At 55.7% G+C, this 57,671-nt stretch carries 47 protein-coding genes, 3 pseudogenes and 1 riboswitch (1 of these 51 running past the window's edge); of the genes and pseudogenes, 23 read left to right on the top strand and 27 right to left on the bottom strand.

What is annotated here, in order from left to right; translation table 11 throughout:
* The 3 genes from BXP70_RS24740 to BXP70_RS24730 form a co-directional block, all read left to right on the top strand.
* Positions 1-1,078: the 3' portion of a helix-hairpin-helix domain-containing protein gene (locus BXP70_RS24740; RefSeq protein WP_218779864.1), read on the top strand. Its footprint begins 476 nt before the window's first position; only the last 1,078 of its 1,554 coding nucleotides appear in the window; its start codon lies off the left edge, out of view; its stop codon occupies positions 1,076-1,078.
* Positions 1,079-1,160: 82 nt separating this feature from the next.
* The gene (locus tag BXP70_RS24735) at positions 1,161-2,195 is read left to right on the top strand and encodes a hypothetical protein (protein WP_086596808.1); all 1,035 of its coding nucleotides are present in this window, start codon (positions 1,161-1,163) and stop codon (positions 2,193-2,195) included.
* 11 nt (positions 2,196-2,206) lie between these two features.
* Positions 2,207-2,953 carry a hypothetical protein gene (locus tag BXP70_RS24730; RefSeq protein WP_086596807.1) on the top strand — a complete coding sequence of 249 codons (747 nt, stop codon included), beginning with the start codon at positions 2,207-2,209 and terminating at the stop codon, positions 2,951-2,953.
* Between the two features lie 896 nt (positions 2,954-3,849).
* Here the strand turns inward: BXP70_RS24730 and BXP70_RS24725 are convergent.
* From BXP70_RS24725 to BXP70_RS24705, 5 genes are all read right to left on the bottom strand, one after another.
* A complete protein-coding gene (locus BXP70_RS24725) occupies positions 3,850-4,497 on the bottom strand; it encodes a response regulator (RefSeq protein ID WP_086596806.1) in 648 nt (215 codons plus the stop codon).
* A gap of 251 nt (positions 4,498-4,748) precedes the next feature.
* On the bottom strand, positions 4,749-9,299 hold the full coding sequence (locus BXP70_RS24720; protein ID WP_086596805.1) for a CheR family methyltransferase: 4,551 nt from the start codon (positions 9,297-9,299) through the stop codon (positions 4,749-4,751).
* 301 nt (positions 9,300-9,600) lie between these two features.
* A complete protein-coding gene (locus tag BXP70_RS24715; RefSeq protein WP_245849744.1) occupies positions 9,601-10,743 on the bottom strand; it encodes a chemotaxis protein CheB in 1,143 nt (380 codons plus the stop codon).
* A gap of 356 nt (positions 10,744-11,099) precedes the next feature.
* Positions 11,100-11,582 carry a sensor histidine kinase gene (locus BXP70_RS24710; protein ID WP_179197827.1) on the bottom strand — a complete coding sequence of 161 codons (483 nt, stop codon included), beginning with the start codon at positions 11,580-11,582 and terminating at the stop codon, positions 11,100-11,102.
* A gap of 12 nt (positions 11,583-11,594) precedes the next feature.
* The gene (locus BXP70_RS24705) at positions 11,595-12,065 is read right to left on the bottom strand and encodes a PAS domain S-box protein (RefSeq protein ID WP_086596803.1); all 471 of its coding nucleotides are present in this window, start codon (positions 12,063-12,065) and stop codon (positions 11,595-11,597) included.
* A gap of 534 nt (positions 12,066-12,599) precedes the next feature.
* On the opposite strand from BXP70_RS24705, the gene BXP70_RS24700 reads away from it, so the two are divergent.
* Complete coding sequence (locus tag BXP70_RS24700; protein WP_086596802.1) at positions 12,600-12,962, top strand: hypothetical protein; 363 nt, start codon at positions 12,600-12,602, stop codon at positions 12,960-12,962.
* Between the two features lie 159 nt (positions 12,963-13,121).
* Here BXP70_RS24700 and BXP70_RS24695 read toward each other — a convergent pair whose 3' ends face one another.
* From BXP70_RS24695 to BXP70_RS24680, 4 genes are all read right to left on the bottom strand, one after another.
* Complete coding sequence (locus BXP70_RS24695) at positions 13,122-14,495, bottom strand: DUF418 domain-containing protein (RefSeq protein ID WP_086596801.1); 1,374 nt, start codon at positions 14,493-14,495, stop codon at positions 13,122-13,124.
* Positions 14,496-14,502: 7 nt separating this feature from the next.
* A complete protein-coding gene (locus BXP70_RS24690) occupies positions 14,503-15,897 on the bottom strand; it encodes a tetratricopeptide repeat protein (protein WP_086596800.1) in 1,395 nt (464 codons plus the stop codon).
* A 3-nt stretch (positions 15,898-15,900) separates the two neighbouring features.
* A complete protein-coding gene (locus BXP70_RS24685; RefSeq protein ID WP_086596799.1) occupies positions 15,901-16,113 on the bottom strand; it encodes a hypothetical protein in 213 nt (70 codons plus the stop codon).
* 518 nt (positions 16,114-16,631) lie between these two features.
* On the bottom strand, positions 16,632-16,991 hold the full coding sequence (locus BXP70_RS24680) for a hypothetical protein (protein ID WP_143436668.1): 360 nt from the start codon (positions 16,989-16,991) through the stop codon (positions 16,632-16,634).
* Positions 16,992-17,445: 454 nt separating this feature from the next.
* Here BXP70_RS24680 and BXP70_RS24675 point away from each other — a divergent pair, with 454 nt between their 5' ends.
* From BXP70_RS24675 to BXP70_RS24660, 5 genes and pseudogenes are all read left to right on the top strand, one after another.
* Positions 17,446-20,430 carry a hybrid sensor histidine kinase/response regulator transcription factor gene (locus BXP70_RS24675; protein ID WP_179197826.1) on the top strand — a complete coding sequence of 995 codons (2,985 nt, stop codon included), beginning with the start codon at positions 17,446-17,448 and terminating at the stop codon, positions 20,428-20,430.
* A gap of 187 nt (positions 20,431-20,617) precedes the next feature.
* Positions 20,618-20,764: pseudogene (locus tag BXP70_RS30665) on the top strand (IS110-like element ISCaa14 family transposase); the annotation flags it as partial.
* Between the two features lie 347 nt (positions 20,765-21,111).
* Positions 21,112-21,756 (top strand): porin family protein, encoded by a 645-nt coding sequence (locus tag BXP70_RS24670; RefSeq protein WP_086596796.1) that lies wholly within the window; start codon positions 21,112-21,114, stop codon positions 21,754-21,756.
* A gap of 170 nt (positions 21,757-21,926) precedes the next feature.
* On the top strand, positions 21,927-22,157 hold the full coding sequence (locus tag BXP70_RS31120; RefSeq protein WP_086596795.1) for a DUF4262 domain-containing protein: 231 nt from the start codon (positions 21,927-21,929) through the stop codon (positions 22,155-22,157).
* A 20-nt stretch (positions 22,158-22,177) separates the two neighbouring features.
* A complete protein-coding gene (locus BXP70_RS24660; protein WP_086596794.1) occupies positions 22,178-22,582 on the top strand; it encodes an Imm7 family immunity protein in 405 nt (134 codons plus the stop codon).
* A gap of 38 nt (positions 22,583-22,620) precedes the next feature.
* Here BXP70_RS24660 and BXP70_RS24655 read toward each other — a convergent pair whose 3' ends face one another.
* The 5 genes from BXP70_RS24655 to BXP70_RS24635 form a co-directional block, all read right to left on the bottom strand.
* Positions 22,621-23,817: a serine hydrolase domain-containing protein gene (locus BXP70_RS24655; RefSeq protein ID WP_086596793.1), complete on the bottom strand. Its 1,197-nt coding sequence runs from the start codon at positions 23,815-23,817 to the stop codon at positions 22,621-22,623.
* Positions 23,818-24,202: 385 nt separating this feature from the next.
* Positions 24,203-25,204, bottom strand: a complete 1,002-nt coding sequence (locus BXP70_RS24650) for a S41 family peptidase (protein WP_086596792.1) — start codon at positions 25,202-25,204, stop codon at positions 24,203-24,205.
* 875 nt (positions 25,205-26,079) lie between these two features.
* The gene (locus tag BXP70_RS24645) at positions 26,080-27,738 is read right to left on the bottom strand and encodes a RagB/SusD family nutrient uptake outer membrane protein (protein ID WP_086596791.1); all 1,659 of its coding nucleotides are present in this window, start codon (positions 27,736-27,738) and stop codon (positions 26,080-26,082) included.
* Positions 27,739-27,750: 12 nt separating this feature from the next.
* Entirely contained in the window at positions 27,751-30,903 is a 3,153-nt protein-coding gene (locus BXP70_RS24640) for a SusC/RagA family TonB-linked outer membrane protein (RefSeq protein ID WP_218779863.1), read from the bottom strand.
* 658 nt (positions 30,904-31,561) lie between these two features.
* A riboswitch (SAM riboswitch) is annotated at positions 31,562-31,653 on the bottom strand.
* 426 nt (positions 31,654-32,079) lie between these two features.
* Positions 32,080-33,093: a hypothetical protein gene (locus BXP70_RS24635; RefSeq protein ID WP_086596789.1), complete on the bottom strand. Its 1,014-nt coding sequence runs from the start codon at positions 33,091-33,093 to the stop codon at positions 32,080-32,082.
* A gap of 500 nt (positions 33,094-33,593) precedes the next feature.
* Between BXP70_RS24635 and BXP70_RS31115 the strand changes: the two are divergent.
* A pseudogene (locus tag BXP70_RS31115) lies at positions 33,594-33,779 on the top strand (DUF6896 domain-containing protein); the annotation flags it as partial.
* A gap of 266 nt (positions 33,780-34,045) precedes the next feature.
* Here BXP70_RS31115 and BXP70_RS24630 read toward each other — a convergent pair.
* Positions 34,046-34,480, bottom strand: a complete 435-nt coding sequence (locus tag BXP70_RS24630) for a hypothetical protein (protein ID WP_086596788.1) — start codon at positions 34,478-34,480, stop codon at positions 34,046-34,048.
* 888 nt (positions 34,481-35,368) lie between these two features.
* On the opposite strand from BXP70_RS24630, the gene BXP70_RS30030 reads away from it, so the two are divergent.
* On the top strand, positions 35,369-35,530 hold the full coding sequence (locus BXP70_RS30030; RefSeq protein WP_179197824.1) for a hypothetical protein: 162 nt from the start codon (positions 35,369-35,371) through the stop codon (positions 35,528-35,530).
* Between the two features lie 56 nt (positions 35,531-35,586).
* Here the strand turns inward: BXP70_RS30030 and BXP70_RS24625 are convergent, their stop codons facing one another.
* Together BXP70_RS24625 and BXP70_RS24620 are read right to left on the bottom strand one after the other, a co-directional pair.
* Positions 35,587-36,381, bottom strand: a complete 795-nt coding sequence (locus BXP70_RS24625; protein WP_086596787.1) for an SDR family NAD(P)-dependent oxidoreductase — start codon at positions 36,379-36,381, stop codon at positions 35,587-35,589.
* A gap of 48 nt (positions 36,382-36,429) precedes the next feature.
* Positions 36,430-36,840, bottom strand: coding sequence for a hypothetical protein (locus tag BXP70_RS24620; RefSeq protein WP_086596786.1), 411 nt, complete (start codon positions 36,838-36,840; stop codon positions 36,430-36,432).
* Positions 36,841-37,175: 335 nt separating this feature from the next.
* On the opposite strand from BXP70_RS24620, the gene BXP70_RS30865 reads away from it, so the two are divergent.
* Positions 37,176-37,310 carry a hypothetical protein gene (locus tag BXP70_RS30865; protein ID WP_262490769.1) on the top strand — a complete coding sequence of 45 codons (135 nt, stop codon included), beginning with the start codon at positions 37,176-37,178 and terminating at the stop codon, positions 37,308-37,310.
* A 166-nt stretch (positions 37,311-37,476) separates the two neighbouring features.
* Here BXP70_RS30865 and BXP70_RS24610 read toward each other — a convergent pair whose 3' ends face one another.
* The gene (locus tag BXP70_RS24610; RefSeq protein WP_086596785.1) at positions 37,477-38,718 is read right to left on the bottom strand and encodes a putative sensor domain DACNV-containing protein; all 1,242 of its coding nucleotides are present in this window, start codon (positions 38,716-38,718) and stop codon (positions 37,477-37,479) included.
* Positions 38,719-39,802: 1,084 nt separating this feature from the next.
* On the opposite strand from BXP70_RS24610, the gene gntA reads away from it, so the two are divergent.
* Together gntA and BXP70_RS24600 are read left to right on the top strand one after the other, a co-directional pair.
* Positions 39,803-40,612 (top strand): guanitoxin biosynthesis heme-dependent pre-guanitoxin N-hydroxylase GntA, encoded by an 810-nt coding sequence (gene gntA / locus BXP70_RS24605; RefSeq protein WP_086596784.1) that lies wholly within the window; start codon positions 39,803-39,805, stop codon positions 40,610-40,612.
* On the top strand, positions 40,581-41,171 hold the full coding sequence (locus tag BXP70_RS24600) for a DUF1989 domain-containing protein (protein ID WP_086596783.1): 591 nt from the start codon (positions 40,581-40,583) through the stop codon (positions 41,169-41,171). The genes gntA and BXP70_RS24600 overlap by 32 nt, the downstream gene beginning before the upstream one ends.
* 560 nt (positions 41,172-41,731) lie before the next feature.
* Here the strand turns inward: BXP70_RS24600 and BXP70_RS30025 are convergent.
* From BXP70_RS30025 to BXP70_RS24565, 6 genes are all read right to left on the bottom strand, one after another.
* On the bottom strand, positions 41,732-41,884 hold the full coding sequence (locus tag BXP70_RS30025; RefSeq protein WP_179197822.1) for a hypothetical protein: 153 nt from the start codon (positions 41,882-41,884) through the stop codon (positions 41,732-41,734).
* Positions 41,885-42,233: 349 nt separating this feature from the next.
* Positions 42,234-43,070, bottom strand: coding sequence for an alpha/beta hydrolase (locus BXP70_RS24590; protein ID WP_086596781.1), 837 nt, complete (start codon positions 43,068-43,070; stop codon positions 42,234-42,236).
* A gap of 351 nt (positions 43,071-43,421) precedes the next feature.
* On the bottom strand, positions 43,422-43,649 hold the full coding sequence (locus BXP70_RS24585; protein WP_086596780.1) for a hypothetical protein: 228 nt from the start codon (positions 43,647-43,649) through the stop codon (positions 43,422-43,424).
* 589 nt (positions 43,650-44,238) lie between these two features.
* Entirely contained in the window at positions 44,239-44,991 is a 753-nt protein-coding gene (locus BXP70_RS24580; protein ID WP_143436667.1) for a hypothetical protein, read from the bottom strand.
* Positions 44,992-45,287: 296 nt separating this feature from the next.
* A complete protein-coding gene (locus tag BXP70_RS24575) occupies positions 45,288-45,833 on the bottom strand; it encodes a serine hydrolase (protein WP_262490771.1) in 546 nt (181 codons plus the stop codon).
* 291 nt (positions 45,834-46,124) lie between these two features.
* Complete coding sequence (locus BXP70_RS24565) at positions 46,125-46,904, bottom strand: serine hydrolase domain-containing protein (protein ID WP_086596776.1); 780 nt, start codon at positions 46,902-46,904, stop codon at positions 46,125-46,127.
* A 276-nt stretch (positions 46,905-47,180) separates the two neighbouring features.
* Here BXP70_RS24565 and BXP70_RS31110 point away from each other — a divergent pair.
* The 4 genes and pseudogenes from BXP70_RS31110 to BXP70_RS24550 all read left to right on the top strand — a co-directional run bounded on the left by BXP70_RS31110 (position 47,181) and on the right by BXP70_RS24550 (position 49,821).
* Positions 47,181-47,509: pseudogene (locus BXP70_RS31110) on the top strand (DNA/RNA non-specific endonuclease).
* Between the two features lie 12 nt (positions 47,510-47,521).
* Positions 47,522-47,644 (top strand): hypothetical protein, encoded by a 123-nt coding sequence (locus tag BXP70_RS30860; RefSeq protein ID WP_262490768.1) that lies wholly within the window; start codon positions 47,522-47,524, stop codon positions 47,642-47,644.
* 229 nt (positions 47,645-47,873) lie between these two features.
* Positions 47,874-48,980, top strand: a complete 1,107-nt coding sequence (locus BXP70_RS24555) for a glycoside hydrolase family 18 protein (protein ID WP_086596774.1) — start codon at positions 47,874-47,876, stop codon at positions 48,978-48,980.
* 583 nt (positions 48,981-49,563) lie between these two features.
* Positions 49,564-49,821 (top strand): hypothetical protein, encoded by a 258-nt coding sequence (locus tag BXP70_RS24550; RefSeq protein WP_086596773.1) that lies wholly within the window; start codon positions 49,564-49,566, stop codon positions 49,819-49,821.
* A gap of 37 nt (positions 49,822-49,858) precedes the next feature.
* Here BXP70_RS24550 and BXP70_RS24545 read toward each other — a convergent pair whose 3' ends face one another.
* Both BXP70_RS24545 and BXP70_RS24540 read right to left on the bottom strand, forming a co-directional pair.
* A complete protein-coding gene (locus BXP70_RS24545; RefSeq protein WP_086596772.1) occupies positions 49,859-50,140 on the bottom strand; it encodes a hypothetical protein in 282 nt (93 codons plus the stop codon).
* Between the two features lie 131 nt (positions 50,141-50,271).
* Entirely contained in the window at positions 50,272-50,628 is a 357-nt protein-coding gene (locus tag BXP70_RS24540) for a hypothetical protein (protein WP_086596771.1), read from the bottom strand.
* 329 nt (positions 50,629-50,957) lie between these two features.
* Here BXP70_RS24540 and BXP70_RS24535 point away from each other — a divergent pair, with 329 nt between their 5' ends.
* The 5 genes from BXP70_RS24535 (at position 50,958) to BXP70_RS24515 (ending at position 55,581) form a co-directional block, all read left to right on the top strand.
* Positions 50,958-51,776 carry a Cof-type HAD-IIB family hydrolase gene (locus BXP70_RS24535; protein ID WP_086596770.1) on the top strand — a complete coding sequence of 273 codons (819 nt, stop codon included), beginning with the start codon at positions 50,958-50,960 and terminating at the stop codon, positions 51,774-51,776.
* Between the two features lie 648 nt (positions 51,777-52,424).
* A complete protein-coding gene (gene lgt / locus BXP70_RS24530) occupies positions 52,425-53,438 on the top strand; it encodes a prolipoprotein diacylglyceryl transferase (protein WP_245849741.1) in 1,014 nt (337 codons plus the stop codon).
* A gap of 82 nt (positions 53,439-53,520) precedes the next feature.
* Positions 53,521-54,096: an RNA polymerase sigma factor gene (locus BXP70_RS24525; RefSeq protein ID WP_086596817.1), complete on the top strand. Its 576-nt coding sequence runs from the start codon at positions 53,521-53,523 to the stop codon at positions 54,094-54,096.
* A gap of 6 nt (positions 54,097-54,102) precedes the next feature.
* Positions 54,103-54,348: a hypothetical protein gene (locus tag BXP70_RS24520; RefSeq protein WP_086596769.1), complete on the top strand. Its 246-nt coding sequence runs from the start codon at positions 54,103-54,105 to the stop codon at positions 54,346-54,348.
* A gap of 354 nt (positions 54,349-54,702) precedes the next feature.
* On the top strand, positions 54,703-55,581 hold the full coding sequence (locus tag BXP70_RS24515) for a carboxypeptidase-like regulatory domain-containing protein (protein ID WP_179197819.1): 879 nt from the start codon (positions 54,703-54,705) through the stop codon (positions 55,579-55,581).
* A gap of 168 nt (positions 55,582-55,749) precedes the next feature.
* Here BXP70_RS24515 and BXP70_RS24510 read toward each other — a convergent pair.
* The coding region (locus BXP70_RS24510) for a PAS domain-containing sensor histidine kinase (protein WP_179197818.1) at positions 55,750-57,671 on the bottom strand (1,922 nt) is incomplete at its 5' end.

Below are 57,671 nucleotides of genomic sequence, written 5' to 3'. Positions count from 1 at the left end.
CGAGTTAGGCAACTGGCTCAGCTATTTCCAGATCTGCGTGAAAATTGCCCGGGGGGTGAAACGTTTGCACGCGGCCGGGCTGGCTCATTCCGACTTATCCTATAAAAACGTCTTAATTGATCCGGTTAGTAAATCAGCCACCATCATTGACATTGATGGGCTGGTCGTACCCGGTTTGTACCCCCCCGATGTCATCGGCACCGCCGATTTTATTGCCCCGGAGGTTTTGGCTACCAAACACCTGGAGTTGCGCGACCCTACTCGCAAGCACGCCAACCGCACCACCGACCTGCACGCCCTGCCGGTCATGATTTACCTGTACCTGCTCTACCGGCACCCGCTGAAAGGAGGCAAGGTCAACTCCCTGGATACGGAACAAGACGATTTGCTGTCAATGGGGGAGAAGGCCTTGTTCATTGAGCACCCGACTGACCACTCCAACCGGCCTAAAATGGATCAGGTGTCGAAGTGGACGCTGCCGTGGGCGGATGTAACGAAGTTACCCTACACCATTACCGGCCCCTACCTGAAGGCGTTATTCGATCAGGCCTTTGTAACCGGCCTGCACGACCCCAACCAGCGACCTAACGCCGACCAGTGGGAGCAGGCCCTGCTCAAAACCACGGATCTGATGCAGCCCTGCAGCAACCCGAAATGCCAGCAGAAGTGGTTTGTGTTTGATAATACCACCTCGCCCAAGTGTCCGTTTTGCGGCACGCCGGTGAAAGGAACGCTGCCCGTGCTGGACCTGTACTTTGAGTTCAAGCCCACCGTCTGGCGCCCCGAGAACCACCGCCTTATGGTCTACCACAACCAGTACCTGTTCCAGTGGCACGTGAACCGCCACGTGGTAAGAAATGAAAAGCTGACGGACGAGCAAAAGACCCCGGTGGGGTATTTCACCTTCCACCATAATAAGTGGGTATTGGTCAACCAGAAACTCACTTCGTTGAAAGACCTTACCGAAGACAAAGAGATACCCGTGAATACCATGGTTGACCTCACCGACGGCAAAAAACTCTTGCTGTCCAAGGAAGAAGGCGGCCGGGTAGTGGTGATTACGATGGCCAATAAGTAGCGCCGCTACGGTCGCCAGCAACAAGAAAGAACCGAGAAGTTGAGAGGGAAAATAACCTTACAACGCACTAACAATTACCAAGATGAAAATCAAGCCACTAGGGATTATTGTCGTTCTGTTGATCATTGGGGTGCTGGGCTATTTCGCCCTCAAGCCTCGTTTGACCGGGGGCAATGCCGACACCGCTACGTCCTCTACCACCTCGCCTAGCATACCCGGTAGCAACCAGACGTCGGATAATGCTACGGAGGTACCGGCTGCTACAACCCCCTCCACTACTACCCCTGCGACCGGCACTACCGAGGAAAACCGGGAGTTCAGCTACACGCCCGAAAAGCCACAGAATGGCACGCTACGGGGGGTAGTGGAAGTAGGAGCCACGGGCTTCAACTCTTTCGTCATCAACATGGACCGCCAGAAACGCTGGGAGATTGTCTCCAAAGATTTCGGCGAATCATTGGCCTACGAAGGCCTAGCTACTACCGAAGATATCAGAGCCGGTCTCAAAAAATACCTGGCGGCCATGTTCGACAAAGGCGTGGCGAACAGAAATATGCACTTCGTGATTTCCTCGGGCGCTCAGAAAGCCCCTAAAACCGCCATCATCAGCAACGAACTGAAAAAGATGGGGTACGTGGTGAACAATGTAACCGCCGAGCAGGAAGGCAAATTCGGCTTCAGTGCCACCGTTCCCCCCGCCTTCGCCGATAATTCTTTCCTAGTAGACATCGGATCCGGTAATACCAAGATCTCCTGGCAGGAGAATGGCCGCCTGCAGTCTATTGAGTTGCCCGGCGCCAAGTACTACGAAAAAGGAACCGCCGATGAGCAGGTCTACAACCAGGTGAAAACGTTGGCCGCTAAAGTGCCGCAGAACAAGCGGAATGTAGGCTTCATCCTGGGTGGGGTGCCCTTCACCCTAGCCAAGCAACACCGTCAAGGAGAAGAACGATATACCGTGTTAAAGGCGCCCGGGGCGTACCAGGCCGCAGACAAGAAAATGGCCTCGGGCTTGACTATCTACAAAGGCTTGGCCGAGGCGACTAGCACGGACACCTTTGTTTTTGACTGGGATGCCAACTTTACCATCGGGTTCCTGCTGAGCCTCAACCAATAAGCCCTCTTGCCATGAGTTTCTTAAAGCAGTTGTTGACTCCGTTTGTGGAGTTTGAAGACGATTCCAAGCAAGGACTGGCCAAACCGAATCCACCGGTTACAACGCCGGCTGCGGCGCCGGCTACGCCTTCTTTCCTACCCCCGCCACTACCTGCTGCCCCAGAGAATGCCCAGCATCCGTTGATCAATGGTCCCGCCGCGCCCGTCACTATTCCCGACCATGTTCCCACCTATTCGGCCGGCGGCACCATCACGGAACCTTTGCCCGAACACCAGCAGTACTTTGAGCGGTTGATTGATGACGCGAATGCCCGCAACCCCTTGTTTCAGGGAACTGATTTCAAAGAGTTCGTGGACAGCAAAATCGACATAGACGACATTCAGGACGAAGCCCTCAAGTACCAGACCGCTTACAACGCGTTAAAAAGCACCGGCCTTACCAAAGAAAAGCTTGTCTCCACCGGCCAGGAATATTTAAACCTGATTGGGCGGGATTTAAATGCCTTTCAAAGCGCCCACGCGCAGCAGTATCAGAAGGAGGTGCGGCCCAAGGAGGAACTACTCCAGACGAAAGCGCAGGAACTGCAAACCCTTACCCAGCGCTTAACCACCCTAAAAGCTGAAATCAACCAGATATCCCAGGAAATCACCCTCACTAAAGATAAAATGAACACCACTAAAAACTCCTTTCTATTGGCGGGCGAAAACAAGCAAAAGGAAATTCAAACGGAACTACAGAAAATAACGCAGCATTTTTAAATGTATAGTTACTAACTAAATAATAAAGACAAACTAGCAAAACTGTACACTAACAAAGGCTAGGATGAAGGACGAGTTAAACCTAAATTTTTCAGCCCTGGCCCGGCGCGAACATATTTTAGGTTTCTGAGCACCGATTGGACTTAGGTTATTTTCTTACAATAAACCAGCTATAATTAAAGCTGTGATAGGTTGAAGGTAAAATTCAAGCCCCTTTGCTTAAGAGTATACGAATGTAAGTATTGACAGAACGTTTAGGGTTTTTTAAAAGAATATAATTAGCAATATTATTTAACCTGTTTAGTGCAATCCAAGAATTATAATTCTTTTCTATCATCAATCTTATGCTAGTTTGTCTAGTCAATCACCAAGACGCAAAACCTGTATTGAAGTGATGCCTATTGCTAAATCAACTGCTATAGACACATGCCGGTAAGCGCGCAGCCATTTACGCGCTAGAAACGATCATTTGCAGCACGTAAACTGGCTGTAACATTACTTAAACGTTCATGGCTATTGCAGAACTCTATCTGTACTCCAGAGAAACGGTACTTGATCCCTCGTTTACGAAGAATGAGGTTGTTGAATGAACTTTTTAGCCTGTTTCAGACTCTGGTTCTACCAAGCAAATTCACTATTAGAAGTTTTGCAACAGCTACGAGGCTAAGACAAAACCCGCGGACGTAACGCGTACAAGCGAAAGGGCATAAGTGGTCGCTACATAAGAGCGTGTGCGCTTGCATAGACGCGCGGCGCAATAGCCCGCGGGTTGTACGTAGTCCCGCTTCTATATTCCTATAAATCCATCGCTGGCTAACTCTGTAATTTATACTATACACTATTATGGTTAATCCATCTTATTACCTCACCCTAGCACTTACTCTACCCGCCTACGGCTAAAGCCAGCCCTGCTCCATCGCATATCTGATCAAGGCCGGAGTATTTTTGGCCTCAGTTTTTTCTAGCAAGTTCTGTCGGTGGGTCTCAACCGTGCGCTTGCTAGTAAAAAGCTTATCCGCAATTTCCTGATTAGTCAGCCCACTGGCTACTAGTTTGAGAATCTCCCGCTCGCGGGACGACAGGCGGAAGGGGTCCTTTGCCGAGTTGACCGCACCTTCCTCCTCGGTCGCCAATATTTTTTCAAGTAGCGTCAGACCGATATCCGAACATAAAAAGCGCTTGCCTGCTGCTACCGCTTGAATAGCCGTCGTAATTTCGGCTTTATCCGCATTTTTGAGTACATACCCGTGCGCTCCGGCTGCGAACAGTTCACCAACAGTGCGCTCGTGCGTCATCATCGACAGGATCAAGATGCGTAGGTTTGGGTGGTGTTCGTGCAGCTCGTGCGTGGTTGCCAGTCCATCCAACACAGGCATATTCAAATCCATCAGCACGACATCCGTGGGCACGTTTGGCAACTGCACCAGCAACTCCTGGCCATTAGCGGCTTCCCCTACTATTTTCAGTAGAGGCTGCGCCGATAGTACTGCCCGCAGGCCGTCGCGCACAATGGCATGATCATCAACAAGAAAAATGCGAATCATGGAAATAAAGCTACAAAAACGGTATTCATAGACAGCAATGAATACCGTGCTTAGAAGAAAAATCTACTGTAATAATGCCATTCAGGGATGGCTGTATGAGGCGACAATGGGCTAAGAAGCGTAGCAGTACACCCCGTTCGACCTGACTGGTTGTTAAGGGCTTGTCTTGCCTCGTCTGACTAGAGCTATATCGATCGTCTAGGCCTAAAGTAAATGGATTATCGTTTGCCAGCCAATGCAAAAGCGACACGCTATTTCATACTGGTAATAGGAATGTGGATGGTGACCTGGGTTCCCATCCCAGTATCAGGAGTATGCAGGGAAAAGGTGCCGTTCAGCAGCTTTACCCGGTCCTGAATCGTACGCAGCCCAATGCCCGTCATCTTACTGGGTTCTAGGCTTATTCCTTTGCCATTGTCGCGTACTTTCAACGTTATCTCACTATCCTCCTGCTCCAACAGAATATCGGCGCTCGTCGCCTCCGCATGCTTGGTCACGTTCGTCAGTAATTCTTGACAGATGCGGTAAACGGCAACCTCTACATACGACTCTAATCGGTTCTGCAACCCGATAACTTCGCAATTTACTCGAATGCGCGTGTGACTGTATTTCTGGCATAAATCCCGAATAGATTGGGCTAAGCCAAAGTTGTTCAGCATACTAGGCACCAATTCGTGCGATACCCGCCGGGTTTCCTGAATCGCTTCGTCTAGCAACTGGTTGGCACCTCTGAATACTTCTTCTGGAACCAGCGGCGCTACTTGGTCGAAGTTGAGCTTGGTGGCAAACAAGAGTTGCCCGACCCCGTTGTGTAACGCCTCGGCGATGCGCTGACGCTCTTGCTCCTGAGCATCCAGAATACCGAGCAACAAAGCTTTCTGCTGATTCAACCGCATTTGCAAGTTTTCTTCTTCCAGACGCTTCACCTCGGAAACATCTAAATCCAAGCCCAGTATCTTCCGAGGTTCTCCTTGTTCGTTGCGCAGCACGACCGACTTAATCCGGAAGGTATGTTCCTGCTTGTCTACCCGCAGGCGTAGCGTTTCATCAAGAGGTTCATACACTTCACGGACTTTGTTTACTAATTTCTGCGCAAGGGCCTTATCTTTTTCTATAGCGTAATTCAGGTAGATTTCCGGGCTTACCGGGCTGCTCACTGGCAAACCGAATAGGCGGTACATGCCGGTGGTCCAGGTCAGTTCACCACTCGCGATGTCGTACTCCCAGCTGCCTATCTGCGCTACTTCTTCCGCCTGCTGCAGTTTGGCCAAGTTTTGTTGCAAGGTTTCTGTACTCTGGTTTAGTTGGGCCGTTCTTTCTTGCACTTGGTTTTCCAAGCCGATGGAGAAGGCTTGCAGAGCCTGGAGCGCCCGGTGCCGCTCCACAAAGTCGGCGGCCGTCCACGCTAGTAAATCCAACAGCTTCAACTGGTGCTCAGTGGGACGGTGCGGCTGGCGGAATTGGTTGCTTAACACCCCTATCACGCCACTACTGCGGGTGAGTAAGGGGGTAGATTGGATGGCTCGAATCCCTTCCGACAAGGCAACTTCTTGATCCGGGGTGCCCCGTAAGGATGGGTAGGTTTCGACATCTTCAATCAGGAGCCGAGTACGACCGCCCCACACCGCATCATCGACTTGTTGGGAATCTTCGTGCTGGAAGCGCTGTAGAAAGGGGCTACTTTCCGCGTAGCCTTGGGAGGCGTACAGCTCCAGCCGTTTCCCATCCTCACTGACCAGTTGCACGCAACCTTGGTCCGTCTGGGTAAAGTCGCAGGCCAGGGCCACCAGTTCTTGCAAGGCTACTTGCAGGTTGGTTTCGGTGGCGAGTTTCGCGTGCAATTCGTGCAGCCGTTGCATGCCCGCCAGATCGGTCGCCACTGTTTCTTCGGCTTGTTTGCGGGCACTTACGTCAATAGCATACTCGGCGATGGTGCCATCGCCCAGATCGGCGGCCACAAACATCAGCCAGAGCCGGGAGCCGTCTTTGCGGAAGTATTCTTTCTCGTACGGGCCGCCTCGGCCCGTTTGCCGCAACTGAGCCATGACTTGCAAGCTAGCTTCTAGGTGTTCTGGTGGGGTGAAGTCGCGCCAGGTGAATGGGCGGGCTTCGAACTCCAGACGCGTATAGCCAACCATCACCAGAAAGGCGTCGTTGACTTGGAGCATCCTATCCGTGTAGTCGAAGGTGAGCACCCCCACACTGGGCACGTTAACCATGCGTTGCAAGCGTTGTTCGCTGGCTCGTAACGTTTCTTCGGCTTGCTTGCGTTCGGTGATGTCAAACAGGGTAATCACCACCCCATTAATCCGATCCTCGGCCGTGCGGTAAGGCAACACCCGCATCATAAACGCCCGGTGATCTGTGGTGTTTACCTCCCGTTCAAGCAGCGTGAGTTTTTCCAGCACCGTTTCGGCATCGGTTAATAACTGGTCATAGTCCAGCCGGTGGGTAATATCCGAAATAGGGCGGCCATAGTCGGACGGAATTAGATTGAAGAGTTGCCGGGCCGCCGGGGTATATAACCGGATGCAAAAAGTGCGGTCGAGGAAAATGGTCGCTACCCCGGTAGAATTGATCAGGTTTTGGAAGTTACTGCTGGTAACGCTTACTTCCTCAATTTTTACCTTTAGCTCTTGGTTGACCGTGCGCAACTCTTCGTTCATCGATTGCAGTTCCTCCTTACTGGTCTCCAGTTCTTCGGCAGCCGAACGCAATTCTTCGTTCATGGCCTGCAACTCCTCATTGGAGGCTTTTAGCTCTTCCGCCTGGTATTCGTACTGCTCCGCCGAGTACCGTAACTGGGCTTTCATCTGGAGAAGCTCCTCTTCCAATTGATGGGCAATGGGCTCAGCAGACCTTAACACAACCGTTTCCTCCTGCGGCTCTTGCGCTGACTCATTCAACTCAAAAATGACTAGGATGAATCCCTTCGCCGTGTCGCCTTCTTTGGTGACCGGTTTCACTTGGATGTTCAAGGACCGAGATTCTCCATTCCTAGTCCAGGGTATATTCCGGGCTTCGATGGCGGTTTGCCGCTGCACGGCTTGGTGAAGCGCGGATCGTAACTCCAGTCTTAGCTCGGAGCGGATGAGTTTCAGCAGGTTCTTGGTGGGTTCACCACCGGAAAATTCAAGAAAGCTTCCCGCTTTTTCGGACATGTGCAGGATATCATAGTTCTCATTCACCACCAAGGAAGGCGGCGCATAGTGTTCCAACAGGTTCCAATGCAGTTCCCCGAAGGAAAGGCGGTTGGGTGGCCGGCTTTCTGCCGTGTGAAACGTAAGCGGAGCCGGTTGCTTGCGTTGTAGGGTAGGGACTAATTTAGGCACCGAGTACTGGTGACTCGCGGCTTGGCGGGCCCGGTAGATACGATTTTCCCGGCTGATGGTGGCATATAGATCGCTGGCGCCATCCACCGATTCCGCCGAACCCAGAAACAAGTAGCCACCCGGCTTCAACGCAAAGTGAAACGTTTCCATGACCCGTTCCTGCGCCGTGGAATTGAGGTAGATCAACACGTTGCGACAGCTCACCAGGTCCAGGCGCGAAAAAGGCGGGTCTTTTAAAAAGTTGTGCGGAGCAAACAGGATCATCTCTCGGAGCTCGCGTTGGACGCGGTAGCTGTCTCCTTCTTTGGTAAAGAAACGCAGCAGCCGTTCCGGCGAAACATCGGCAGCATCGTTGAGGGTGTACAACCCTTCCCGGGCGGCGGTAAGAGCGGTTTCGTCGAGGTCGGTGGCAAAGATTTGTACTTTGGGAGCGTCCAGTACCCCAAGGGTTCTTTCGGCCATTAGCATGGCCAAGGAATACGCTTCTTCCCCAGTGGCGCACCCGGCGACCCATATTCTCACTTCGCTATCCGCTTTCTTCGTCTGCAGGATAGCTGGTAAAATATCGTGTTCCAGTACTTGAAACGGCTTTTTATCCCGGAAGAAATTAGTAACCGAGATCAACAGATCTTTCAGCAACGCTTGACTCTCCTCTAAATGTTGCTGCAAAAAGGCGGCGTAGCTCGGCAGGTCGGGCAGGCTGCGTACGTTTATGCGGCGTTCGATCCGGCGCAGCAGGGTCGCCCGCTTATAATTGGAGAAGTCGTGCCCGGTGCGCAGGCGCAAGTGGGCAAATATTTCACGTAGGGCCTGCTGTTGCTGCTCGGGCTGGTTTTTCGCCTCCACGGCAATTTCTACGGAGCCCAGACTATCGCGGTAGGCGAGTATTCGCCCGGGGATCTCCGCTACAGGTAGTACTTCATCGACTAAGTCCGTGGCTATCGCGTTGCGGGGCATTTCATTGAATTCCGCTTCGCGTGGGGTTTGCACATACGCATTCCCGCCCCGTTCCTTGACCCGTTTTAATCCCATAGAACCATTTGCACCCGTTCCGGATAAGACCACACAAACAGCTCGCGGACCATGCAAATCGGCTAGGTTGCGGAAAAAGATATCCACGGGCGCCCGCCTTTCCTCCAGGTACCGATTAAGGGAAGGCACAATGAAGTTCTCTTCCATCAGCAGATGCTGATTAGGGGGCACGACGTAGATATGATCCGGCTCAATTTTAACTCTTTCTGTCACCTGCGTAACCGGAATGGGGGTAATAGCCTGCAGTACCTGTGCCAGTTGGCTATCGTGGTCCGGGGAAAGATGCAGAATGACGATATAAGCCAGATGAGAATCCTGGGGCACATGCTGAAAGAATTCTTTCAGCGCTTGAATACCACCTGCCGAGGCTCCTAGACCCACAATGAGAAAGCCATGCGGCTTTTCGGTGAGAAAAGCAGAAAACTTATTTAATGACATTATACTTTCTTAGGCGGTGGGCTAGTGCAGCAGGCAACTTTATCGTGGTCTATAGTAAGGAATTAATTCCTTACGTAGGTGGTCGTTATACCAATCAAGAAACACGTAAAAATGTGAGGCATAGTGAGCCGGCATAGCCTACCACTGTAGCTTGTGCAGTTCGCTGTGCACAAGTAGAGAAGCTTCCAGTGGCAATGGATAGCACAACAGGCCACTTCGACGGCCGCTAACGTTCAAACGACGATCGCGCTCATGTATTTAGCTAAGTAGTACCCGCACCTGCGGACCGGAATGCTAAGTGTCACGCGCCACCCTCTTCTTCAGCTTGTTTTCGGATGCTGGTCGTGGTCAAGTGCTCATGATTAAAAACAGCTTGACGTACCATTTCTGCTCGGCCTTCTGCTTCTTTCGCCTTTTGGAAAAACATAGCGGCCAGCTTGGGTTGGTTTTTTTCGGCGTAGTGGTCGCCCAGGTTGTTGAGCAACATCATACTTTCTTCCACTCCTCGGATGGCACTCCATAACGTGTCTTCCACGTTGGCGGTAATGGTAGTGAGCAGGGTGTCCGCCGAGTATGCATGCCCGGTATGGCACCGGTAGCGGATGATCTCGCCATCGGTAATGGCCGACAAGACGCCATGACATTCCGGACAAGCATAGGGCGTTAGCTCGCCCAAAGCGAATACCCCCTGCTCGAGAGCTGGGTCCTGCGCCGCAATGCGCATTTCAGTGGCTGTCTTTTTCTGCTCTTCCATCGCAACGTCTCGCGCTGAGGTAACGGTGGTAACCGTTTCGGCCGTCAATCTAACCAGTAGGGGTGCCATTTCGGCAATGGGCACCCGGTAATCTACCGCCACTGCAGCGAGGGCGCTTTCAGGCATCGAGGGTACTTCGGCGTCGGCCGGCTCCTGCACGATGGCTATGCCTCCTCGGCTTTTGATGGTCCACAAGCCGGCTGTGCCATCATCTAAGGCGCCGGATAAGACAATGCCAATGACCCGGGGACCATAGCTATAGGCAGCGGAACGAAACAAAGGATCAACAGCGGGCCGAAAACGATTTTCTTTCGGTCCTCGGGTAACGCGTATGCTGCCGTTATCCACCAGCAAGTGCTTGTCAGGTGGAGCTACGTAAATATGGTTATTAATAATCGGTTCGTTATCAAGCGCATTAGTGGCCCATATTCTTTTTTGTCGGTTGATCACCTGCGGTAAGATACCCATTACGTCCGGCGACATGTGCCAGACGATAAAAATAGCAGCGTTAAGATCGGCCGGTAGGGCAGCAACCAGTTGTTTAATAGCCTCAAAACCTCCTGCTGAAGCGCCAATAACAATGATATTTCTTGTTTCCACTATCAGGATGTTATAACAGGTCGATAAATTACATTTAGTAACGGAGTTCTGCCCATTTGCTAGACCGCGTGAAAGCCGGAAATCAGGCATGCCGAGATGTACGTTTCGCGGCTGCCATCACCTGACTAGGGGCAAGCTGTTATACGCTTGTCCCCTAGGTTCGATTTTTCCTGCGTCTCCACCAGCAATGGAAATCGAGTTTAGTTGATTGAACGCAGGCATGAGTATTCGCGAGAAGAGCCTGGTTTCAAGTGAATGAGAGTGGACTCTGTACCGGATATCCGCTTGGCTCTTCCTGAGAAAGAACCTGCTTAAAGCAGCTGAGTGTGTTACTAGCAGGTTGCATCCATCACTGGCTATGGACAAACAGACCTATATGTTCTGCACCTACCCTGAAGGGTAGGCACGACCCGGCAAGCGAGGTTCTCGCCGAGTTGGAGCACTGCTCAGGGTAGTTCCAGGAAGAAGGTAGTACCATGCTGCTCGCGACTTTCCAGCCAGATCTGTCCTCCATGCAGCTCCACAATCTGCTTGGCAATGAACAGCCCGAGGCCCGTAGTGGGTTCGCCCTGTAGGCCCGTGCGGCGGCTGGGGTTGAACTTGTCGAAGAGCTGCGCGTGCAACTGGCTGGGAATGCCGATGCCCGTGTCCTGCACCCGGATACGCGCCCGACCGTCGTGCCACTGCAAGCCGAGGGTAATCGTGCCGCCGGCGGGGGTAAACTTGAGCGCGTTGCTGAGCAGATTGTCCAGCACTCGGGCAAACTTCTCGGGCTGCAAGGCCGCGTACACGCTTTCCGCCGGCAGGTCGAGGGCCAAGGTGATGCCCTCGTCCTGCGCCACGAGGCGGTGCACGGGCAGGCGCTCGGTGAGATACGTGTTCAGCTCGGTGGGCACTTTGCGCAACCCGTGCTCGTCCAAATCTCCCACGAATAGGATGTCCTATAGCAGCCCGTTGGCATGGGCACACGCGCGCTGGATCAGCGTCAGATAATGCAGCATTTCCGCTGGGGGCGAGCCTTCTCCGTGCCGGCCGGCAACTTCGCGCTGAAGCAGGTCGCCCAGCAGCTGAATCTGGGCAATCGGCGCCTTCACATCGTGCGTGGCCAGGTGCAGGATCGTTTCTTGCGCGTCGTAGAGGCGTTGCAGCTTCGTCTCAAGCGCTTTCCGAACGGAGATATCTTCTAACACGGTATAGCCGAGCTCTCTGTTTTCGTCGGGAAACAGCACGGAGGTGACCTGACACCAGAAGGAAGAACCATCAGCGCGCACCAGGCACGTTTTCAACGTGAAATGGGGCATCTTGTGCTTCCACAACTGCTGTTGCAACTCGTGCCAATCGGCGCGAAAGTGCGGGTGGGCAAACTCCAGGATGCGGTGCCCGAGTAGCTCGTTGCCAGTGTCGGCCTGCATCGGTTGTTAGGGCTACATTAAAGCCCGACTGGCTCAAGGCTAGGATAGTATCACCGGCAAGGGGTATCAAGTCATAAATAGCAGGATCCATCGCTGCTAGCTGGTGCACTCGTTTGGTTTTTGTGCTCGAATCAGCTGATGAGGTAACCGCTTGTTCTTCCTTGTTGCGTATTTGATTACAGGCACTTAGTACGACAACTATTGTCAGGAGAAGCGTCCACCAACTGAACATAAACGGGAGTAAGGAAGAGCAAATAGGAAGACTGAGGGTGCGCAGTTATAATAGCTTGCGTTATATTACTTTGCCTTAGAAAGGTACTAATATGAGCGCTACTACAACAAAGCTTATATGTACAACTATTCCAAGGCTTGTCCGGGAAGGACTATTATATTTAGGGATTATTCCGTGACAACATAATGATTGATAGACGACACATATTGTGATAAAGTCCTATTATACTAGTTAAAAGTGTGGCACTACTATTTCTGTGAGTATATCATACGTTACTGAGTTGTGGCCACTAATAATTGGCAATGAACACTATACAATTTATCGGAGCTTACGGGTATAACCGCCCTCAAACGCTAACGCAGTGTGTGCAGCAGGTAGTCGCCTTTCTAGTGGAGTTAAATCAGCATAATGCGCAACTCTATGGCAACTGGTTTGAAAAGGCACACAGCAAGAAAGCCGCTTTGTTGAAGCCCGTGTCGCTAGACTATGCCTCTATCCTCAAGGCATTCACCCAAAGTACAAGTGAAACGAGCTTTCCAGAAACGCGGCTCTGGCAGCACTTGCGCCCGCTCAGTCTGCCAAAACAGGTGCGGCCCCTGCGTGTGAAATTGGAACACAAAGCCATCCAAGGCATTGGGCGTCAGCGCGTGCTCCATGGGGTATGACTCGTCAGGAAATGTTTCCACCAGCCAGTACCGGTCCACATAAGGGCGCAAAGCGGGCGATGGCACGAATTCCTGAAAAGTCATAGTCGGGGGCCCATACGCCTCAAAGTGATCGAGGTGACGGCGTGACTGTTCTTGTCCTTCCCCGCAAAATTCTTTTCATGGCTTTAAGTAGGTATAGCCCTTGGTTGTTGATAAACTTTCCAACCGCCGTAGCGGCTGCCGCTGCCAATACGTGAGGCTGCGCCACACCCATTCTAGCGGCCCGATCTGGTAGTAGCGCAGCCACAGGGAGCTTCCCAGCAGTTGCACCGCCCAGATGGCGCCCACCACGTAAAAAAGTTGGTGGTAGGCTAGGCGGCCGAAGTAACCTAGCCCGTACCCGAAGAAGATTAGTGTGCACAGCACCGTTTGCAGAATGTAGTTGGTGAGGGCCAGGCGCCCCACTGCAGCCAGCAAGCGCTGCACGCCGACTAGCACACCTGACCGCACGAGCAAAATCAATCCGCTGGCGTGACCCAGCAACAGCAGTAGCCGCTGCACGGGATAAGAATACAGGCTCACATTAACCGGGTGCGCTTCCATAAACGCCACCGAGAAGGGAAAGCCGTGGTGCCAGGTATAAAGTGCCGCCGGTAGCCCCAGACCGTAGCCCACCACCAAAAGCCCCCAATAGAAGTGGACTGACCACTCGCCCGTGAGGAAGCCCCACTTTAGCAGAGCCATCCCCAACAGCATCAAACTCAAGGCATCCCAGATGAACACCAGTACCAGCTGGGTTTGCCCCTGCACCATGTGCGGACGCAGCCAGGCGGCCACTGTCATGTAGCTCCCGCGCATGGTGCGCACATAGGCGGCCGTTTGTTGCGGACCGGGGGCCGACTCGCTTTCGGTTTCGAGCCAGGCCTGGCGGGCGGTGTGCTGGGCAGGCGTCAGGGGCCGGTGCTGCTGCTCAGCTTTGACAACGGCTAAGTACTCTAGCCGCTGGGTTCGTAAGTGCTCATAATACAGTGAAAAAGCGGTCATGTTCAGCCCGCTGCACAGCAGAGCGGCTACCAGCAGGTAGGCAGGCTTGAGCTTGCGAAACCAGAACAGCACTAGCCCGCAGATGCCATACAGGTACAGAATGTCGCCTTCCCAGAGCAGCACGTGGGCGTGTAGCAGGCCCAAGACAATCAGCCAGCCCATGCGCCGGTAGTAGAGACCTATGACTGGCCGGCCGGTGCGCGCTTTTTGCGTGACAAACAGCACCACGCCCGCCCCGAAAAGTAGCGAGAACAAGGCCCGCATTTTGCCCTCAAACAGCACGGCCACCACGTGCAGCACCTTATAATCAAGGCTGTCGGAGCTAGGTAGGGTGTGTAGGGGAGCCGAGATGTTGTCGGGTAGGGCGAACAGCGGAATGTTCATGAGCAGAATGCCTAGCAGTGCCACGCCACGCAGCACATCGAGCGTGGTGATGCGCTCGGGAGCCTGCACCGGGGCCGGCGCGGTAAGCGGTAGTTGGTCGGGAGCGTAGGTAGAAGTAGTCATGGAGAGCCTAGAAAGAAGTTAGACTAGAATGAAAATCACCGGCGCTTTTCAAGGGGCAGCCCGTGGATATCCGTTTATTTGTTAGCCGTTGCAACACGACTTTCGCGTTGGCATTATGCGGGTTCAGTTCGAGCGACTTCGCGTAGTATCGCCGGGCTAGCGCTGGCTGATTATCTTTCAAGTAAGCTTCCTCCCAGCTGTCATAAGCATTGGCCGATAAGGGGTACGAATCGACATTAAGGCCAAAAACAAGGATGGCATCCCGTATTCGATTAGCATCCAACAAGTCGTAGCCTATCTCATTCAAATCAGTTTCCGAGAACTTGTAGCGCGGGTCACCCTTCTTTTTAAGATCCGTAAATTTCCGGGCAGCTGTGGCTATCCCTTCCCGGTTGATAGTCTGGCGGAACCAGGTAGCGGCTGACAGCTTGCTGGCGATTAGATTGGCCGTTTTCAGCAACGCAGTCAAAGAGTCCTGTGGCAAAAACGTTCTGTCACCATTGCCAGCTGCGGCGTTGATGCCGGTTAGCCAACGGGTGCGCAGTACCTGCGGCGAAACTTGAGTAAGGGTGGCTAGCTTCTGCTGCTCAGCTGGATATGCTCCTATCACGTTCAGCAAAGTGGCAATGCCGTAACGAGCCACCAGAAACTTATTGAAGGAGCAGGAACACGTGTAGAAGGTAGGGGCGCAAAGAGCACGCTGGTTGCCTGATGGGGCTAGCTCTGGGAGTTCACTCAGCGAACCGATGTAGGACAGGATGTAGGCTGCTTTGTCGGAGCGCAACAGGCGCAAGCAGGCTTTATCGACCTGCTCGATCGTACCTGCCCGGAACAAATCAAACTTGGAGAGCTGGTTAGCCGCCGCTACCTGAAGCGCAATAAATTCGGCCGCGCCTTCACTCAGCCACAACGGGGACTCATCCTCACTGAGTAGCGGCTTGGGCTTCTGTTGTCTAACTGGCGCCAGCAGCTCGTGATTAGCTTCGTGCAGCCAAGGTGCCATGCCGCGCCGGATTCGCCAGTACGGAACAAACGTTACGGCTTCCCCGCTAGCGTGTGACACAAATAGTTCGGGAACGAAATAGAAGGTCACTGGCTGCCGCTGCTGCAATTTTTGCCACGGCAGGGGGGCCTTGATGTAGTCTTTGACCGCCTGTATTCCCAGCGCCAGCGTATCGGTAAGGCCCTGCATACGCACACTGCTGAGCGAGTCTTTCGGAAACCAGGCCGTCACTCCGCCGGCCGTACGCTGCACCCCGTGCCGGTGTAGGTAGCCCATCCGGGCCGTATCAGCATCCGAGGGGGCAATAGTGGGGTTGGATTGCAGCGCCCCTTGGACTTGCGCAACGGCTTTTACCCCGAACAGCAAGGCCAATACGAAAAGCAAGTAGCTGTTTTTCATGGTTTAGAGCTGAATACAGGTAACTTGAATAGCTTTTAGAAGAAGTGCGTGGCCAGGTTGCTCAGTCCGTTCCATGCGACGCGTAGGCAGGTGACCTAGGGCTAGGCTAATAGCTAGATGTGTGGTGGTTTGCACCGCGTTCAGGTTGAGCTGACCCGTTAGGCCCAGCGCGCGAAAGGCTACGACAAAGCCCTGCACTTGCAGCAGCACGCCCACGGTGGTCTGGTACTTATGCTCCCGGCTAGGTGTAAAAGAAGCTTCCCGCTTGGTAGGTGTGCACCCGCATTAGTCCCAGGCCCGCCGAAATCGTGACCACCGTGGCCTAGCCTGCGAAAACCTTTCCGCCTAAGACGTAATATGAACTCGCGCTGGCTTTCTCGCCGCTGCTGAAATCCAGCAAGCCACTGTTGCTGTCGTAGCTGTAGCCGGCTGACGCTAACCACTGCCGCCGGAGCTCCACATGTCTAGTTAGGGTACTACCCATTACATTGCCTAGGCTACTGGGACCTGCGCCTCCATCCAACCAAGAATAACGGTACTTCGCCGGCTTGCTAGATGTTTGCCCTCAGCACGCGCCACACACGCCGATGAGTAATGAGGTGCCACTGGCGCAAGCCCAGAATGGTAAGCAGGTTGTTCGCATCATCCCAAGAGTTCAATAGGAAGCGGGTGACCGAGTGTAGAACCTTGCGCAAACCAAGGCGGAGCCGCACCTGCGCCCGCAGTTAGCTTCGTTAGAGCGCTTTCTGTCGGGCAGGTTCCGCTGAAGCTGCAGCACTCTCGAGGGTAGCAAGCCGCCGGCTGAGCAGCTCCACTTGGGTTTGCAGAAGACCGAGGCTGAATTCTAAAGCTAGGTTTTCTTGGCTCAGCTGCTCTAGTTGCTGTTGCGGCGAGAGCGGAGCCGCCGCCGCTATTACTTCGCTCGTCTGGACGGAGGGACTATTGAGGCGCCGGTAGTCAAAAGCGGGTGCCATCGGGGTAGCCAGATCAAAGTCGAAGCAGCCAGTGGCACTAGTTGGAACTTGCGCGTGCATTGGCGAGACCGTAGCCAGCAGCAGCGCACCAGTCAGCAAAAGGGTTGATGAGTATTTCATAGTGTTTGTAAGTGGTTGATTGAATTGTTGCAAAGGAAGCTTACCCCGGGCCTGAAGGCATTCGAGGACGTTGCAAAGGCGTGTTAGCCTTTTGCAGAAGTCTCTGCTGGTGTTGCAAAGTCCTCTGCGTATGTTGCAATAGGAACTTTTACTGGTGGCAGCAGTCTATTTTCATTCCGTCGGACTCGTAACGCTGCTGGCTTTGCAGCGGGCGCAATCTTAAAATGTCGGCGCCCGCAGTGTTCCGTCTTCGTTACAGTGTTCCACCTTCTGCCAGTTTTTAATCCTATCTGTTCGGCGGGGGTAAACAGCACAAGTAATAGAAGGTTAAACTCATTATATTAGCTCATTAACAAGGTGTTATCATTGCTATTCAACGCACGGTAGGTGCCCGCTGACGAAAAGGAAGCCGGCTATCGAAGCCCGTAGGTGACGTATTCTTCCCGCTATGCTCATGAAAATACGACGCATTACTTGCTTGCTAGGCGGGCTGCTAAGCTGGGCGCTGACGAGCAGGAGTCAGGACTTGAACGTCGTCCCTCTCCAGGTGACGCAAGTCGAATCCGACACAATGCAGCGCCTAGGCCGAGGAAACAGCTGGCGCTACCAACCCGGCCAGCCACCGGGTTGGGCCAGTCTCACCACCGACGACCATACGTGGCCGCTGGAGAGTGCAGCTTTTTCCTTTGGGGAAGGCCCGCCGGGGTGGCGCGGTACGGGCTGCTTTCGCATCCGCTTCACACTGGATTCGGCGCTGGTGAACCGCCCATTAGGCTTGCGCATCCTACAAGATGGAGGTTCGGAGGTGTACTTGGATGGGCACTGGTTGGGCGGCTACGGAAAGGTGGGGGCGTCGGCGGCTACCACGCAGCATGAGCGGGTCCGCTTCCAGCCCCTCGTGTTTATGTGCACGACGGCGGGCCCTCATTTGCTGGCCATCCGTTACGCTAAATTCGATCCGTGGCCACCGCCCTACGGAGGCTTTTCACTACGAGTTGCAACCGCCGAGCGGCTCATTGCCGCAAGCGTAGCGCAGGTGCGGCTTGGCGATATCAATTTCATTGCTGTTACGGGTACGGCGGTGCTAGCGCTGCTACACTTTTTTCTTTATCTATTTTATCCACCGCGACGGGCTAATCTGTATTTCAGCCTTTACATGGCCTCGGCTTCGGCTACGGGCCTGCTGGTATACCTGCGGTGGGTGGCGACCGGTATGCAGGCGCATTGGCGGGCTGAACTCGGCTTTACAATCGGCTCGTTGTTGGGTGGCATGCTGCTGCTGACCTTTGTGTATTCGGTCTGTCGAATTACGCTCTCAAGACCCTGGCTGACCGGAGTAGGACTAGCTCAGGCCTGCTTACTAGCCGCATGGTTAATGCGGCCAGAGTGGAACCTGACGCCGGTAGCACTTGGCCTGAGCTTGGTGCTATGGCTGGATATGTTCCGGGTGATAGCCCAGGCGATGCGGCAGCACCAACCCGGTATCTGGCTGGTAGCACTCGGCACATTTGGCGCATTACTAGTGCCCTTTATTGCCAATGGCGTGTGGAGGAGTGGCCCGTTTGATGTGGCCCAACAGCTTATGCTACAATCGTGCTTGCTGTTGCTGCCCATTTGCATGTCGGTGTATCTGGCACGTGAGTTTGCCGCTACTCGCCGCGACCTGGAAGCGCAGTTGCGGCAGGTGGCCCAGCTCTCGGCCCAGACCCTAGCTCAACAAGCAGAGAAGCATCAACTCATCAGCGCCCAGAATGAACGCCTAGAAGCTACTGTGCAGGAGCGCACGGAAGAAATCAGCCAGCAAAACCACATCTTAGCGGCCCAGCGCGATGAGATATCAGTCCAAGCAGACCGCCTGCGGGTGCTCGACCAAGAGAAGACCCGCTTTTTCACCAACATCACCCACGAGTTTCGCACGCCGCTCACGCTCTTGCTAGGGCCAGCTGCCCAGATTGCCGCCGACACCCAGGAGCCTGCCACTCGCCAGCAGGCCACGCTGATGCAGGGCAACGCCCGGCGCCTATTGCATCTGGTCAACCAGCTGCTCGACTTGAGCCGCCTCGAAGCAGGCCAGCAGGCCTTGCATGCCACTCCTGGCGACTTGGTCGGCTTTGTGCGGGGCTTGGTGGGCTCGTTCGAGCCCCTAGCCCAGCAGCGCGGTATTGCCTATTTGTTTACGGCCGAGCCGGCCGAGTTGTGGGGGTGTTTCGACGCCGACAAGCTAGAAAAAGTGGTGGTGAACCTGCTCTCGAATGCCTTTAAGTTCACGCCTAGCGTCGGCGAAATTATGGTCCGGCTGCACGCGGCGCCTTCGGTTCCGGGTACGCCGACGTGGGTGGAACTGACCGTGCACGACACGGGCCGCGGCATTGCGGCAGCCCACCTGCCGCACGTTTTCGACCGGTTCTACCAGGCAGACGCTTCCACTACCCGCGAGCACGAAGGAACTGGCATTGGCTTAGCCCTGACCAAGGAACTAGTGGAACTACATAGCGGCACTATTACCCTTACCAGTGAGCTCGGCTGCGGCACCACCGCTGTTGTACGCTTCCCATTGCTACTCGCAGCAGAAACCGCAGCGGCTATACCCAACGAACCCGCCGGCGTTTATGCTGCGGCGGCCATTTCGCAGTTAAATGCCAGCGCGGCTTCCAGCGCGGCTTCGGCCGCGCTGGAAGCTCCCTTGGTTTTGTTGATTGAGGATAATAGTGATGTGCGAGCCTACGTCGGCACGATACTCGGCAAGGAATACCAACTACTCGCAGCCAAAGACGGCGAGGAAGGGGTGGCCCTCGCCCGTGAGCACCTGCCCGAGCTTGTGCTCACCGATGCCATGATGCCCCGTCTCGATGGCTACGGCGTGTGCCAGCAACTGAAGCACGACGAGCGCACCAGCCATATTCCTATCGTATTACTCACGGCTAAGGCTGACCTGCCTAGCAAGCTGCAGGGCTTGGCTACCGGCGCTGATGCCTACCTTACAAAACCTTTTGACCGTGACGAACTCCTCGCTCAAATACGCAATCTCCTTTACGGCCGTCGGTTGTTACAGGAGACGTACCGCCAGAGCCTAGCTAGTCCGCCTCAACCTGGCTCACCCACGATGGAGCAGGTGTTTTTGGCCCGGGTACGGCAAGCGGTAGAAAGCGCCCTAGACGACGAAAACTTAGACGTAGAGACCCTAGCCCGCGAGCTGGCCCTGAGCCGCACTCAGCTGCACCGCAAACTAAAAGCGCTCATTGGTCAGGCGCCCGGCGACTTCATCCGGTTGGTACGGCTCCAACGCGCTCATGAGCTGCTGGTAAGTGGAGCCGTCACCGTCGCCGAAGCAGCCTACCAAGTGGGCTACGGGAACCCGAATAATTTCTCCACCAGCTTCGCGCGTCATTTTGGCTACGCGCCGAGTGAGGCCCGGCAGCGTCACGTGGCAGTCAAGTGAGGTTGTGGCCGTTATTAGTTCTAACTATTACTATTGTAGCAGTCTAACCTGGCGCCTTCGCTTGCTACGTACCCTATGACTAATATTGGAATATGCAGGCACCGGAAAACTGCCACGGCACAGCTTCCAGCGGCAGGGAACCGCAGAAGATGAGCTTCGTGAACAACGCCGACGAAAGACAACTTAATATGACCGGCTCGTGGCCAAAGGCAAAAATGGCAAAGTCGCCCTAATTGCCGTCTGCAACAAACTACTCAAGCAAGCCTTTGCCATTGTCAAGTCAGGCCAGCCCTATCAAGCAAATTTTGTCTCAAAACTTGCCTTCAACCCTTGACTTTCAACACCGTTCATAAAATGTCCAAGGGTAGTACCTAATTAACTGGCCTTATGTTGAGTGCAACCTTCCAAATGATGTGAATCTTTGGAACCATCGCTTTGCGTTCGCTTACGATACGGCTCTACTGTCAATCACAGTAAGATGCACCTACCAAGCCTATCTCGCTAAAAGGAGGGCAGGCGTATAGACTTCTAATAGTCTGCTTCGTCCTTTTTGTATACAACTTGATTACCTTGGCATCACAACGATGACGTATGTTCTGCGCTCATCGTAATCCTATTAAGCATACCCGGTTTATAGAGAACTAGAGTGTAGTGTAGTATCACTTTTTATTTACTTCTCTTATGAAGCAGCTTTTTCTGTTCTCTGGCTTAGCGCTACTGCCTGTCTTGAGCCAGGCCCAAACGCATCTGCCTCTTCGCTTGGGTGCTACAGTTGGCGCAGCCTGGACCACACAGGTGAGCACTTATGCCGGCCAACCCGCGACAAAAGGGCGTACCGGCGTCGTGGCTGGTCTAGTAGCGCAAGCGCCCCTCTCTCCTTCGGGCAACATCTTCTTACAGCCCGAGCTACTCTTAGACCAAGCTGGCTTTCGACTCTCTCATGCGCGCACCAACTATAAGGCCTCGCTGCGCTGGAACTATGTCTCACTGCCACTACTGGTCGGCTTTACTACCCACGGCTTCTTCGCCACAGCCGGCCCGCAGCTCAGCTACCTGGTAGGCGTGCATGAACATTACGAATATGGGGGCTATACGAATGGCAATGGAACGTACATGCCAGCGGGCGAATCAACCGCTACCCGGCCCCTGGGGCGCAAGCGCTGGGATGCCTCCCTGGCTGGTGCGGTGGGCTACCGTCTTTCTAACGGAATCGGGGTAGAAGCGCGTTATACCGAGGCCCTGACGAGCCTAGAAGGGGCCTATCAAGGCAGAACAGGCCCGCGAAATGTGAGTGCTCAGCTTCGCCTCAGCTATCTATTCCTGTGAACTTGTTGGAGCATCTGACAGTGTACTGTAAGGCACTCGATCTATCGGCTGCCAGCGTGAGAAGGATGCCCCCACAGCTAGTCGGTTATGCTCTGTTCTTTGAGATGAACCTAGGCAGTTGGTGCGACGAACTGTGGAGATACTACCTCCGCTAGAATTGCTACTTACATATCTACGAGGGCGTATTTGAGGACTCTGCTTGCCTCTTTAAATCAGTTTCTTTGGCGTGCTACGACGCTTACTTCGGTCGAACGCTCGTGTTCTATCAAGGAGCCCATTTTCCAGTGTTACAATGTGTGTGGCCTGACGCCCAACAGCGCTTCCCTGGCCAAGCAGGTTACGCTTACTCCTCTACCAACCAGGAATTGCTCTACCCACACGAAAACAACCTCCTCAGCTGATGATCGAAGTGCATGGCTAGATCAGTCTTCGCTACAGAGACTACGACTCGGAAGAGCCGGTACAGCGTGACTTTCTCTCTGCGTTTCAGCAGCATTTACGGGGCAACTACGAATGGCTGCTGACCGAAGGGCAGGGGACGCTGCGCTCCTACAATGGCTTGGAGAGCTTTACACTGGCCGTGCAGCATAACCATAAAGGAGAGCCCTTCTATCCTTTGGATTTATTCACCTGGGTAGCCCAACACTCCACCGGTAGTTATGGCCTCTTGTATGTTTACGATGATAAAGATGAACACGAGCACAATGTGTTTCAAATATATGTGCCCAAGCGTGGCCAACTGCTGAAGCAGGCAGATCCTTTTCTGTCGCCTTACCCGGAAGAGGTAGAGCGGGACTATGATCCTGAGAATCCACCAATTGATTGATAGTGGTCTTTTTCTATGTCCGAGAAGTCCAATTATATTCAATAGCCAACTAACCGGTTGGTAAGCTGCGGGGAGGCATTTGCCCCAACCCTTGCGGTAGTTTTCTGCGCTCCCCTATTTTTTTTGCGGGTCCGCTGCTTCGTATTCTCTGCCAAGAGCAGATCGGCAATGCCTAGGGCAATGGTTTTCGGGTAGGCATTATCGGCATTAGACAACACGATAATAGCCGTGTTTGCGTCCACAAAGCGCAAGTAGCTGCTGGTAAAGCCCGGGATCGTGCCGTCGTGGTGCACCAGGCGCTGCCCGTGGTAGGTCGTCACATCCCAGCCGTAGCCATAGTATTCCAGCGGCTCTTGCCTCGTGGTAGACGTGCGCACCGTATCCGTCCACAGGCGCTCCCAGTTCGCCCCACTCAGCAGTTGTTGGTGTTGGATAAGTAGCTCCCACTGCAGTAGATCGTCCACGCTGGAGAGGAAGGCGCCACTGGGGCGCAACGCCAGATAATCTTGCGCATTGGCGAGCCCCTTGCCTTCCGTATACACGTACCCCGCTGCCCGCTGGGGCACCAGCGCCGTGTGACTCGTGGTGCGCGTCTGCCGGAGGCCATACGGGGTAAAGAGGTGCGCCTGCATGAAGTCGGCAAAGGACTCGTGGGTGCGCTGGCGAATGATGTCGGCCAGCAGGAAGTAGCCCAGGTTGCAGTAGCGCCACTGCGTGCCGGGGACAAAGCGCAGCGAACTCGTATAGGCAGCCTGGATCAGCACCGAGTCGGGCTGCTCTTTCATGTTGTCCAGCGCCGGCGAGTCGCGTGGCAAGCCCGAGGTATGGTTGAGCAAGTGACGCACCGTGATCTTATTCCAGCTCGCGGGTGCTCCCGGAAAAAACTGCGGCAGGGAGTCGGTGAGCTGCAGTTGGCCTTGTTGCACCAGTAGCAGAATGGCGGTGGCGACCATTTGTTTACTGACCGAGCCGATCTTGTAGACGGAGGCGGGAGAGGCGGGCACCGCCTGTTCGGCATTGGCCAGCCCATAGCCTTGGCGCAGCACCACCTGGCCGTGGGAGATGATGCCCACCGACAGCCCGGTGATGTGTTGCTGCTGCATCTGCTCGGTGATGACCCGTTCCAGGGTTTTGCGCGTGCGCGCTGCCAGCGCGGGCGTGGCGGTCGGGTGCGTGTAGGTGCAGGACGCCACGCCCATCAGGGTCAGGAAGAACAACCAGCGAACGGCTTTCATAGAGCAGCAGAAAAGCAGGAGGGGGGCCAGCGCGTTACGGGCAAAGGCCTATGCCACGGGTAGAAAATAGAAGTAGTGCAACGGCTTGGAAGTCGCCCCAGTACCGAGTAGATGCCACACGCGCCTGCATTCTACACGCGTTTGCCTCTTTTTTGCACCGTATGCGTGCCCGGGTGCACCAGCAAGAGCGCTCAGTAGAGTTACTCCCCAAACTAATTAGGTGAATCTGGCAATGCCTGAGAAGTAAATAATATGTTCACTAAGAAGCCATTATCTGTGCACTAGCGTTACGAAAGCCGTAGGCTGTTTGCCGGAGCGCTGTGTCCATGCATCGTCTAGCCCATTAGCATAGCAGTCTGTAAACCGCTTTTTGCGGGAGGGTGTCTTACCTGGCCTCCCGCAACCATTTTTTGGCAGCTTCGATCGTCTTATCCGGGGTATCCTGGGGCGAGTACTCCACCACCACATCCGGGGTGATGCCGTTCAGGTAGGGCTTCTGCGTGCGATCCATCCGATAGCCTACTGCTAGTAACAGGTACGCCCCATCCGAGAGATTGAAGGGCTGGTTGCTGGTGGTATAGCCGGCCGAAGGCTGGCCAAAGACCTTGGCGTTGGCACGTCCCTGCAAGGCGATGGCCACCAGCTCGCCGCTACTGGCCGTCAGCGAGTCGATCAGAATGGCTACCTTCTTCGGCGGTGGAGCCGCTTCCCCGGCGCTGGGTTGCTGTTGCTTCTCGCTCCAATGGTAGCGAGGTACTTTCTTCATCAACGTATGCCGGGGGTAGATATCGTACGCGTAGATGCCCTCGCCCAGCAGGGACTGGAGCCCCTGGAGCATGGGGTGCATATTGCCGCCCGTATTCTGGCGCAGGTCGACCACCCAGTCCGTTAGCGTGTGTTGGGTTTGCAGCGCCACCAGCTGGTTTTGAATGTTCTGGGCGAAGGTCTGCCCGGCTGACGCGTCCATCGACATAAAGCCTGGTACTTTGATATACCCGACGCCATCGCCCAAGTATCGGCTGTCGGCCGGTGGGCCCGCATAGCTTGACGAGGTCCAGTGGGTAGCTTCTTCCTGCGGGATGAGAAACGAATGGTTGTCCCCCGCGTGGTGGAGCGTGTGCAGGATATGGTCGAGGACGGGCTTACAGTCCGCGATGGTGGTCAGGCCCTGTGCTTGTTGCTGGACCTCTTTTCGCAACTGCGCCCAGTTGAGGGAATCCGCATACAGCGCGTTCTTCTTGATGATCTGTTGGAAGTCAGCTAGGTACTGTATCACTTCTTTCGAGGGCGGCACGTCGGGCTTTTTGCGTTGGGCAAATAGGCTGCTGGCCGCTAACAGGAGCGGTAACAGCAACAGGCTCCGCAAGGGCTTTAGGAAGAAAGACATAGAAGGCGGCTGTTAGAGGATAGGAGATGGTTGCAGACGACAGATGCCGCAAAGGGAAGCGCGGTTGCCCGAAACGCACGATTTTCTGCTGGCCCCGTTCTCGCGGCCGACTAACGCCCTCAAGTTGTCGGTGCGTACGATCGCTCCGGCGCATCATGGCCAGGTATTGCGTTGGTTCATCTCTACGTGTAGAGGGTACCAGGGTCACCGTTACTTATTCACGGTGCCGCCTGCAGGATACGCGCGATCAAGGCTGGTCCTGATCAGGATCTTCTGGTACCAACTGCTAGCAGGCCTTCCTCCCAAGCGACGGTACGGAACCGAGTGATATCTTACAAGAGAATCGAAGCATGTTCAACATTTACAAGGGTCTATTACCTTGTGCAAAGCACGGCACTTACTTGTCTATAGCTAGCGTATGCAGCCGTTCTGTTCTCCCCAAGTCTCTACCCACTGTGCCACACGTAAAATAAAGAGAGGAGTATAATAACTGAATAGTAATTCCTGTAAGTACAATACTTTCTGTACGTACAGTAATTAAGCGTACTTGTGTTAAGCTAGCTAAATTAGATACTTTGGAAGGCTGCGTTCAGGTGAAATGGAAATTACTTTTACTCAGATTATACGCAACGAGTGTCTGTATCTACTGCGAGCCTATTAAGGCAACTGATACTATTCTACCGAGGAGCCATTACAGGTCATTGTCGCCTCTGCTGCACAGTTCATCCTGTTACATATTCCACAGGTATAGAATTGTTATAAGTGATGAGAGCTTAGGTTCCTGCTAGACGAGAACACGCCCTATAACAAAACAAGCGTCATCTTCTATAGGCCGATGCTCACGCCGGGGGTAGCGCAATAATCCAGTGAAAGCATCAATACCCTGGATTCTGCTCCAGCGCGGCCTCGCGGTTGCGCTCGATTTCCGCGAAAGGAATGGGAAACAGGTTGTGCTTCACCTGAATGTCGCTGTAGTACGGGTTGAAGCGCTTCACGCGGTCGTACAACAGGCCCAGGCGCATGAGCGTCAGGCGCCGCTTCTCTTCCATGCCAAGCTCGCGCATCCGCTCGTCGAGAATGTAGTCGATGGTTACCTCGTTGGCGGTTACGGGCTTGGCGTTGACTCGGCTGCGAATGACATTGATATCGGTTGCGGCCGCGGCTTTATCGCCTTTGCCCAAGTTGGCTTCCGCACGAATGAGGTAGGTTTCCGCCAGCCGGAACAGGTACTGATCGGTGTAGGTCCCACCGGCAATGTCCTTGAGCTGGAACGTGGCCGCATTGAGGTACAGGTTGGCCGGGTGCGTAAAGGGCGTGGTTACCTTGGACTGGTAGGCGTAGAACGAGCGGCTCGGCACGGTGATGCCCGCTGGAGGCGCGTCGGCCGACACCGTTTGGCCGAACAGGCTGGGCACAGCCGGGTTGTTGTAGGTGTACACGCGCACAAAATTGTGGTTGGCATTGCGCAGGTCGGTGGTGAAGTCACTGGTCCAGATGGTGTTGCTGAAGTACCTTGTTGACACGGCCCAGCCGATGCCCCGCCCGCCTGTATAGTCTCCGGTCGGCCAACGGAACGGCAAAAGAGTGCCCAGGCGAAAATCGATCAGGTTGGGGCCATGATGTCGCTCATAGAAGGCACCTGAACGAGCCGTTGACTGTGCTGAACCACCCGGCACATCGGTTTCAAACTGTACCACCCAGAGGCCTTCCGTATTGCCCGAACTGCGGTTTTGATTCCGAACCTGAAACAGGTCCCAATACACGTCGCCGGGCGTCACGCTCGAGCGGGAGCCAAACCGGTTACGCATGAGCCGCACGTTAGGGTCGTTGATGACGGCAGTGGCCGTTGTAATGGCGTTGTTGTAGTCGCCGGTTGCTAGGTACACTTCAGCCAGCAAGTGCTGTGCCGCCGGCTTACTTATTTCCCCGTTCTGCACTTGCGCGATGCCTGGCAAATTAGCCGTAGCAAACGTCAGGTCGTCAATGACCTGGCTGAGTACCGCCGCCTTGGAGGCGCGCACGAAGTTGTATTTTGGCGCGGATAGTTCTTCCAGTACCAACGGCACGCCCCCGTACAGGTAGGCCAGCGTGCGATAGGAAAATGCCCGAAAGAACTTTGCCCGCGCTTCGATAAGAAGCTTTTCGTTGTCGCTCATCTGGGCGGCCGGCAGGCGGGCGAGGAGGGTATTGGTTTCCGAGATTATCTTGTACAAATCCCGCCAATGCGCCAATGGAATATCGCCCGACGGATCCAGTGTGGCGGCGTGATTGGTAAAGCGCCGGATGCTGGGTTGGCCATCGAATACTATGTCGGTTCCATACAGGTAGTCCATGGGATTATTTTCATTGGACGTATAAAACTCTGCGCGTACCAGCTTGTAGAGGTTGTTCACCCCCGCATTAAAGTCTTTATAGGTTACGTAGCCGTTTTCGGCGCTGAGAAAATCAGCGGGCTGCTCGTCCAGAAAATCTTTGTTGCAGGAAGCCAGAACCAGGAATGGCAGGAGTAGAGCTATTTTAGCTAGGTTTTTCATGGTATAGATAGATCAGAAAGCAACGGTGAGACCCAATGAGTAGCCCTTGAGCACAGGCCGACCGGAGTCGTCTATCCCCTGTTCGGTTTCCGGGTCCCAGCCTACCCAGTTGGTCCAGGTATAAAGGTTTTTGGCACTGACGAACACGCTCAAATTGTCGGCGTGCAGCTTGTTGATGGTGGCGCCGCTAAAGCGGTACGCCAGGGAAATATCCTGCAAGCGCACAAAGCTGCGATTCTGGTACACGCCCGGCGCCAGCGCCGGCGAGACGGCCGAGCGGGCATAGAGCGCGTTGGGATTGGAGGGAGACCAGAAATCAAGGGCATTCAGGTAGTTGAGCCGCTTCGAGGGCACGTCCAGCAGCCCCCCAATATTGTTGGCGGGGTTGTTGGCGGCGAGGTAGCTGCTGTTGCCGCCCAGCACTGCGTTCAGGAACACCCGAAACGTAAAGCCTTTGTACTCTAGCGTGTTGAGCAGACTGGTGCGATAATCGGGCTCCTTCTTTCCTAAGAACACTCGGTCACCGGCCCGGTCAATCTTGCCGTCCCCATTGGCATCCACGATGCGGAACGTACCCGGATAGTACCCCGCCGGAACATCATCCCCCACCTGGTAGAAGCCGTTGGATTTCAGGTCGTAGATAGTGCCGATGGAGCGGCCGATAAACAGGTTGCTACTCACCAAATCGTCTTCCTTGCCGTCGCCATTGGCATCGGCTCCCACCAGCCTAATGATTTTGTTGCGGTTGCCGGAAATGTTGAAGGTGGTGCTCCACTTGAAATTTTTGGCGGCAACATTTTGCGTGGTAAGGGTAAGCTCCAAGCCCGCGTTTTCAAGGTTGCCTACATTGGTGCGAATAGACGAAAAGCCCGAAATAGTTGGCAGCGCAACGTCGAAAAGCAGGTCGTTGGTGCGGTTGTTATAGTAGTCGAGGCTACCCGAAATCCGGTTCTTCAGCACGACAAAGTCCAACCCGGCATTCAGGCCCCGGGTCGACTCCCACTTCAAATTCGGATTCGCCAGCGTACTTACCTGCTGCCCGAACACAGTGGTACCTCCATCGCCGAACACGTAGGCGGCACTAGGCTCCAAGCGGGCCAGCGACGAGTACCGGCTGGTCAGGTTGCCATTGGTGCCATAACCCGCCCGGAGCTTGAGGAAATTGATAGGAGCGAATTGGAAAAAGGACTCTTCCGTAAGGATCCAGCCGAAAGCGGCCGACGGGAAAATTCCGTATTTCTCGTTGGCGGCAAAGCCGGAAAAGCCGTCGCGGCGTACAGTAGCCGTCAATAAATACCGCTCGTTGTACTTGTAGTTGAGGCGGGCCATCTGGGCGTTGAGCTGTTCCTCCCACGCATCGGAAGAAGTGAATTGGTTGGTGCCCTGTTCCAAGCTGTTATACCCCAGGGTGAGGTTGGAAAAACCCGTGGCGTTGGCGTACGTGCGAGAATATTGTCGCTCAATAGCGCTGTAGAGCAAGGTAGCTGTCAGGTCATGTTTGCCAATCGATTTATGGTAAGTCAGAATGTTGTCGAGCGTGTAATCGTAGTTCGTATCTAGGTCTTTATAGGCTTGGCCGGTTTGGCCTGCCGCCCACCGGCTGGCGTAATAGTGATTGTTGGTGCGGTAATTATTACCGAAGTTGAGCCGGTACGTTAGGCCCTCCAGGAAAGGCGCACTGAGTTCGGAGTAGAAGTTGCCGAACAGCGTCATGCGCTTGTCGGAATCACGCACGTCGGAACTCAGAAAAGGATTGGCCTGCCCCGTTCCGGTAGGAAAGGGAATTAGGTTACCGGCTTCGTCGTAGGGCTCGTGCATGGGTGACATGCGCACGATATCGGACAGGGTTGGCTCTTCGCCGCTGAAATCATTGAAGGAGCCAAACGTCTGCGCGCCAATCTTCCACCACTTGGTGGCTTGAGTTTCCAGGTTGATGCGCACACTCTTGCGGCTGAACTTGTCGTTGATGATGTAGCCGAGCTGTTTGGTGTAGCCCCCCGAAACGAGGTAGGTCGTTTTCTCGCTACCCCCCGAGATGCTCAGCTGGTGGTCCTGGATATACCCCCTTTGAGTGGCCGCGTCCCACCAGTTGAAGTCAGCGGTGCGGATGGTACCGTCCGCGTTCAGGTGGATTTGATCCACGAATTTGGTCAGGTCGAAATTGGGGTTTGGGGTAGTGTACTCAGGAGCTAGGTACGCCTGGGTGTAATTCAGGTCGCGGATGCGCTGTAGTAGCTCCTCGCGGTTTTGCGGGCGTAGGCTCACACTGGGCGTTTGCGTGGCATACGAGCCGGTGTAGGCAATACGTGTTTTACCGGCTTTACCCCGGCGGGTGGTAACAAGCAGTACCCCGTTAGCCGCCTGCGCGCCGTACACGGCCGTGGAACTGGCATCCTTCAGCACATCAATGGAGGCCACATCATCCGGATTGATAGAAGCCAGTGACCCATTGTAGATAATGCCGTCCAATACGATCAGCACACTGGCATTGCCATTGATGGTATTCGCCCCGCGTACCTGAATAGAGGGGTTGCCGCCGGCCGAGTTCACCTGGCCTACGTTTAGTCCGGGGACAGTGCCCTGCAAGGACTGCGCAATGTTGGTATTGGGGGCTTCGCGAAACGCTTCCAGGTCGGCGCTGGCCACCGAGCCGGTCAGGTCGGATTTGCGCTGCACTCCATAGCCCACTACCACTACTTCGTCGAGGGCCTTGGTGTCTGGCAACAGCGTGATGTTGACGGTGGCTCTATTGCTAAGCGGTACCTCCTGAGCTTGGTAGCCAATGAAGGAAATCAGCAACGTACCATTTCCGTCTGGTACGGTTAGCGAATAGCTACCATCGGCCCCCGTGGCAGTACCGTTAGTCGTTCCTTTCAGGAGCACGGTCACGCCCTGCAAGGCCTCGCCCTTTTCATCAGTTATCCGGCCCGTTACCGTTTGGTCTACCTTTGCTACAAGATCGGAGGAGTGGATATCCGCTTCACAGAGTACTCTCAGATTAGGTAGGGCTTCTCTGGGACCCACCCGAGCCACTGTAGCGTTTTTAGGCTCCGTTGACACGTATGGCTCGTATGCCAGCCCTTGGGCTTGGCTGTGTAGTTGCGCACCACTTAGCAGCGCAAACAGCATGCTGCCGGATCCTAGTCTGTATACTGGTTTGTTCATAGAGTAGGGAATGTGATAATGGAAGTAGTCGGGTCAGGCTGCACAGCGTGGGGCTCCGTTCGAAAGTGGCTTTCGAAATGATTGGAGGAGAACTGCCCGCGAGTGGAAGGTTGGTGCTCGTCCTTGTGATAAGTGAGTGCGCTAGGAGTGGCACATATGTAGAAGCGAAAAGTCTTACGCGAGCCGTGAATGGCGTTAGTGACTTTGACCTTTTAGGTCTCTTCTCGATATCCTACACTCTGCGGTCAACCGTTGCCTAGTAGCAGTTGGTGGGAACCTCTGCGCCCGTGCACCGCTCATTCGCCACCGTCTTCCAGATAGGGCCGGCATAGTGCACTCAAAAATGCCGGATACTACCGTCAAGAATAGGTTTCGGCCGTTTCCGTTATGGCGGTAACCAGTTCGTTTAGGAAGCAAGAAAATAGCCAAGCGGTAGCTAAGACAGCCTGCTAGCCCGCTGTGGTAGAAAGCCACAGCAGGTCCAACAGCGCGGTGAGCGGCTACAAGAAAGAAATCGAAGACCAGTGTCCCACCCTAGCAGTCTTGGCTCACCATCGGTATACAGACGGAGCCACGCATCATGTCACAACACCCATGCTGTAGAGCGGGGCGGTTGGAGATACTGAAAGAGCTGATGAAGGCGTTCACGGCGTTGTTGTCTTTATATGGTCAGGACTTGGCACCGTTCCGGAGTTTCCGGGGGTTGTCGGCGGTTCATCGAGCCTGTCTCTCCGCGCCTCTGTATAAAAACAATCCTTTGTAGGTGAAAGAATTGGTGCTGTAAATGTACTGGCGGATTTTTTTAAAATTCAAATTTTATTCTTTGATCCGGTTCCCCAACAGTGGTCTAAGCTAGCCCCACAGCAGAAGAATGTATCTCCCTTCGGTGATGACTGTCAAAAAGAGTGGGGCGTCGCTCGATAAACGGGACAATACGATGCCGCTTTTAAAGCCAAGGCTCTGCGCCTAGGATAGACTGACTATAGATTCTGTATACTTACAATAGTCTTTTAGAACTTGAACTTCGCTCATCGCTAACCAAGGTAACTTATAACCTACTGCAAACGCTCGTTTGCAGTAGGTTATAAACACAACGGTAAGACTAATTCCTTTTAACGAGGGACGTTCAAGCCGATTTATGTACTGTGAAAAGTCGTATTCAGTATGTAAAACGCCTTATTGGCTGATGGCGTCCCTAAACTGTTGCGGCTGGTCGAGATATATTGCCAAGCGCCGGCCGGTACGCTGCATCCCGTAAGGGCCTTGCACCGTGACGGGTTGGGCAAACGTGAGCAGTAGATTCGGGGGCGTAAAAAGCAACTTGGTCAGGTTGAGCAAGCCCTCCGCGGGTGCCGGGCTGTCGCGCAGGGACTCGATGGCGACGAGTTCTCCTAGGGGTACGGTGAGATGCCAGACAAAGCCGACGTTGAGCTGTAACGTGCCGGCCGTGAGCAGGCTAGGCCGCAAACGTACCGCTTGCCCGTGTGCTAGCAGCAGGAGCAAGGGGTACGTATCCAACAACAACAACCAGCCCGCTGCCTGCGCACTCCACCGACTGACGAGCAGATGGACAACGGCCGTTTCCACCGTCAAAGCCACTCCTACCATAACAGCAAACGCCGTGAAGCCCGAATCGCGATAGCTGCTAAAAGCGGTGGCTTCTCCCGTTCCTTCCGGCTGGGCCCACCAGCCCAGCAGCGCATAACGCAACATCTCTACCTCAGCAACTAACAATACCCCCGCTGGGCCCAAGGTCTGCTGCACGGCTCGTTGCGCACTGGGCCAGAAGGCTGGCTGTTGCCGGTAGGCGGCTTGGTAACTCTGTAGCAGCCGCCGGGCCTTGGTCACGAGCAGCAGCAAGGTGACGCCCTCCAGCAGCGCTGGTACGAAGCGCAAGGCGTGTAAAGGGGCCTGTTGGGCAACCGGCAGCAGCCAGTAAGTAAGGGCGAAGCAGGCGCTCACTACCCCGACCAGACTGCTCAGGGGCAACTGATAGCGGCGCACGACCAGCCAATAAAACAAGCCCGGGATACCCACCAGCAGGTCGAAGGTGACGGCGTAGGGGAGCAGGGGACGCTGCCCAAAGAGCGGCGAAGTCGTGAGGGTATGCTCTAGGCTAATAAGCACCAGCAAAAGAGCCCCAAACCAGAGGACAGGTCGGAAGCGGTCGAGCGAGTAGGAAGCAGGCATAGGCGAGTGGAGGCGTATTCAGACCCTAACTTACCACCAGAGGATTACTTTGAAGGGGCCTGCCGGGTAAAGGAAGGGTAGATAAAGGCTGATTTGAGCTAAAAGGCCAAGTAGCGCGGCGCTAATCTTTAAGAAGTACCATGCTCACCACGCCCTAGAGAGAAGCCAAAACCGTCACTTTTACAAGAGTCGGCTTAGAAATAGGCATTGTGCTAATCTCTTTTTTCAGGATCCAAACAAGCTGACAAATAGGTCTTTTTCTAGCTTTTATACAATCAGCGTATTGCTGAGAAAAACAAGCTTGTTTGCTACTAGCTTGCTCACAATAAGGTCCGTTTCTATTGGATGGATTCACTTACTACGACCGAACAACAAGTCTTAGCCTATCTGCACGAGTTTGTCCGTTATGCGGACTTCTTCTGCACGACCTTGATCGCCGCGTTTCCGTCGAAGCCAACAGGTAACCAACCTTAGAACAGCTCGCACTTGTAGCTCCACGTGGGCAGGTGCATACCCTGCAGTATACTTTTCATGGGCAGGGGTGCACCTTTCAGCAAGAGGGAGTGATTTTCAGCTTAGATTTCGATAGCCTCGGACAGTGGAGTGGTTTCACTCCGTGGCACATTAGGAGCTTTTTGAGCACGAATTACCCTACGCTGGGGCTCTCATCTGAAGTTCTTGCATAAGCCTTTGACACACTTGTCTCTAAACAATGGCTTCATCAGGTAGAGCGGCCCTTTGATCAGGAATTCTATTATCTGACGCCGACCTACTTATCATAATATTTAGTGGCTGTTGCAAAAGTCTGGCAGGAAGCAAAGGCCCAACTTAGACAGCTACTTTCTAGCTACTGAACGGTCAAAGAACAGCCTATTTCAAAAGCTCTCCTAAGTAAATATAGACTTTTGCAACAGCCACATTTACTTTTCGGACAGACTGTTTTTACCTCTTCTTACAGTGCTTGCCCGTGCTTGTCTGTCGCATAGGCCTCAAAGACCCGGATGTTAACGAGTTCTATGTCGTCGCGAATCTGATAATCGTTTCTTCTAAGTTGGTAGATATTCATGCTTGGCTTCTTTTGGACCATTAGCTCTTTTTGCGAGTGATTTACAATCTCAGCCTCTGCCCCAGTATCTACTAGAATCACGTCTGGTTGGTCGGTATACCAGAACACGGAGACCATCAACGCTGTATTTTGAGCGTTGATGTAGTTATCCACTGGCTTCCATAAGCCATAATACCTACCCGGAATGATATAGCAGGTACCACCATAGGTTTTCCACAAGGTCACACAGCGGCCACTGGCGACATAGTAAAAGCTTCTGCTCTCGCCAAACCACACAATGGCCAAGAGCAGAAAGAGTAACAGCCACCAACGCTTCTTCATAATGGTATATCGGCGAAGCCCACTTTACAAGATGGACGTTAGCAACTGAAACGAAGCTTATACAGGCTGTTCTTCGCTGTGCATCCTGAAACGCTTTGTTTCATAGTAAATAGAACTTTTAAATGTAATAAGGTGCCACAAGTAGCAGAACCGTTTTCTAGATCTTATCTATAAGCATAATGTTTATTCTCGGACTGTCCTTGGAAAAGTGACAGATTTGGCCCGAGCAACCATTACACCCAGCGTGGTATTTTAGCGCTATAAATGACCTTAAGCTACTGACGCATGCTACGAGTTCCTCTTCCAACATGAACCCACTATTTCGCTTTGCGTTGGGTCTGGTAGTCTCAGTGGCGGGATACTATCTGTGGCAATTTATCGGGGTGTTCGTGTGGTTCTTTACCTATTGCTGCGGCACCTCCGGTGATTGGGCGACCAAGCCGATAGCGACGGGGTGCGTGGTCCTTCACATTAGCCTGCTTAGTTGGCTCTTTCGGCGGCGGGTACTCTACAGAACTTGGCTTGCTTGGGCTACCAGTGTCGGGGTTGCGCCAGGCCTGCATACCTATTCGGCACTGTTTATATTATAAAAAGGGCCATTTATCTGCCGAGTCCACAGATAGGATGATTTAAATAAGAAGACTCTTTCGCAGCCAATAAAAGGGCTATAACATTACTTAAACGTTGGTGGCTGTTGCAGAACTCCCAGTAGTGAATCAGATGGATAGCGCTTGGGAATGAAACAGGTTAAAAAGCCTGTTCAAAGCCGCTATTCTCTGTAAATGAGAGGGTAAACATAGCTTGTAGAGAATGGAGATAGCGCTCTGCAACAGCCACGTTGGTTGGAAAACGTTATAAGAGGTCTTCTCGTGTACAAGTACCCCCCCGATGAAACAAAGGAGCCCTGACACCCCCCTGCGTGGGAAGAGCATCATTGCCGCTTTAACTCCGCTCGGCTACTTCCCGTTTGCCGCGGCGACGCATCGAGAGGTCCTTCCGCAGAAAACGGCCTCCTCGTACGATCCGGCACGGGTGCTCACAAGTGCCTAGAAGGCGGCGACCAACGCGCCGTACGCTAGGCAGCGGGTAGCTAGCCTCGTACAACCTTAGTGCGCTGCCCGCATGAAGCGCGCGGACATGGCCAGCTTGAGCCGGCGGGAAGGCACCAGGCCGATGCTCCAGGCCAGCACCTTGTTTTTCCAGCCCGGGACAACGTTGAGCTTTCCCTGCCGCATCGCTTGATAGCCGGCCTGCGCCACGGCGCTTGCTTCTAAGAGGGTACCCTGCGCCTGCGACCACTGGTTCATCGCTGCGCGCGCCACGAAGCCGGTCGCCGTCACGCCGGGGCTCAAGACCGTGGCCGTGACGCCGGTTCCCCGCAGCTCGGCATGCAGCGCTTCAGTGAAGTGGAGCACGTAGCTTTTCGAGGCCCCGTACACGGCCATGTGGGGCACCGGCTGGTAGGCCGAGGTAGACCCCACGTTGAGGATGCGTCCCCGCTGGCGGGCCACCATCTCGCGGGCTACCAGGGTCGAGAGGGTGGTGAGGGCCACCACGTTCAGTGCTAGCATATCTTCGTACACGCCGGCGTCTTCCTGGGCCACATCCTTGTAGGAACCATAGCCCGCGTTATTCACTAAGTAGTCTACCAGCACCTGGTGGTCCTGGCAGTACTGGTAGACAGCCGTGGCCTGGCCGGGGGCGGCTAAATCGACGGCCAGATACGTGACCTGAATGCCATACTGCCGCTCCAAGTCTGCTTTGAGCGCCGCTAGCAGCGGCTCGCGCCGCGCCACGAGTACGAGGTGGATGCCATCGCGGGCAAACAGGTGGGCGAACTCGTAGCCGATGCCACTGGAAGCCCCAGTGATCAATGCCGTTTGGGGAAGGGAAGCCGTCATGCGTAAAAGAGTAAGATGAAGTCAAGTACTACTTACTATTACTACGCGTTAGCGCGCGCGGATAAGGCCTATGCCGGCGAGCACAACTGCCACGGCCAGTAGTCCGGCCCCGGCGTACAAAACGGCAATAAACGGGGTGGGCTGCGTGACGTGGCGTCCCCCAGCCCCGGCAAAAAAGCCGGCACTCACCAGCACCGCCGCCAACGGAAAGCCTAGGCGCGCTACCCAGAGCAGCCACCCCGGTAAGAGCGCGTAATCCAGCAGCAGTTGGGCCAGTAAGGCCAGGATGGCAAGCACGCCCGCGTGGGCATGGCCGGCCCGAAACATGCTGCGCTGAAAATCGGTCAGCTCCTGCTCCGATTGGCCAGTCAGCAGGGTTAGCAGGTAGTAGCCGCCGTACTGGATCGTGGGGGCCGTCAGCAGAATAATGCCGCACAGCAGTTTGCTCAGGCTACTCATCACGCAGAATTGGGAGAGGGGGAGAAAGCCGTTTGGCCTAAAAAATTACCGAAGCAGCAGGCAGCAGCTACGGTAAAGGTAGCGGTTGTGCTTGGTTTACCAAGTAGCGAAGCAAAGTAGCCGCCTTGGCCAGTCCTCACTCTGCCCCAGTCAGTGGGCTGAACGGAAGCTGGGCTAGGGCGCCGCATCGGGTAGCGTCGTAGAAGGGCGGCTGAACGGGGGACTTGGTTCTCTTCCCTGGCGTAGCCACTGGCGGAACGGTTCCGTATACATCCAAGTCCCCTGTTGGGCCGATTGTTCACTAACTGCCCCGCGCAGTTGCTTCTCTTCTTGCCATGACAGCTGCTACCCCATCTGCCTCCTTTTCCCGTTCTTCCCTCGTCGGGGAACCCCAGGCCGTGAGCAAGCTAGCTCTGGGCGCCGTAGCCCTCGGCGCCTTTGCCATAGGGCAGCTGCGATTGGAGCCTTAGCGATCGGCTCATTGGCCGTGGGCCGACTGCGCCTGGGCCACGGGACGATTGGGAAGCTGCACATCGAGGAGTTGACGGTAGATCGGCTGCTGGTTGCGGGCCAGCCCCATTGTCCCACCTAGTCCCAGTCCGCCGCACTAGGCAGTCGTCGCCAACGCGCTCCACTTTAAAACGTGAGTTGATCCCAGAAAACGACTTGACCGGCTTGGTTGTGGACAAACTGCACGTTGCCATCCTGTGACACGACGATGGCCAGGCAATCCGGGGCCGCTAGGCACAATCGATAGGCCGCCCGGTGGCGCGTGCCGCCGTGGTCGGCGGGCACGGGCTGCAGCGTGCGGGCTTCCACGTCCAGGGCCCGGTACACCTGCGTCAGGGGCACCTGCGTAGCCTGAATTTCAACGCCAAAGCCGACCAACTCAATCTGCTGCGTGAACACCAAGGCCCCATCCACGGCCCCCATGGCAGCGATGTCGTCGGCAAAATGATCGAGCTCGGCCGTCAGCGCCAATAGTTCAGCGTCGGTCGAGCGCTGGTAATGGGCCCAGCTGAGTTCACCTAGTTCCAACAAGCGCCGCACCAGGGCCCGAATAAGAGTGGGATAACGAGGGCCAGCAGCCGGGGACCGCAGCCGGTATTTGGGCCGCAGCACGCCGCCCGGCGCCGTGAGGGTCGCAACCCGGTCGGTAGGCACCAGCACCACCAGGACCCCATGGCCGCTAGCCCGCGACTGGGTAAGGGCCCGTCGTTGCATGTGGAGCACGAACTGAACAATGCATTCCTCGTGCACCGGGGTCCACGAGAGGTCGGCCACGGCGGGGCCAGCTAGTTGTTGGTTCTCTACAAATCGTCCCTCGCCCCAGGCCTGCGGAAACTGCAAGAAGCCGTGGCCTTCGATGCGGCCGCGCTGGAGCGTGAGCACGCGGCGGCTGCCAGCATAAAACACCAAGCTGCCCGGCCCACTCACCTGCACCAGCAGCGCGTGGGGCACGATGGCCGCCACCCGCTGCGGACCGTCGAGTACCTGGTCCCACGCGTGCCCGCTAAAGAGCATGCCCCAGAGCTGCAAGTGCTCATCACCTACTGGTTCCACGGCCAGTAGGCTGCTACCCTGCTGCACGGCTGGGCTCAGCCGGCGCACCTCCTGCTCGTTCCAGGCCCGGGGCTCGGCAAAGTGCACCCAGTGAAAATCCGTGGGCCCCACGTGCTGCGCGGCCAGCTGGGCTGGCGGGGCCAGCACGGCGTGGCAGGCGACTGGCCGGCCTTCTTCGAAGAGCAAACTCGCCTGGTAGAGCACCGAGATGAAGGCGGTGAGGACGGCCGGCTTGGGCAAGAGCGGGAACTCGGTCGGCCAGCGCTGGTGCAGCGCGGCCGCTAGGTCCTGGGGGTAGTAGTGGGCAATGGTCATGGCGCGAGGCTAAAGATAGCAGCCCGCGCTTAACCCTAGGGTACAAAACGGAGGCGTGTCGTCCAGAAAGAAGTGGACCGTTCGACGCGAGTCGAATCCTGAGTTTGCTAGCACCTTAAAACGCCAGGAAGTCATGGCACTAAGCGAGCTGTCTCCTTGGGGCCGGAGCTGGCCAAGGCGTGGTTCGGGGCGCTGCTCCAAGGGTCGCGAGACAGGCCCTGCATGGCGGTGGCGGAAGGCAGGCGGGCACTACGACTGGCCGGGGAGGCGGGCTGCTGGGACGAGTGGATGCGAATGCGCGGGCCTTATAATGGATGTTCAATAGGTTAGGCCAGTCTTGGGACTAGACGCTGCGGTTTATCTTCGGCATAGCGCCTGGCCCCAACGAGGTGGTTTCGCGGCGCGTTGGGTCGCTTTTTCTTGGCTGGGAGGAGGCATAGTCCCTCTTACAGGCAGTAATCGAGGGAGTGAGTCGCGTTAGGAGCTGAGCACGCTTGGGCATTTTCTAAAGCGAGGTTCATGTTAAGTCAGAGCCGCCTGCCGATACTTGCGGTAGCGCTTGCCACTGGAAAGGCTACTACCTGTGCCGTTCACTTTTTTAGACTCGGACAACCCTTTAGCCACTACTTTCTCTCGCAAGGCGCTCCGCGCTCCTGTTACACCTCTATGCCGTGGGGACCGACGCTAGGGCTCGTTATCGATGGGTCTCAGCGCTGCTCCCAGATCGGGGGGTGGAAAGGCGTAGCCAGCCAAAAGGTGCCTTGCTTTTGCAGGAGGCGCAATCCCTCTTCTTCCAACAGGTGCTACCTAACATAAGGCAAGCAGTTGCAGCCCTGTTTTTGGGATTTCGTCAAAAGGAACCTAGGCGTCCCTTCCGAAGGCTTCTTCCCGGCTCTCGTCACGAGGCGGTTGCGCCCCAGCGGTGTGCATGATTTTGGCATGGAACGTAGCATTAGCTCAACAGTGCGACGCTATTTATTGCTGGCGGCGCGTCCGATAGAACAGACGAGTAAATGTTGTTCAGCTAAGCACTTACGCGTCCGGGCTTCTAACTGCTACCGGCTCACGTGGCGCTATCAGCGCTATGCTAAAGCTCGACAAGAGCCCAGAAACCGCGTCAACGCACCGGCGATTTCTTGCGTACTGCTTACGTAAGATAATTTACTTATTCCGAGCTATCCGCTCCTGCCATAATTCCCACATGCCTGACATTCAAAGCAATATATATACTGAAGAATATCTTTCTTTTATAAATAAGAAGGAATTTCCTTGTGTTGCGGCTAAAACCGCACTCACCTTTCAGCAACTCCACTGCCTAGTCGTCGACCATCTTGCCTGCCCCAAGGATGATGCGGCCATTTTGGACTTCCTCTATGACTTTGTGGACACCTACCGACAGTCTGAGAAACTGTATCATAGCGCGGCGATCATCTTCAAAGGACCCGAGGCCCCCAACGAAGCGCTGTTCGAAGAGTTCTTCTGGCAGCGTCTGCAAGCGCTTTCCAACCGGGATGCCCAGCGGTATGGCTATGACCAGCGCGTCGTGGCGGACCCTGCCTCCCCCGACTTTAGCTTCAGTCTGAAGCAGGAAGCTTTCTTCGTGATCGGCCTGCACCCCGGCAGTTCGCGACTGGCTCGGCGATTTGCCTACCCAACCTTGGTGTTCAATCCCCACGCCCAGTTCGAACAGATCCGCACCAACGGCCGCTACGATAACATCCGCACCACGATTCGGACCCGCGACATGGCATACTCAGGCTCCATCAACCCGATGTTACAAGATTACGGCCAGGCCTCGGAAGTGTATCAGTATAGTGGCAAGGCCTACGATGAATCCTGGAAATGCCCTTTTTTAAGTGAACATGGAGCAGTTGACCATCATTCCGCCGCGTAGCGGCACCGCCTTTGTGTTGCGCAAAGGCCAACACCTAAAAGTAGTGGACGTGGAGGGCGAGCAGGTTTCCGATTTCGTCTGCTACAACCTAGCTGACACCGCCGAGTACCTTTCCTCAGGCCGAACTATTGACTACGCCGAGACAATCTTCCTCACCACAGGGCACCCGTTCTATTCTAACCGCAGCAACATTCTGTTTGAACTGGTGGAAGATACCGTCGGCCGCCACGATTTTCTGCTTACGCCCTGCAGTGCCGATACGTTCCGCATCATCTATGGCCATACCCATCCGCACCGGGGGTGCTTCGGGAACCTATGCGAGGCCCTGCACGCCTATGGTATTAGCCCTGATGCCATCCCGATCTGCTTCAACATCTTTATGCATGTGACCGTGGATGGAGAAACTGGGAAAATAGCCGTACTGCCCCCCAAAAGTAAAGCAGGCGACTATGTGGTGCTGGAAGCGAAAACGGACTTACTGATTGGCATGACGGCGTGCTCGGCGGAGATGTCCAACAACTATGCCTTCAAGCCAATTGGCTATCAGATTCTAGGGTAGCCTCTCAGGCCTAGGCTGCCGTTTGGCAGATGCATTGGGTGAAACATCCAACCAATGAACTAGTCGCCCCGCAGGTACAAAGGGCTTCGGCTTCCCCCTCTGCTACCTGAGTCGAAAACGAGTTTGCGGCTTATGACGACACATTCGCCTTTTGTGCCGCTTCGGCCTGCATCCTACCACGCGACCGGTAGTAATCCTATGCAACGCCACCCGTGGGTCCCAGAGCAGACACTACCCGGTCCTCACAAGCGGTTCGACAACGCTGCCTGTAATGTCCATTGCGTACCTAGTTCTCATGGCGCACGCCGCTGCAGGAGTGCTAGCCGTCCTGTACGTTCTCCCGGTGATAGAACACCTGAGCCGCTACGTCTGAGGGCCTAGCCCTTTACGGGTACCCTCTGCAAGCATTTCTGAATGAACGTTGACGAAACAATCGCGGCGCGCACCTGTGCTGCTTTAGAGGGAGAAGCGAACTAAGCAATTGTGCACGACTAAGGGCCTCCCTTCCTGGTACGACCCTTATTTGATCTCTTATAACAGCATCTACTCCTGTTTACGCATCAGTCGATACCCCCAGCGACTTTTAAGACGGCGTGCTTGAGGGGCTCGCGCTCGATTCGTTGCGTCTCTCCCTCCGCTTCCAGCAGCACAGGACCCGGCTGCAAAAAGAGCGAGTCGCCGACCAGTCGCCACCCCAGCGGACTATCTTTCATTACCGTACTTCCTCTGGTTGCACGAAAGCTAGCGCGCCCGCCTGGCTGAAAGATGAAGTGCTGATGCACAGGCGTCAAAATAGACACGATGGGGCCGATGAAGTACGTGGCCTTTAAGGGCCCGGACCGCATCGCCTGGGAATTTTACATGGTCTAGGAGTAGCGGCTTCCCCGGCAGGGGAGGGCGGCGTATGGCAGGAAGCGTGCCGCAGGAGACCCCTACTCGCCACCGGTACACGGAAGAAAGCGACGTGGAAGCTTGGCCCCTTTATGAGGACTGTTCGTAAAAGGTCAAAGTCCGTTGGTGCTTGTTCGTTCGCCTGGTGGTAGTATGCCTCTGCCTCGATACTCAGGGGCGAGCAGCCAGGAGGAACTGGGTGATGGCGCGGGTGTACGCGTCGCCATACTCCTGCTCGGTGAGCTTCTCCATGGCGCCTAGGTGGCCACAGGCGACGGTGAGTAGCTGCCGGTGCTGCCGGGGGTGAGCCGCTTGCGCCACGGCCATGGAGTCCGCCAGGGGCGCCTGCGTGTCTTGGCTACCGGCAATTAGCAGCCAAGGACAGTGCACGCGCGGGGCAACGCGCGTATACTGTGCGGCAGCCGGGGGCAAGGTGATCACCCGCTGGGTCGTGGCGAGCTGGTGAGCAACCAGCGCAGACAGATTCCCTAAGTAGCTGTCGGTGATCAAACAATCCAGCCGCGTAGTGGCCGCTACCATGCTGCCTAGAATCGTGCCCATGGAGTAGCCGATGATGCCCACACGCTCACGAGGAAAGTGCTTCCGCATGACGCGCACGGCGGTGCGCAGGTCGGTGACAAACTCCGGGTAATAGAGCTGGTTGCGGTCGATGGCAAAGGCACTACTATGACCAAAGCCACGATAGTCGAAGAGCAGCACCTGGTAGCCGGCTTGGGCCAAAGCGCTGGCTTGGTAGAGCTGATAGGACATGTTGCCGTAGTCATTGCCAGCCAGCACCAAGGTCGTATGCTGGGCCACACTGCCAGGCGTTGGCGCCACCAGCCAAGCCGCCAAGGTAGTGTGATCAGGCGTGCGTAGCGTCAAGGAGTGATAGGCCAAGCCCATCGCATCGGGCGTGGCAATCCACTCGGGCAGGGGTTTGCTGGCCCAACTACGGGTAGCAACCAGTAGCAACACGAAGAGGCAGAGGACACGAAACAGAGGCATCAGTAGCAAATAAGAGGTACGAATTAGAACGCAAAACAAACCACGTCTGCCTCCCTCTTCACCCCCTATCCTAGGAAACGAGCGAGAAGGAAGCAGCACAAGTAAGTGCTATATACGAATAATTTCGTACAAAATCTTCTCCTTGATAGGCGTTTTGCGGTACTGCTGCCGCTGCTTGCCTGCGAGCAGCCTCTCAGACGAACAACACTTTATAGTAGAATATTGAAGTAAGGCTACACGCCCCTCAGTAGGTCAATACCCTACGGCTAGGAGGCGTTTGGGGGATAGTATAATGCAAGCGTGTTTCTAGCGGAGCACTTCACGAAAGATAGGCAGTAGTGTCGCGGTGGGTTAGCCTACTTCCTCCTCGTTGCTCCGAAAGGCAGAGTAGATCGCCCGCGCCGCCCCGAGCAGCAGGGCGCCAACCAAAGCAATCAAGGAGAACACCATCGCGTAGCCGAGGAGCCAAGCATAGGTGGGCGAGGCATAGCCGGCCGGAGTGGCGGCTTGGCGTAGCAGTAAGGAAGACAGGAGCAGGGCTACTAGGGACACCACCCCCACCCAGAAAAGTATTTTCATGGCAGAAGCGATTGATTATAACCGAGCATGATCCAAGGTGTGGAACAGAAGAGTAGCCATATAGCCTTCGCCGACCCCTTACCTGCCGTTGGCGCACAAGCGAGTTGGTGCACGAGTAGGACGAGAAAAGTACTAGATCAACACGAGGAATAAGTAGAAGCGGAATCTATTTTCCGAGACCAGTTCGGTATTAATTGTAGCTGTTGCAACAGTCGAAAAGCGAGCAAGGCCCCCTGTTTATTAGATCGCTCAAAGTAGCTTCCTTCTAAAGCCTGCCTAAGTGGATGTCGGCTTTTGCAACAGCCAATCTTGTTATATTCAGCCATTTTAAGTGATGGCTGAACAAACAGGTAGTACTACCAAACGGGCGTTTCCCAGCCGCGCTTACGAGCGGCCATCCGCTCATACACAAAGCAAACGACGGAATCAGCAACGCCTAGTCACCAAGGCAGCATTTTACCGCTTTCCTTTCCCTACGCATTGGTGTTATGTGCTATCTGACCCGAACATTTGACCACGGCCAGCAACCCCTACTAGCGGCCCTAGCTCCGTAACTCATCGAATCACGGAGCATTGGGAGAGAGGCGGCTTAGCGGTGTTTGTAGCAGATATAGATCCAATCACCACCCGTTGCTTCATTCGCATTCGTGGGAAGTAGTTGCCACCCAGCGGGCGCAGTCGCTGTCTGACCAGCTTGGCTATAATAGACCCCCAGTTCAATCGGCGTTCCCGTGCTGGGTACTCGATTCAAGGCAGCACCTATGCCCGGATCGTTTGTCCCATCATTCAGATCGACAGCCTTATTGAGTTTCCCCTCCAGCAGCAGGGTAGAGGTTGACATAAAGTTGTATAACCGCGATACTTCGATCAAGCGAACCGGCGCCTCCGTGGCACTGGTGCTGGTCGGCACATGCCGCACGGAGGCGGGAATACGCGTAAAAATCAAGTAGATATACTTGCCGTTATTGCCACTGTTGAGGTTGATGGGTAATAGCGTGTAGCCATCCAAGGGGAGTGGCCCCTGAATATGGTTGTAGGGATAATCACCGACGATGGCTTTAATGTCTAAGATATAGCCATTGGGGTTGTCCGCACCATTATAAGCGCCTGAGCCGTTGAATGGATACGACCCCTCTGACGTCACAAAGATGGGACGGTAATCGGTTGGCTGCGGGGGGCAATTGCCATTGCACACGACCGGCGGGTCATCCGGGGGCGCTAACTGATTGTGCGAAGCGGTGGTCTTTAAAGTAGGCGAGACTACTTCTTGATCGCTACAACTCGTCAAACTACTGCCCACAACGACGAAGGCTAGCGTCAATACCTGTATTCTTTGCAGCATGCAAGGAGGATAAGAAATGATAGAATGGCTCAATAGTACACGATTGTGGTCTTAAGTAAAAAGGACATAGTCCGATCTGGTGTGACATGCATATGTGTGACTTCTGGCAAGAAGTTGGAATCAGTCATTTACATAATGCTTACTTATCGGACCGCATTAGTGCTATTCTCAAACCCTATCCGAAAGTCGGTGGAGGCTTAAACCACCGTTTTCGTAAACTACTTCGGCTCCCAAAAATTATTCTTTGTTCTCGTTTTCACAGCGGATGCTTCTTCAGCCCTCACCAGGGGACGGGTTCAGGGCGTAGGCACTAGCGTCAACTCAAGCTGCTGCACTCGCGCCGGGGTTTCAGGGTTCAGGGTGAAGAAAACCTCTACCGCAGCCCGCTCGCCCAGCAACCGGAAGCGGCCGCGCAGCTGGTTCTCCGGCTCCAATGCGCCGACGCTACGGATGGGACCGGCCTGCGTCAGCAGGGCTTGGGTCGCCTTGCGCTGCGTGGCCAAGGCTTCATCGAGGAAGAAGTTTTCGGCGAACAGCGGGTTGTGGGCCGGCGTGTTGAAATCGGGCAGCAGGGCGGCCACTTCGGCTTTGCGTTGGACTAAGATGGCTGAGGGGGGCACGGCGCGCGGCCGCAGCCCGGCCAGCGTGAGCAGCGTATCCAGGGCGCTATAGTTGGCGTAATTGGGCGCGGTGTAGGTTTGGTTGACAAAGACCACCACGACGATGCCGTATTCGGGCAGCAGGAGCCAGTGTGAGCCGAAGCCAGGCCGCCCGCCGCTGTGGCTGATGAAGCGGTGCCCTGCGCAATTGTGCGAGACACTCAGGCCATAGCCGTACGAAATGCTAATTGGGCACGCCTAGCCGTTGGGTCGGCGGCAGTTGCTGATGAGGGCATCGAAGGTCCAGGACTGCTGCATTTCGCGCCGCGAGCTGCGGCGCACAGGCCCAGGGGCGGGACCGGGGCGCGGGGCGGCATCGGCCTGAAACGCCAGGTACTTGGCAAAATCTTCGACCGAGGTGAGCAGCCCGCTCAGTGCCGCGAACGACTTGCCCCGGGGCAGTAGCGGCGGGCCCGCGGCGGTGGACGCCCCGTAGTCGTGGGCCAGGCGGGCGGGGGGCACCTGCTGGTAGTCCTAGGTGGTGTGGCTCATACCCAGTGGACGCAGAATTTTTTCGCTGATGTAGGCCTGCACCGGCTGGCCTGACAGCCGCGTGACGAGGCGGCCCAGCAGCGCGTAGCCCAGGTTGCTGTACTCGAAGCCCACGCCGGGCGCGTTCGAAACGCTCAGGCTCCGGCCGACCAGCGCGCTCAACTCGGCGTTGGAGCGGCCCATCTGGCGGTCGCCCCAGGGGTTGTCTTCGGGCAGGCCCGCGCTGTGGCTTAGCAGCTGGCGAATGGTGAAGGGCGGCGTGTCGGAGGGGGAATGGGGTGCTTTTTTCAGCACGGTCAGGTAGTTTTCGGCTGGGTCGTCGAGGCGCAGGCGGCTTTCGTCGCGCAGGCGCAGCACGGCCAGAGCCACGAAGCTCTTGGTCATGCTGGCGATGCGAAACACCGACTGGGGCGTCGCGGCGGTGCGGGCGGCCACGTCGGTGTAGCCCACGGCCCCGGCGTGCACCAGCTGCCCGTCCACGATGAGGCCGTAGGCCAAGCCCGGTACGTGGCGCTGGGCCGCAAAGTCAGCGTAAATTTTGTCCAGCACCGGGAAGGCCGCCGCCGCTATTTTGGCTGCGCGGCTGCCATTGGCCGGCGTCTGAACCAGCAGCCAGCTGGCACCAAACGTTAAAATACTTTTTATAAAAAAATAGCGGTTTTTGCATACAGCAAGGTAGTGCGACGGTGGTTCAGTCGTGTTCCGTCCTGCCCCTTCTGCTGAACCCCTCGTTTCGATGAACACCTGGCTGCTGCCCAGCATCAGGTGTTAGTAGGTCATTGCAGAGTTTACGAAACTCGTCTAGATTCAAAGTTTAGGAACCGGGCAAGTGGGATGCGTTTCGTAAACGTGAACCCCAAGCTCTTTTCCGGGCTTACTCAAACAGAATTTTAGGGGCAGTGAGGAAGAGTCTATAGCGCGGTACCTATCTGCGTTCTGTCCCTTACATACTACGTTTGAGGCAGACTTAACCCTAATCTTCATTCTCGTATTTTACCTATCCAAAAAGCAACCCGTGCGAGGAAGTCCGTGATTAACATGGAGCAAACCCCGCATCTTATGTCTGACCATAATACACTGCCTGCCGGCTGGTACCGCGTGACCACAAACAGCTACACGGGTTCCGGCTTTGACCGCAGACAGAACTGCCCCTCCGCGAATCGGACGAACTCGGTGGAAGATAACTCGGCTACGTTCCTGCTGAATAACATCATGCCGCAGGCCCCAACAACCAGCGCACCTGGGTAGGACTGGAGAACTACTGGCGTATCCTTGTGGATCAGGGTAATGAACTTTACATCATCTGCGGCAGCAACGGCTTGGCTTCTACCCTGGACAATAGTCATGTGACGGTGCCGGGCCGGTGACGGCAAGTCATCGTGGTACTGCCCGTGGGCACCGATGACGTGCAACGAGTAGGCACCAGCACGCGCATCATTGCCATTGATACCTCCAACGATAACAGCGTCAAAACGGATATGTATCACCATAAACGGGATTGAGCAGGCCACCGAGTATAATCTACTCTCAGTCGTATCGACTAGCCGTACAGAAGACGGTGGAGGCGCGTGTTGATACGGGGCAGACAAACTAGCAGGAGCAGCGCTTGCTTACCCCCTAAGCAGGGCCTTGAATAGCGTACTTAGTTCGGCTCCTAACTGCTGCCTGCGGTTCCCAGTACAAATCTTCTACTTTTGGGGCACGTGAACGCCTGTAGTAGCTGTCTTTTCTATGCGAACTATTCTCTACCGGGCCCTGCGGCTACTCGCCGCCGGAAGTACAGCCTTCCTGTCGGCGGGCTATACCCCCGCCGCCCCGAAACCCCGTCTGGCCGTGATTGCCTACTATGCGGGCGACGCCACCGGCTTTCGGGCATACCCGACCCAGCAGCTTACGCATATTATTTACAGTTTTCTGCATCTGCAGGGTACGGCCTTTGCCTTTGACAATGCGAAAGATCAAGCCACGGTAGCGGCGCTGGTCACGCTCAAGCAGCAGAACCCGCAGTTGAAAGTTCTGCTATCGCTAGGCGGCTGGGGTGGGTGCGAAAGCTGCTCGCAGGTGTTCGCTACGGCGGAAGGCCGCACCGCGTTTGCCGCCTCCGTTAAAGAAGTGCTGCTGGCCACCCACACCGACGGCATCGATCTGGATTGGGAATATCCGGCCGTGGAGGGGCCGCCCGGTCACCGCTTTGTCCCTGAAGACCGGCATAACTTCACCCTTCTAATACAAGCCTTGCGTGCCACGCTGGGCGCCAGTTACGAGATTAGTTTCGCCGCCGGCGGTTTCCCCGACTACCTGCAACATGCTGTGGAATGGCAAGCGGTGATGCCGCTGGTCAATCGCGTCAATTTGATGAGCTACGACCTGGTCAACGGCTATAGCACCACGACGGGTCATCACACGCCTTTGTACTCAACTTCCAAACAAAGATTGTCGGTGGATAGCGGAGTGCGATTCCTCGATTCCGTTGGGGTAGACCCCGGTAAGATTGTCATTGGCGCGGCTTTTTACGCGCGGGTGTTCAGCGGCGTCTCACCCCAGGGCCAGGGTTTGTATCAGGCAGGCAAGTTTAAGCAGACGTTCAACTATCAAGAGTTCACAGACAGCCTATCCACGGCGCAAGGCTTCGTCACGTATTGGGACGCGGTAGCTCAGGCCCCCTATGCGTACAGTTCAAGCCGGCGGGAGTTTGCCTCCTTCGATGACGCAAAGTCCATCCGGTTGAAAACCCGCTATGCGCGGGCTAAAGGCCTAGGCGGCATTATGTTTTGGGAACTGACGGGCGATAAGCCCCGGCACGGCTTGCTGGAGCGCCTATACCGGGCTGCTCGCTAGTATACGTCGGAAAGATGGACTGCACCCACCCGCAGTAGCGCTTAAAGCGCGAAGTACTGACCTAAATTGTGGGTTGCGTTGTGCCCCCACTCACCCCTGAGTTGGAGTAGCCGCCGGCCACGCAGCCCTCATCATTAGGCGGTGATGGGCATAAAGCTGATCATGCCCATCACCGCCTAATACCTGATCCCAGCGCTTATTACCATTGTCATCGATACTAGCCAATAATTGGCGCGTCCTGGACTCTTGCTCGCTTGCGTTTTGTCGCCGTTGATGTGGGAGGAAGAAAGACCTTCTAGTAGAAAGCCTCCATCGGCTGTAGGCAGCAAGACTTGTAACTGGTCGTACGCGTCGCTGCCATACGTCCGGTCTCATAGTTTGTTCCCGCTGGCATCTACTTTCACGGCCCAGTAGTCGGGCGTCGTGCTCAGGCTTGGTTGGGACTTCTCGCCGCTGGCGAGTGAGTAGGAGTAACCGCCAATAATACAGCCCCCATCTGGCGTGGGCTGCGTGCGTGGTTAATCATTGCCTGGTAAGCAACTAATTGTATAGCAGATTATTGTGATCTTCTCTATCTTGGGGCATGCACGCGGCCCTAGGAGATACTCTTTTTGCCTTTGTGGAGCACGACCAGCTCTGGTTGAGCCCCACCTACCACAAACAAATAGGCTGGTGGCAGACACGCCTCGACCGGGGGCAATTGCGCCGATCCGGCGCGCTAGCGTATGGGCAGATCTTGGTAGAAGCTTACCTGCAAGCGCACCCTGCAGAAGCCCAACGGGTGGGACACACGCACATCTTGACAGTGCTGTTGCGGGCTCTGGATTCGCTTCGTGACTAAAAGCAGTGGGCGACCTGCTAGTTCTCCGCCCAAGCAGTCAAGCACCAAAGAGTTGCTGAAACAACGCACGCGTTTCTTGGGCAATTTCCTCTGGCAGGTGCGGGTGCAGACTCAGGCGTACCGGTGCCTTTGTACACTGGAGCACAAGGTTTTCCGTTAAGGTGGAGGGCTGGGGCTCCTGCCACTGGCTTCGCCGCGACGGCGTACTGGTAAAGTACGTGTCATACTTCAGCTCAAGCGTAGCTACGCCTTGCCAGAAAGCCGTGAGTTGGGTGGCAATCTCGGGTGAGTACGGGGGTGGGGAGAGGCGTTTACGCATAGAGAAGCAAGGAACAGAACGGGCCAGTCGCAGACCGCGCGTGCAGCGACGTAACTAGTACTTGTCTGTTTGCTAAAACGTTACAGCTCAGGTAACAATAAGATTATGGCATGGCCACTGCTATTCGTATGCTATTGCTCTCCACGCGCAAGTGGCAGCACCGACAAACTGATCGTGGCGCCGTGGCGCTCGGGGCCATAGTCTACTTGGGAGCGGTCGGCTAGCGCGTACCGTAGCGTGGCCGGGAGAGGGGCACCTTGTTGGTCTGTGACGAAGGTATGCAGCCAGTGGGGCTCGCGGGCCGTGTTGCGGTAAGAAAACGAGGCTGCGACTGGCGCGCGGTTCCCAGCGAAGAAGTAGGTGGCGAGTTCTACCTTCGAGGCGGCACTCGTACAGGTAAAGGTCACCTGCACCGGTACTTCGCCGGTGAAATCTAACGTGATTAAAACGCCTTGGCCAGGCGATAGGCGTAAAGGAGAGTCCGTCATAAGGCGTGATACGGCATTTCGAGGAGAACAAGTTGTTTCGTAAAGCTATTCTGCTGCTGGCAAGCTTGGAAGTTACGCCAACGGTTGCTAGAAGCGGAAGAAAACTGAGGCGGATCGAATCGGGATTCGCCAGAAGGCAGTGGCCTGAGTGCGGACAAGTCGGCCGCAAGACGTTCTTCACCCAGTTTCGGTTACTTCGTCGTACACCTTATGGTAATGCCTTTGTCCACTCGCACTCTTTCGCTTCATAACAGGTAGCACGAAGAAGAGACGACTATAAAAACAGAACAGAAACCGGTTGGGAAGACCTAGCCCTGCACCAGACGCTTATGCCAATAATCACTGTACCCACTGCGGCGGGGCACCGCCCGCCCATCAAGGCTGTTTTCTTTGATCTAGATGGCACCTTGGTCAGCTTCCAGACCCACGCCGTCCCGCACTCGGCCGAGCAGGCAATCAAGCGCCTACAAGAACAAGGCATCAAGGTGCTGGCAGCCACCGGGCGTTCGCTCGATGCCCTTGGGCCGGTGCGCTACCTGAACTTCGACGGTTTTATCACCTACAATGGGGGCTGTTGCGTGACGGCAGACGGCCACGTACTCCAACGCCACGCCCTGGACCCCGAGGATGTGCAGCGGCTACTGGCCTATACGGCGCACCAGCCGTTTCCCTACGTCTTGATGTATGAGGACCGCGTGGCCGTCAACCAAACGACCCCGGAGATGGAGGCCATGTATACGCGCCTGAACTTGCCCGTGCCACCCGTCGTGGCGCGGGAGAAAACCGATATTACCCAGGTGCTGCAAGCCAACGTCTTCCTCGGGCCGGAAGCAGAGCTAGCGTTCATGCAGCAGGTGATGCCGCACTCGGTGGCCACGCGCTGGACGCCGCTCTTTGCTGACGTCAATCCGCAGGGCATCAGCAAACGGGTCGGGGTCGACGTGTTCTGCCAGCACTTCGGCCTTGAGGTGTCGGAAACCATGTCGTTTGGCGACGGGGGCAACGATGTGACCATGTTGCAGTACACGGGCCTGAGCGTGGCCATGGGCAATGCCGCCCAGCCCGTGCAGGACAGCGCCGATTATGTCACGGCCGAGGCCGATCAGGATGGGATTGCGCAAGCACTCCGGCACTTTGGCCTTCTGTAGAGAACACACGAGCGGGACTGTCTTCCGGTTATTGCTCCTCTACCCAGAGTCCTAGGGTGACGAATACGAAGACTCCGGTGTTTGCTGCTAGTCCAATCTGGGGGCGTGCAACCAAGTGCCACTCCCCTAGGTTGGCTTCTTTTAGGAGCAATAATACTTTTCTGAACAAGCACATACGGCCCTATGGTTTACGACTGGCCGTATGTGTTCGACACTCGCAAGTTCTCGGATCAGTTCTGCGCGGCTACGCCGTACGCTGAAGGCATCCGGTAAGCACTTGTATAGAACTGCTATTCTGGCGGGGAAATAGGCTAGCTAGGTAGTTGCCGTTCAAAGCTGGTGTGGAACTGGGTTAAGAGTTCACCCAACGCTAATTGGCGGGATGAATAGGGTCTGGCAGGAGGCGGCGCCTTGAGCTTCTAGCTCAAGGTAGGGAGGTTTCCATGCTGTGGCCGATTAGCCCCGCTAGGTGCCATATTCAGGCTGCCAAAATGGGGGAGGGTGGCAGCCTACAGGGAAGGATAGCACGCGGGAAAATAAAAGGTGAAGGCCACCGCAAGTTTTGGCTGCGGCTGGGACCTAAGCAGTAGCAGCGCCTTTGCTGGTCCAACTTCGCCTGTCTGGCGCAGCCTTTTCCTCTTCCTGTCCATGACTTCCTTCCTTGCCTACTTAGTTTGGGACCTAGATCCCATCCTAGCCCATCTTGGTCCGTTAACACTGCGCTGGTACGGGCTGCTATTCATGGCGGGCTTTGTGGTGAGCACCCCCGTGTTTCAGCACATTTTTCGGAGCGAGAACGTGTCGCCGCGCTGGGTGGATGTCTTGACCATCTACATGCTGGTGGGCACCGTGGTGGGCGCGCGCCTAGGGCACATCTTCTTTTATGAGCCCGACATATTGCTGAAAGACCCGCTGGAAGTCGTTAAAATCTGGCACGGTGGGCTAGCGTCGCACGGGGCTACCCTGAGCATTCCACTGGCCTGCTGGCTGTTTGCTCGTCATCACCAGTTCGATCCCCTCTGGGTGCTCGACCGCATCGTGATTGTAGTCGGTATCGGTGGGGCGCTTATTCGCCTAGGTAATTTTATGAACTCCGAGATTGGTGGCTACCCCACCACCGCGCCGTGGGCCGTGGTGTTTCCGCGCGATACCGAGCACCTGCTGCCCGCCACTCGGCCACTGCCCGCCGGGGCCGTGCAGGTGGCCCGCCCCGTGCGCCTGCCAACTGGCGAAGTAAGCCACCAAGTATTGCCCGCCGATGCGCCTATCCTACTTGGCTCGCTGATGGCCGTGCCGCGCCATCCCACGCAACTCTACGAGGCCCTGTATTGCGTGCTGCTGGTGTCGCTCCTCTACTATCTTTGGAATCGCACTAAAGAACGCACCCCGCGCGGGCTACTGCTCGGTCTGTTTCTGGTGCTGCTGTTCACGCAGCGCTTGCTAGGCGAATTCCTGAAGGAAGCCCAAGTAGCGTTCGAAAAAGACAACTTGCTCAACCAGGGCCAGTTACTCAGCTTGCCGCCGATCTTGGTGGGCTTGTGGTTGCTGTGGCGCGCCGGCAAGTGGAAGAACAACCCGTACGGCTACGCCCCACGCGACCTAGACGAGCCCTTGCCAACGGAGCGGGTAGCTGCTTCTTTACCAGCTGCAAGCAATGAGTAGCTAGCCCTATTGCCGATCTTTACGTGCCAGATTTGGCGTCGTGTCACCCTTGCTGATCTATGGCCTTTCAGTCACTTTAGTTGTGAGTAGTTCTCCCTCCGATGCCGAACTTGTGGCCCAACTCCAGGCGGGCGAGGTGGCGGCCTTTCGCCTGCTGGTCGAGCGCTACCAGGGCCCCGTGTACCGCACGGCCCTGAGCTTGCTGCGCTCCCCCGAGGAAGCCGAAGACGTGGCCCAGGAGGTGTTTGTGGAAGTCTACCAGACGATAGCCCGGTTTCGGGGCGAGGCTGCGCTCCGCACCTGGCTCTACCGCCTAGCTACCTCGCGAGCCCTAAAGCAGCGGCGGAAGGCCCGCGCCAAAAAACGTTTTGCGTTCCTAACCACCCTGCTAGGAGCTAACCACGAGGTGTTGCACGAGCGACCCGACCATCGGCACCCGCTGGCGCTACTGGAAGACCAGCAGGGCCAGCAGCAGCTCGTCGAAGCCATTGCGCGCCTGCCCGACAGCCAGCAGGTGGCCTTTACCCTGCGCCACGAGCAGGAATTGAGCTACGAAGAAATCGCCGCCGTGCTGGATACTAGCCGGTCCGCCGTGGAGTCGCTGTTGTTTCGCGCTCGGCAGAGCCTGCGCAAATTTCTCCATCCCCATCTCGCCTAATTCGCCATGCCCAACCCGTTCAACCTGCCCGAAGACGACGAAGCCTGGACCACGCTGCTACGCTCGCTGCAACCGCCAACCCCTGCGGAACCTCGGCCTTTTTTCTATGCCCGGCTACAGGCTCGCTTGGCCGCTCAACCACCTCAGCCCACCATGCTGCCCCCGTGGCTGCGGCGCATGGCCTACGCCTTTTCCGTAGGCGCGTTGGTGCTGGCGCTGAACGCCGACACGGCCCTGAATTATATGCGTTAGCACTAGCTAGCAGGGGCTATACATTGCTGCTAGGCCGGGTCACGAGAGGATCGGTAGCAATCTTAAGAGGGGAAGGCTAGCTCATTCGATAAAACGCTCTTGTTAAACCTGAAAGGCACTTTTCGGGGCGGCCTAGTTCCTGCCTCATAACTCGGTTTTCCGGCAACGCGATACTGGCGCCCTCTTGTAACGCTTGTTAGGCCTAGTAGTAAAGCCGGCTCCATTTGCTGTTGCAGGCTGCTTCTCCTGGCCTCTTTTCGCGAAGACTTGCCTTGCCTTGACGCGATGATTGTGCCACTGGTGTATCTTCCCACCCGTTGTTCACCGGCCGCCGTAGGTCTGCTCTTGCTTTGTATGTCGAATCGCTTCCTATTCTATTTTGGTGGACTCTTATTGCCCCTAACCCCAGTTATTACCCACGCGCAACAAATCAAGGGCACCGTGGTCAGTAGTGTCACCCAACAGCCTATTCCCTTTGTCAATGTCGGCTTGCCCAAGCGCGGCATCGGCACCGTTAGCAACGAACAAGGCCAGTATCACCTTGCTTATGATCCCGCCTACGCGACGGATAGCGTACGCCTTTCTAGCGTCGGCTACGAAGCACGACTGCTCCCCTTCGCCGCCTTGCTCACCGGGGCAGACGTGCGCCTAACACCGCAGACAGTCTCCTTAGCCGCGGTCAGCGTTGTTGCTGCCTCGGTGTACGCCCGCACCCACACATTAGGGTTAGAAAAACCGGCTCCCAAGCTGGACTTTCATTTGGCTAGTAAGGAGCTAGGTACCGAGATTGGTACGCTTCTTCACGTAGACCGATCGCCCACACTCGTGCAAAGCATTCACATCGTGGTGGTCAAAAATGAAACACAGCCTCTCACGTTGCGCGTGAACGTTTATCGACTAGACGCCAACGGGCAGCCCACGGCCGAAAAGCTGCTGCCACGCGACGTGTTGCTGACGACGGGACCCCAAGCGGGCGTGCTGACGGCCGACCTCTCCGGTGATCATCTGGTTTTGACCGAAGATTGTCTCTTAGCAGTCGAATTGGTCAAGCAGAACGGGCCCATCGCCCCCGACCTCTCCAAGCTAGGTTTTGGCGGCGCCCTGGGGTACGGCGGGCAGTGCTATTTCCGGATTGCCAGCCAAGGTCCTTGGGTAAAACCGACGATGAAGAGCAATGTGCCTTTGTTAGGCAAGAAGTTACAAGTGGCTTTTTATGCAACCGTAAAAGATTAGCGTGCAAAGAGGACTACCGCTCTGCCACTCGTGGCTTCACCTACGCGGAGCCGCATGAAAGCTAGGGTACCTGCCCCGCCAGACGTAGACGGTTGCCTCTGCCTGCGAAGCGAGGATCACCTTTTGGGCAGCCGGCAACCGGTTTGACGCAACAAGGCCGGCGGCTACTTAGAGAGGAAAGGTAACGGTGAAAGTGGTGCCCACGTTTGGCTGGCTTTCCACGGTGATGGTACCGCCTACATTCTCGACCAGGCGCTTGCTAATGTAGAGGCCTACCCCCGTGCCCTCGACGTGGGTATGCAGGCGCTGAAACAGGCCGAAGAGCTGGCTTTGCTGTGCCTCACTCATACCTAGGCCATTGTCCTGCACGATGAACACTACAGCCGCGGGCCCTGGCTCAGCCCGTACCTGCACCACAGAGGGACGGTTCGGGGAGCGGTACTTGATGGCATTACTGAGCAGGTTATAGACTACCGAGCGCAGGTTGGCCGGGGAGAAGGACACGACTAAGTCAGGGGCAATGTCCACCGTGAACTGGGTGCCCGCGGCTAGGAGTAGGGGAGTGATATCGAGGGCGACATCTGCCACTACCTGCGCCAACACAACCGGTTCTAGGGGGCCGGTATGCGCCAGTTGCAGCCGGGTAATATCGGTGAGCTGGGCAATGGTAAACTGAAATCGCGTCACGGTTTGCCCTAGCATAGCGAGTAAACTCGCCACCAACTCATCCTGCTGCACGGCGGCCGGGAGCGTGTCTTGCAGCGCTAGTAAAATGCTTTCGATGTTAGTGATGGGCGCTTTTAGGTCGTGCGAAGCCGTGTAAATGAACGTATCCAAGTCCACGTTTGTGCGCCTCAGCTGGTTGTTGCTGTGGTGTAACTCCTCGTTCAATTGCTGGAGCTGCTGTCGGGTGCGCACATGCTCGGTCACGTCATAGGCAAAGTTGAGCAGCCCGTCGACTTGGCCGTGCGCGTCGCGCAAGGGGTGAAGCAGGATGTTGTAGTAGCGCTGCTCGGGGTGGCCCGTGTCCGTCACGTCGACCCACGTTTCTTGCTCTAGTTCCAGATAGGCTTCCCCGGTTTGGTAGACCCGGTCCAGCTTTTCAACCACGCCTTGCCCTTGCAACTCGGGCAAGGCCTGCCGGATAGCTAAGCCCCGTAACGCACGGGAGCGAAATAGTTGTTGGTAGCGCGGGTTGACCAGGTCGTAGACGTGCTCGGGGCCCCGGTTTGTGGCTACGCTGGCCGGCAACTGCATAAGCACTTGGTAAAGTTGCTGGCGTTGGTGCTCGGCCTCGGCCTGGGCAGTCTGGGCCACCTGTGTGCGTAGCTGCACGCGGGTTTCCAGCTCCTGGTTGAGTTGTTGCAGCTGCTGTTGGATCCTACTCAGGGCAGTGTTGGCCGCTAGGTACTCCTCGTTGCTGGCATGCAATTCTGCATTGAGGGCCGCGAGTTCCCCGTTAAGTGCCTGCACCTGTTGACGCGCGCGCACCTGGTCGGTTACTTCAATCGCCGAGGACATCACGCCTGTGATATAACCTAGCTCATCGTAGGCAGGCTGGTAGCTGATGTTGAAGTAACCCTGGTAGGGCTGGTGGGCCTGCTCGATGTGGACGAGCAACTCCTGGAAATAGTACGGCTTCCCGGTTTGCAACACGCCCGCAAACACGGCTTCAAAGCCTTGGCCCGCGAGGTCAGGCAGCGCCTCGAAGTGCGGGCGCCCTATAATCTGGTCGAGGGGGCGGCCCCAAATCTGCCCCATGCGGGCATTGGCCCACTCCACCACGAACGCGGGGCTGCGCAAGCGAGCGAGGGCGATAGGCGCTTGCTCGAAAACCCGCTGCCACTCGGTGCGCCGCGCCTCGGCCTCGACGCGGGCGGCTTGCTCGCGCGCTTGGCTTCTGCGCAAAGCCTCCGCTGCCACAGATTGTTGCTCGGCCGTATCGGAGAAACTCACCAGCAGCAGCTCGCCGCTGCGCTGGGCCGAGAGCAGAAAGAAGTTGTCGAGCCCGTCGAAGGAGTAGTTTACTTCATACTGCCCCGGCCGGCCCGAAAGGAAGGTATCGCGATAGAAAGCAAAGATGCCCGTAT

It is taken from the genome of Hymenobacter crusticola (genome assembly GCF_002154225.1).
Taxonomy (GTDB): domain Bacteria; phylum Bacteroidota; class Bacteroidia; order Cytophagales; family Hymenobacteraceae; genus Hymenobacter; species Hymenobacter crusticola.
The sequence above is the reverse complement of the archived record's forward strand: the minus strand, read 5'-3'. Positions and strand labels throughout refer to the sequence as shown.

Bases quoted from the DNA above. Each gene is read 5' to 3' on its own strand.
- BXP70_RS24680 (WP_143436668.1), bottom strand. From the start codon at position 16,991: ATGAAATACTCATCAACCCTTTTGCTGACTGGTGCGCTGCTGCTGGCT.
- BXP70_RS24535 (WP_086596770.1), top strand. From the start codon at position 50,958: ATGCCAATAATCACTGTACCCACTGCGGCGGGGCACCGCCCGCCCATC.
- gntA (WP_086596784.1), top strand. From the start codon at position 39,803: ATGCTAAAGCTCGACAAGAGCCCAGAAACCGCGTCAACGCACCGGCGA.
- BXP70_RS24735 (WP_086596808.1), top strand. From the start codon at position 1,161: ATGAAAATCAAGCCACTAGGGATTATTGTCGTTCTGTTGATCATTGGG.
- BXP70_RS24650 (WP_086596792.1), bottom strand. From the start codon at position 25,204: ATGTCTTTCTTCCTAAAGCCCTTGCGGAGCCTGTTGCTGTTACCGCTC.
- BXP70_RS24725 (WP_086596806.1), bottom strand. From the start codon at position 4,497: ATGATTCGCATTTTTCTTGTTGATGATCATGCCATTGTGCGCGACGGC.
- BXP70_RS24555 (WP_086596774.1), top strand. From the start codon at position 47,874: ATGCGAACTATTCTCTACCGGGCCCTGCGGCTACTCGCCGCCGGAAGT.
- BXP70_RS24620 (WP_086596786.1), bottom strand. From the start codon at position 36,840: ATGAGTAGCCTGAGCAAACTGCTGTGCGGCATTATTCTGCTGACGGCC.
- BXP70_RS24640 (WP_218779863.1), bottom strand. From the start codon at position 30,903: ATGAACAAACCAGTATACAGACTAGGATCCGGCAGCATGCTGTTTGCG.
- BXP70_RS24635 (WP_086596789.1), bottom strand. From the start codon at position 33,093: ATGCCTGCTTCCTACTCGCTCGACCGCTTCCGACCTGTCCTCTGGTTT.
- BXP70_RS30030 (WP_179197824.1), top strand. From the start codon at position 35,369: ATGAAACAAAGGAGCCCTGACACCCCCCTGCGTGGGAAGAGCATCATT.
- BXP70_RS24705 (WP_086596803.1), bottom strand. From the start codon at position 12,065: ATGCAGGCCGACACTGGCAACGAGCTACTCGGGCACCGCATCCTGGAG.
- BXP70_RS24520 (WP_086596769.1), top strand. From the start codon at position 54,103: ATGCCCAACCCGTTCAACCTGCCCGAAGACGACGAAGCCTGGACCACG.
- BXP70_RS24730 (WP_086596807.1), top strand. From the start codon at position 2,207: ATGAGTTTCTTAAAGCAGTTGTTGACTCCGTTTGTGGAGTTTGAAGAC.
- BXP70_RS24545 (WP_086596772.1), bottom strand. From the start codon at position 50,140: ATGCGTAAACGCCTCTCCCCACCCCCGTACTCACCCGAGATTGCCACC.
- BXP70_RS24645 (WP_086596791.1), bottom strand. From the start codon at position 27,738: ATGAAAAACCTAGCTAAAATAGCTCTACTCCTGCCATTCCTGGTTCTG.
- BXP70_RS24580 (WP_143436667.1), bottom strand. From the start codon at position 44,991: ATGCTGCAAAGAATACAGGTATTGACGCTAGCCTTCGTCGTTGTGGGC.
- BXP70_RS24625 (WP_086596787.1), bottom strand. From the start codon at position 36,381: ATGACGGCTTCCCTTCCCCAAACGGCATTGATCACTGGGGCTTCCAGT.
- lgt (WP_245849741.1), top strand. From the start codon at position 52,425: ATGACTTCCTTCCTTGCCTACTTAGTTTGGGACCTAGATCCCATCCTA.
- BXP70_RS24585 (WP_086596780.1), bottom strand. From the start codon at position 43,649: ATGAAAATACTTTTCTGGGTGGGGGTGGTGTCCCTAGTAGCCCTGCTC.
- BXP70_RS24655 (WP_086596793.1), bottom strand. From the start codon at position 23,817: ATGAAAGCCGTTCGCTGGTTGTTCTTCCTGACCCTGATGGGCGTGGCG.
- BXP70_RS24540 (WP_086596771.1), bottom strand. From the start codon at position 50,628: ATGACGGACTCTCCTTTACGCCTATCGCCTGGCCAAGGCGTTTTAATC.
- BXP70_RS24515 (WP_179197819.1), top strand. From the start codon at position 54,703: ATGTCGAATCGCTTCCTATTCTATTTTGGTGGACTCTTATTGCCCCTA.
- BXP70_RS24670 (WP_086596796.1), top strand. From the start codon at position 21,112: ATGAAGCAGCTTTTTCTGTTCTCTGGCTTAGCGCTACTGCCTGTCTTG.
- BXP70_RS24695 (WP_086596801.1), bottom strand. From the start codon at position 14,495: ATGACTACTTCTACCTACGCTCCCGACCAACTACCGCTTACCGCGCCG.
- BXP70_RS24590 (WP_086596781.1), bottom strand. From the start codon at position 43,070: ATGCCTCTGTTTCGTGTCCTCTGCCTCTTCGTGTTGCTACTGGTTGCT.
- BXP70_RS24565 (WP_086596776.1), bottom strand. From the start codon at position 46,904: ATGCTGGGCAGCAGCCAGGTGTTCATCGAAACGAGGGGTTCAGCAGAA.
- BXP70_RS24690 (WP_086596800.1), bottom strand. From the start codon at position 15,897: ATGAAAAACAGCTACTTGCTTTTCGTATTGGCCTTGCTGTTCGGGGTA.
- BXP70_RS24675 (WP_179197826.1), top strand. From the start codon at position 17,446: ATGAAAATACGACGCATTACTTGCTTGCTAGGCGGGCTGCTAAGCTGG.
- BXP70_RS30865 (WP_262490769.1), top strand. From the start codon at position 37,176: ATGACAGCTGCTACCCCATCTGCCTCCTTTTCCCGTTCTTCCCTCGTC.
- BXP70_RS24715 (WP_245849744.1), bottom strand. From the start codon at position 10,743: ATGCCTGATTTCCGGCTTTCACGCGGTCTAGCAAATGGGCAGAACTCC.
- BXP70_RS24600 (WP_086596783.1), top strand. From the start codon at position 40,581: ATGGAGCAGTTGACCATCATTCCGCCGCGTAGCGGCACCGCCTTTGTG.
- BXP70_RS30025 (WP_179197822.1), bottom strand. From the start codon at position 41,884: ATGAAAGATAGTCCGCTGGGGTGGCGACTGGTCGGCGACTCGCTCTTT.
- BXP70_RS24610 (WP_086596785.1), bottom strand. From the start codon at position 38,718: ATGACCATTGCCCACTACTACCCCCAGGACCTAGCGGCCGCGCTGCAC.
- BXP70_RS24700 (WP_086596802.1), top strand. From the start codon at position 12,600: ATGAACACTATACAATTTATCGGAGCTTACGGGTATAACCGCCCTCAA.
- BXP70_RS24550 (WP_086596773.1), top strand. From the start codon at position 49,564: ATGCACGCGGCCCTAGGAGATACTCTTTTTGCCTTTGTGGAGCACGAC.
- BXP70_RS24720 (WP_086596805.1), bottom strand. From the start codon at position 9,299: ATGTCATTAAATAAGTTTTCTGCTTTTCTCACCGAAAAGCCGCATGGC.
- BXP70_RS24630 (WP_086596788.1), bottom strand. From the start codon at position 34,480: ATGAAGAAGCGTTGGTGGCTGTTACTCTTTCTGCTCTTGGCCATTGTG.